Annotated in this window: 55 protein-coding genes and 1 pseudogene (1 of these 56 running past the window's edge); 12 read left to right on the top strand and 44 right to left on the bottom strand. The window is 38.4% G+C overall.

From position 1 onward, the window contains the following. The 4 genes from betB to WNY98_RS02215 all read left to right on the top strand — a co-directional run. On the top strand, positions 1-1,290 hold the 3' portion of the coding sequence (betB, locus tag WNY98_RS02230) for a betaine-aldehyde dehydrogenase (protein WP_342877008.1). It extends 174 nt beyond the left edge of the window; the window shows 1,290 of its 1,464 coding nt (coding positions 175-1,464); the start codon falls outside the window, past its left edge; its stop codon occupies positions 1,288-1,290. Between the two features lie 11 nt (positions 1,291-1,301). Next, positions 1,302-2,969 carry a choline dehydrogenase gene (gene betA, locus WNY98_RS02225; RefSeq protein ID WP_342877007.1) on the top strand — a complete coding sequence of 556 codons (1,668 nt, stop codon included), beginning with the start codon at positions 1,302-1,304 and terminating at the stop codon, positions 2,967-2,969. Between the two features lie 158 nt (positions 2,970-3,127). After that, on the top strand, positions 3,128-4,345 hold the full coding sequence (locus WNY98_RS02220; RefSeq protein ID WP_024599928.1) for a BCCT family transporter: 1,218 nt from the start codon (positions 3,128-3,130) through the stop codon (positions 4,343-4,345). A gap of 9 nt (positions 4,346-4,354) precedes the next feature. Next, a complete protein-coding gene (locus tag WNY98_RS02215) occupies positions 4,355-5,059 on the top strand; it encodes a TorF family putative porin (protein WP_024599927.1) in 705 nt (234 codons plus the stop codon). A 130-nt stretch (positions 5,060-5,189) separates the two neighbouring features. Here WNY98_RS02215 and WNY98_RS02210 read toward each other — a convergent pair whose 3' ends face one another. The 3 genes from WNY98_RS02210 to fdxA form a co-directional block, all read right to left on the bottom strand. Next, positions 5,190-7,100, bottom strand: coding sequence for a bifunctional diguanylate cyclase/phosphodiesterase (locus tag WNY98_RS02210; RefSeq protein WP_342877006.1), 1,911 nt, complete (start codon positions 7,098-7,100; stop codon positions 5,190-5,192). A 420-nt stretch (positions 7,101-7,520) separates the two neighbouring features. Continuing rightward, positions 7,521-9,764 carry a DUF5916 domain-containing protein gene (locus WNY98_RS02205; RefSeq protein ID WP_342877005.1) on the bottom strand — a complete coding sequence of 748 codons (2,244 nt, stop codon included), beginning with the start codon at positions 9,762-9,764 and terminating at the stop codon, positions 7,521-7,523. A gap of 135 nt (positions 9,765-9,899) precedes the next feature. After that, complete coding sequence (gene fdxA / locus WNY98_RS02200; protein ID WP_024599924.1) at positions 9,900-10,223, bottom strand: ferredoxin FdxA; 324 nt, start codon at positions 10,221-10,223, stop codon at positions 9,900-9,902. A 194-nt stretch (positions 10,224-10,417) separates the two neighbouring features. Here fdxA and WNY98_RS02195 point away from each other — a divergent pair, with 194 nt between their 5' ends. Together WNY98_RS02195 and WNY98_RS02190 are read left to right on the top strand one after the other, a co-directional pair. After that, positions 10,418-12,025 (top strand): NAD(P)/FAD-dependent oxidoreductase, encoded by a 1,608-nt coding sequence (locus tag WNY98_RS02195; RefSeq protein WP_342877004.1) that lies wholly within the window; start codon positions 10,418-10,420, stop codon positions 12,023-12,025. 95 nt (positions 12,026-12,120) lie between these two features. Then, positions 12,121-13,620, top strand: coding sequence for an amidase family protein (locus WNY98_RS02190; RefSeq protein WP_342877003.1), 1,500 nt, complete (start codon positions 12,121-12,123; stop codon positions 13,618-13,620). A 30-nt stretch (positions 13,621-13,650) separates the two neighbouring features. Here the strand turns inward: WNY98_RS02190 and WNY98_RS02185 are convergent, their stop codons facing one another. From WNY98_RS02185 to dapA, 21 genes are all read right to left on the bottom strand, one after another. Further along, a complete protein-coding gene (locus WNY98_RS02185; RefSeq protein ID WP_002958629.1) occupies positions 13,651-14,955 on the bottom strand; it encodes a DEAD/DEAH box helicase in 1,305 nt (434 codons plus the stop codon). Between the two features lie 90 nt (positions 14,956-15,045). Beyond that, positions 15,046-16,275, bottom strand: coding sequence for a beta-ketoacyl-ACP synthase (locus tag WNY98_RS02180; protein WP_170071625.1), 1,230 nt, complete (start codon positions 16,273-16,275; stop codon positions 15,046-15,048). Continuing rightward, the gene (fabG, locus tag WNY98_RS02175) at positions 16,275-17,000 is read right to left on the bottom strand and encodes a 3-oxoacyl-ACP reductase FabG (RefSeq protein WP_076924766.1); all 726 of its coding nucleotides are present in this window, start codon (positions 16,998-17,000) and stop codon (positions 16,275-16,277) included. Before fabG ends, WNY98_RS02180 begins: the two co-directional genes overlap by 1 nt. Then, positions 17,000-17,452: a hotdog family protein gene (locus WNY98_RS02170; protein ID WP_342877002.1), complete on the bottom strand. Its 453-nt coding sequence runs from the start codon at positions 17,450-17,452 to the stop codon at positions 17,000-17,002. Before WNY98_RS02170 ends, fabG begins: the two co-directional genes overlap by 1 nt. Next, a complete protein-coding gene (locus WNY98_RS02165) occupies positions 17,445-18,614 on the bottom strand; it encodes a beta-ketoacyl-ACP synthase (protein ID WP_342877001.1) in 1,170 nt (389 codons plus the stop codon). The genes WNY98_RS02170 and WNY98_RS02165 overlap by 8 nt, the downstream gene beginning before the upstream one ends. After that, positions 18,611-19,171: a DUF3261 domain-containing protein gene (locus WNY98_RS02160; RefSeq protein ID WP_076924768.1), complete on the bottom strand. Its 561-nt coding sequence runs from the start codon at positions 19,169-19,171 to the stop codon at positions 18,611-18,613. The genes WNY98_RS02165 and WNY98_RS02160 overlap by 4 nt, the downstream gene beginning before the upstream one ends. After that, positions 19,159-20,397, bottom strand: coding sequence for an NAD(P)/FAD-dependent oxidoreductase (locus WNY98_RS02155; RefSeq protein ID WP_342877000.1), 1,239 nt, complete (start codon positions 20,395-20,397; stop codon positions 19,159-19,161). The genes WNY98_RS02160 and WNY98_RS02155 overlap by 13 nt, the downstream gene beginning before the upstream one ends. Position 20,398: 1 nt before the next feature. Continuing rightward, positions 20,399-22,639, bottom strand: a complete 2,241-nt coding sequence (locus WNY98_RS02150) for a transporter (RefSeq protein WP_342876999.1) — start codon at positions 22,637-22,639, stop codon at positions 20,399-20,401. 46 nt (positions 22,640-22,685) lie between these two features. After that, positions 22,686-23,195, bottom strand: a complete 510-nt coding sequence (locus WNY98_RS02145) for an outer membrane lipoprotein carrier protein LolA (protein WP_342876998.1) — start codon at positions 23,193-23,195, stop codon at positions 22,686-22,688. A 24-nt stretch (positions 23,196-23,219) separates the two neighbouring features. Further along, the gene (locus WNY98_RS02140) at positions 23,220-23,648 is read right to left on the bottom strand and encodes an acyl-CoA thioesterase (RefSeq protein ID WP_342876997.1); all 429 of its coding nucleotides are present in this window, start codon (positions 23,646-23,648) and stop codon (positions 23,220-23,222) included. Then, positions 23,641-25,185 carry an aromatic amino acid ammonia-lyase gene (locus WNY98_RS02135; protein WP_342876996.1) on the bottom strand — a complete coding sequence of 515 codons (1,545 nt, stop codon included), beginning with the start codon at positions 25,183-25,185 and terminating at the stop codon, positions 23,641-23,643. The genes WNY98_RS02140 and WNY98_RS02135 overlap by 8 nt, the downstream gene beginning before the upstream one ends. Next, complete coding sequence (locus tag WNY98_RS02130) at positions 25,178-26,146, bottom strand: acyltransferase (protein ID WP_024599912.1); 969 nt, start codon at positions 26,144-26,146, stop codon at positions 25,178-25,180. The genes WNY98_RS02135 and WNY98_RS02130 overlap by 8 nt, the downstream gene beginning before the upstream one ends. Next, positions 26,136-26,885 carry a glycosyltransferase family 2 protein gene (locus WNY98_RS02125; protein WP_342876995.1) on the bottom strand — a complete coding sequence of 250 codons (750 nt, stop codon included), beginning with the start codon at positions 26,883-26,885 and terminating at the stop codon, positions 26,136-26,138. The genes WNY98_RS02130 and WNY98_RS02125 overlap by 11 nt, the downstream gene beginning before the upstream one ends. Beyond that, positions 26,878-27,243, bottom strand: a complete 366-nt coding sequence (locus tag WNY98_RS02120; protein WP_342876994.1) for a thioester dehydrase — start codon at positions 27,241-27,243, stop codon at positions 26,878-26,880. Before WNY98_RS02120 ends, WNY98_RS02125 begins: the two co-directional genes overlap by 8 nt. Continuing rightward, on the bottom strand, positions 27,227-28,591 hold the full coding sequence (locus WNY98_RS02115; protein WP_342876993.1) for an AMP-binding protein: 1,365 nt from the start codon (positions 28,589-28,591) through the stop codon (positions 27,227-27,229). The genes WNY98_RS02120 and WNY98_RS02115 overlap by 17 nt, the downstream gene beginning before the upstream one ends. Further along, a complete protein-coding gene (locus WNY98_RS02110) occupies positions 28,584-29,150 on the bottom strand; it encodes a hypothetical protein (protein WP_342876992.1) in 567 nt (188 codons plus the stop codon). The genes WNY98_RS02115 and WNY98_RS02110 overlap by 8 nt, the downstream gene beginning before the upstream one ends. A 4-nt stretch (positions 29,151-29,154) precedes the next feature. After that, on the bottom strand, positions 29,155-29,400 hold the full coding sequence (locus tag WNY98_RS02105; RefSeq protein WP_002958648.1) for an acyl carrier protein: 246 nt from the start codon (positions 29,398-29,400) through the stop codon (positions 29,155-29,157). Between the two features lie 21 nt (positions 29,401-29,421). Then, complete coding sequence (locus tag WNY98_RS02100; RefSeq protein ID WP_002958649.1) at positions 29,422-29,679, bottom strand: phosphopantetheine-binding protein; 258 nt, start codon at positions 29,677-29,679, stop codon at positions 29,422-29,424. Next, positions 29,676-30,458: a lysophospholipid acyltransferase family protein gene (locus WNY98_RS02095; protein ID WP_197184962.1), complete on the bottom strand. Its 783-nt coding sequence runs from the start codon at positions 30,456-30,458 to the stop codon at positions 29,676-29,678. Before WNY98_RS02095 ends, WNY98_RS02100 begins: the two co-directional genes overlap by 4 nt. Continuing rightward, positions 30,451-31,164, bottom strand: a complete 714-nt coding sequence (locus WNY98_RS02090; RefSeq protein ID WP_197184919.1) for a beta-ketoacyl synthase chain length factor — start codon at positions 31,162-31,164, stop codon at positions 30,451-30,453. The genes WNY98_RS02095 and WNY98_RS02090 overlap by 8 nt, the downstream gene beginning before the upstream one ends. A gap of 118 nt (positions 31,165-31,282) precedes the next feature. Then, positions 31,283-32,200, bottom strand: a complete 918-nt coding sequence (gene dapA, locus WNY98_RS02085) for a 4-hydroxy-tetrahydrodipicolinate synthase (protein WP_342876991.1) — start codon at positions 32,198-32,200, stop codon at positions 31,283-31,285. A gap of 171 nt (positions 32,201-32,371) precedes the next feature. Between dapA and WNY98_RS02080 the strand changes: the two genes are divergently transcribed. After that, positions 32,372-33,025, top strand: coding sequence for a DUF6058 family natural product biosynthesis protein (locus WNY98_RS02080; RefSeq protein WP_002958653.1), 654 nt, complete (start codon positions 32,372-32,374; stop codon positions 33,023-33,025). An 8-nt stretch (positions 33,026-33,033) separates the two neighbouring features. Here WNY98_RS02080 and WNY98_RS02075 read toward each other — a convergent pair whose 3' ends face one another. From WNY98_RS02075 to WNY98_RS02040, 8 genes are all read right to left on the bottom strand, one after another. Then, positions 33,034-33,798: a 2-keto-4-pentenoate hydratase gene (locus WNY98_RS02075; protein ID WP_342876990.1), complete on the bottom strand. Its 765-nt coding sequence runs from the start codon at positions 33,796-33,798 to the stop codon at positions 33,034-33,036. A gap of 138 nt (positions 33,799-33,936) precedes the next feature. After that, on the bottom strand, positions 33,937-34,341 hold the full coding sequence (locus WNY98_RS02070) for a hypothetical protein (protein ID WP_002958658.1): 405 nt from the start codon (positions 34,339-34,341) through the stop codon (positions 33,937-33,939). Positions 34,342-34,643: 302 nt separating this feature from the next. Beyond that, positions 34,644-34,988 (bottom strand): hypothetical protein, encoded by a 345-nt coding sequence (locus WNY98_RS02065; protein WP_342876989.1) that lies wholly within the window; start codon positions 34,986-34,988, stop codon positions 34,644-34,646. A gap of 416 nt (positions 34,989-35,404) precedes the next feature. Next, positions 35,405-35,695: a hypothetical protein gene (locus tag WNY98_RS02060; RefSeq protein WP_024599901.1), complete on the bottom strand. Its 291-nt coding sequence runs from the start codon at positions 35,693-35,695 to the stop codon at positions 35,405-35,407. 107 nt (positions 35,696-35,802) lie between these two features. Next, a complete protein-coding gene (locus tag WNY98_RS02055; RefSeq protein WP_197174236.1) occupies positions 35,803-36,213 on the bottom strand; it encodes a hypothetical protein in 411 nt (136 codons plus the stop codon). A gap of 337 nt (positions 36,214-36,550) precedes the next feature. After that, positions 36,551-36,838: a putative quinol monooxygenase gene (locus WNY98_RS02050; protein ID WP_002958660.1), complete on the bottom strand. Its 288-nt coding sequence runs from the start codon at positions 36,836-36,838 to the stop codon at positions 36,551-36,553. Between the two features lie 79 nt (positions 36,839-36,917). Continuing rightward, the gene (gene dkgB, locus WNY98_RS02045; RefSeq protein ID WP_342876988.1) at positions 36,918-37,733 is read right to left on the bottom strand and encodes a 2,5-didehydrogluconate reductase DkgB; all 816 of its coding nucleotides are present in this window, start codon (positions 37,731-37,733) and stop codon (positions 36,918-36,920) included. A gap of 157 nt (positions 37,734-37,890) precedes the next feature. Continuing rightward, entirely contained in the window at positions 37,891-39,063 is a 1,173-nt protein-coding gene (locus WNY98_RS02040) for an MFS transporter (protein ID WP_024593033.1), read from the bottom strand. A gap of 116 nt (positions 39,064-39,179) precedes the next feature. Between WNY98_RS02040 and WNY98_RS02035 the strand changes: the two genes are divergently transcribed. Beyond that, positions 39,180-40,067 (top strand): LysR family transcriptional regulator, encoded by an 888-nt coding sequence (locus WNY98_RS02035; RefSeq protein WP_165736384.1) that lies wholly within the window; start codon positions 39,180-39,182, stop codon positions 40,065-40,067. Positions 40,068-40,174: 107 nt separating this feature from the next. Beyond that, positions 40,175-41,215: a metal-dependent hydrolase gene (locus tag WNY98_RS02030; RefSeq protein WP_342876987.1), complete on the top strand. Its 1,041-nt coding sequence runs from the start codon at positions 40,175-40,177 to the stop codon at positions 41,213-41,215. A gap of 74 nt (positions 41,216-41,289) precedes the next feature. Here WNY98_RS02030 and WNY98_RS02025 read toward each other — a convergent pair whose 3' ends face one another. Continuing rightward, positions 41,290-42,252, bottom strand: a complete 963-nt coding sequence (locus WNY98_RS02025) for a sensor domain-containing diguanylate cyclase (RefSeq protein ID WP_342876986.1) — start codon at positions 42,250-42,252, stop codon at positions 41,290-41,292. A 324-nt stretch (positions 42,253-42,576) separates the two neighbouring features. After that, positions 42,577-42,846 carry a hypothetical protein gene (locus tag WNY98_RS02020; protein WP_007580861.1) on the bottom strand — a complete coding sequence of 90 codons (270 nt, stop codon included), beginning with the start codon at positions 42,844-42,846 and terminating at the stop codon, positions 42,577-42,579. A 241-nt stretch (positions 42,847-43,087) separates the two neighbouring features. Between WNY98_RS02020 and WNY98_RS02015 the strand changes: the two genes are divergently transcribed. Further along, the gene (locus WNY98_RS02015; RefSeq protein WP_024591730.1) at positions 43,088-43,354 is read left to right on the top strand and encodes a type B 50S ribosomal protein L31; all 267 of its coding nucleotides are present in this window, start codon (positions 43,088-43,090) and stop codon (positions 43,352-43,354) included. Then, positions 43,351-43,485, top strand: coding sequence for a type B 50S ribosomal protein L36 (ykgO, locus tag WNY98_RS02010; RefSeq protein WP_002958669.1), 135 nt, complete (start codon positions 43,351-43,353; stop codon positions 43,483-43,485). Before WNY98_RS02015 ends, ykgO begins: the two co-directional genes overlap by 4 nt. A 62-nt stretch (positions 43,486-43,547) precedes the next feature. On the opposite strand, the gene WNY98_RS02005 is transcribed toward ykgO, so the two are convergent. Together WNY98_RS02005 and WNY98_RS02000 are read right to left on the bottom strand one after the other, a co-directional pair. Continuing rightward, positions 43,548-43,934 (bottom strand): OsmC family protein, encoded by a 387-nt coding sequence (locus tag WNY98_RS02005; protein WP_008170108.1) that lies wholly within the window; start codon positions 43,932-43,934, stop codon positions 43,548-43,550. A gap of 83 nt (positions 43,935-44,017) precedes the next feature. Then, a complete protein-coding gene (locus WNY98_RS02000) occupies positions 44,018-44,407 on the bottom strand; it encodes a cytochrome b562 (protein ID WP_342876985.1) in 390 nt (129 codons plus the stop codon). 614 nt (positions 44,408-45,021) lie between these two features. On the opposite strand from WNY98_RS02000, the gene WNY98_RS01995 reads away from it, so the two are divergent. Beyond that, positions 45,022-47,868, top strand: a complete 2,847-nt coding sequence (locus WNY98_RS01995) for a TonB-dependent receptor (RefSeq protein ID WP_342876984.1) — start codon at positions 45,022-45,024, stop codon at positions 47,866-47,868. Positions 47,869-48,290: 422 nt separating this feature from the next. Here the strand turns inward: WNY98_RS01995 and WNY98_RS01990 are convergent, their stop codons facing one another. The 8 genes and pseudogenes from WNY98_RS01990 to WNY98_RS01955 all read right to left on the bottom strand — a co-directional run. Continuing rightward, positions 48,291-50,069, bottom strand: coding sequence for a sugar phosphorylase (locus WNY98_RS01990; RefSeq protein WP_342876983.1), 1,779 nt, complete (start codon positions 50,067-50,069; stop codon positions 48,291-48,293). 55 nt (positions 50,070-50,124) lie between these two features. After that, positions 50,125-51,345 (bottom strand): glycosyl transferase, encoded by a 1,221-nt coding sequence (locus WNY98_RS01985; RefSeq protein ID WP_002958673.1) that lies wholly within the window; start codon positions 51,343-51,345, stop codon positions 50,125-50,127. After that, entirely contained in the window at positions 51,338-53,083 is a 1,746-nt protein-coding gene (locus WNY98_RS01980; protein ID WP_342876982.1) for an HAD-IIB family hydrolase, read from the bottom strand. The genes WNY98_RS01985 and WNY98_RS01980 overlap by 8 nt, the downstream gene beginning before the upstream one ends. 145 nt (positions 53,084-53,228) lie before the next feature. Next, entirely contained in the window at positions 53,229-54,467 is a 1,239-nt protein-coding gene (locus WNY98_RS01975) for a uracil-xanthine permease family protein (protein ID WP_149593033.1), read from the bottom strand. A 9-nt stretch (positions 54,468-54,476) separates the two neighbouring features. Further along, complete coding sequence (gene upp / locus WNY98_RS01970) at positions 54,477-55,106, bottom strand: uracil phosphoribosyltransferase (RefSeq protein WP_342876981.1); 630 nt, start codon at positions 55,104-55,106, stop codon at positions 54,477-54,479. A gap of 146 nt (positions 55,107-55,252) precedes the next feature. Continuing rightward, positions 55,253-56,209 carry a phosphotransferase gene (locus tag WNY98_RS01965; RefSeq protein ID WP_342876980.1) on the bottom strand — a complete coding sequence of 319 codons (957 nt, stop codon included), beginning with the start codon at positions 56,207-56,209 and terminating at the stop codon, positions 55,253-55,255. Between the two features lie 222 nt (positions 56,210-56,431). Further along, the gene (locus WNY98_RS01960; protein ID WP_342876979.1) at positions 56,432-57,406 is read right to left on the bottom strand and encodes a transposase; all 975 of its coding nucleotides are present in this window, start codon (positions 57,404-57,406) and stop codon (positions 56,432-56,434) included. Between the two features lie 91 nt (positions 57,407-57,497). Further along, positions 57,498-57,593 (bottom strand): annotated as a pseudogene (locus tag WNY98_RS01955) (Mobile element protein); the annotation flags it as partial. Between the last annotated feature and the right edge of the window lie 78 nt (positions 57,594-57,671).

Here is a 57,671-nt window from a genome sequence, read left to right as displayed (position 1 = left end):
TGGTCAGCAATGGCGCCAATTGAACGTAGTCGTATTTTATTAAAAGCCGTTGCTTTGTTACGCGAACGCAACGATGAGTTAGCACTAATAGAAGTACTCGATACCGGTAAACCAATGCAAGAAGCAAATTGTGTTGATATAGAAACTGGCGCTGATGTAATTGAATACTTTGCTGGTTTAGCTCCTGCACAAGTAGGCCAGCAACAAATGGTTGGCAACGATTTTTATTACACACGCAAAGAACCATTAGGTATATGTGCTGGTATTGGTGCATGGAACTACCCTTTGCAAATTGCATGTTGGAAGTCAGGACCGGCTCTCGCTGCTGGTAATGCGTTTATATTCAAACCATCTGAGGAAACACCACTAGGTGCACTAAAACTTGCAGAAGTGTTTGTTGAAGCTGGCGTACCGGCTGGTGTGTTTAATGTTGTTCAAGGTGCGGGCGATGTAGGTCAGTGGCTAACACAGCACAGTGAGATTGATAAGGTATCGTTTACTGGTGAAGTAGGCACAGGTAAAAAAGTAGTGGCAAGCGCTGCGGGCACTTTAAAAGATGTAACGATGGAGCTTGGTGGTAAATCTCCGCTGTTAGTTTTTGATGATGCCAATATTGAGCAAGCTGTTAGCGCTGCGATGTTAGGTAACTTTTATACCCAAGGCGAAATTTGTACTAACTGTACGCGTATTTACGTTCATAAAAATGTATATCAGCAATTTATTAATGAGCTTAAAGCGCGCACTGAGAAAAACATTATTGCTGGCGACCCTCAAGATTTAAATACAAACTTTGGCGCACTTATCTCTAAAAAGCATCAAGATTTAGTAATGAGCTACGTCAATAAAGGCATCGAAGAAGGCGCAACGTTATTAACTGGTGGCACAACGCTTTCACCAGAATCTGCACCTAATGGCTATTTTGTAGCACCGACTGTGTTTATTGATTGTAATGACGACATGACTATCGTTAAAGAAGAAATATTTGGTCCGGTAATGAGCGTGCTTGTTTTTGAAGACGAAGACGATGTTATTGCACGTGCTAACGGCACTCACCTTGGTTTAGCCGCAGGCGTATTTACTAGCGATATTAAACGTGCTCACCGCGTAATTCATAAGTTACAAGCTGGTATTTGTTGGATTAATGCATACGGTAACTCACCGGCTGAAATGCCAGTTGGCGGTTATAAGCAATCGGGTATTGGCCGTGAAAATGGTATACAAACGCTTGATCAATACACGCAAACTAAGTCTATTTATGTTGGTATGGCCGACATAGAAAGCCCATTTTAAGGCGCCCTACTATGAGTAATCATTACGACTATATTATTGTTGGCGCGGGTTCGGCGGGTTGTGTTCTAGCCAACCGTTTATCTGAAGATTCAAATAATCGCGTATTACTGCTTGAAACTGGCGGTAGCGATAAAAGTATTTTTATAAAAATGCCAACCGCGTTATCTATTCCTATGAATAGTGACAAATACGCATGGCAGTTTCATACGCAGCCTGAGCCTCATTTAGATAACCGTGAAATGCATTGCCCACGAGGCAAAGTATTAGGCGGCTCGTCATCTATTAATGGCATGGTGTATGTACGCGGTCACGCAAAAGATTTTGACGAATGGCAGCAACACGGTGCAAACGGCTGGGATTACCAATCGTGTTTACCGTATTTTCAAAAGGCAGAAAGCTTTTACCTTGGTGAAAATACTTACCGTGGTGGCAAAGGCCCGCTTGGCGTTAATAACGGCAACGAAATGAAAAACCCGCTTTACCGCACCTTTATCAAAGCAGGTGTACAAGCCGGTTACGCTTCTACAGATGATTATAATGCGTCGCAGCAAGAGGGTTTTGGCCCAATGCACATGACCGTAAAAGACGGCGTGCGCAGCTCTGCTTCGCGTGAGTATTTAGACCCTGTTAAATCGCGTAGTAATTTAACGATTATTACAGGTGCACTCGCACAACGCGTGATTTTAGATGGCAAGAAAGCTACTGGCATCGAATACAAAGTAAATGGCGACGTTAAAACTGCACATGCTGCAAAAGACGTTGTATTAAGTGCAGGCCCAATCGGCTCTCCACATATTTTACAACTCTCTGGTATTGGTGACACACAAGCGCTTGAAAAAGCAGGCGTTGAAGTACAACATCATCTACCTGGTGTTGGTCAAAACTTACAAGATCATCTTGAGTTTTACTTTCAATACAAGTGTAAGCAACCTATCACGCTTAACGGCAAGCTAGGCATTGTTTCAAAAGGTTTGATTGGCGCGCGCTGGTTATTAACGCGTTCGGGTTTAGGTGCAACGAATCATTTTGAATCGTGTGCGTTTATTCGCTCAAAACCAGGTGTTGAATGGCCAGATATTCAGTATCACTTTTTACCAGCGGCTATGCGTTACGACGGTCGAAGCGCATTTGCAGGTCATGGTTTTCAAGTACATGTTGGTCATAACAAACCAAAAAGCCGTGGTAGTGTGACTATTGCTTCTGCAAATCCTGAGCAACCACCAACAATTTTATTTAATTACCTTGAGCATCAAGACGATATTGAAGGCTTTAGAGCATGCGTTCGCTTAACACGCGACATAATCGAGCAAAGTGCCTTTGATGAATACCGCGATGAAGAAATTCAACCAGGTAAACATATTCAAACAGATGAAGAAATAGATGCCTTTGTACGCCAAGCCGTAGAAAGTGCCTACCACCCTTCTTGCTCATGCAAAATGGGTGAAGATGATATGGCCGTTGTTAACTCAAATACGCAAGTACATGGTATTGAAGGATTACGTGTTGTTGACTCATCTATATTCCCAACGGTTCCTAACGGAAACTTGAATGCGCCTACTATTATGGTTGCCGAAAAAGCAGCTGACATAATTTTAGGTAAAGACCCATTACAGAAATCGGATGTGAATGTTGCCATAACAAAAAACTGGCAAGAAACACAACGTAGTACGGAGATCTAACTTTAGCCACATGCTCAGGTTTAGTCTCGTCGGGCTAAACCAATGCGTGCCTTGCAGTGGCACACGATGTAAATAGGTTACGTTGTGTTAATGCGAGAATAAAACAATAAAATACGGAGTGCTTATGAATTATTTTTATTCATTACTGGAGGGTAACAATGACTATTTGGCTTAATGCAGGGATCATTTTTACCTTACTTGCCATTATCACTATTTTAATTAAATGGGGTAATGTTCGCGTAGTAGGTGTAACACCAGTTCGAACCTTTACGTTTATAGCAATACTATTTACTTCTGGCCTTGATGTTGGCCTTATCATGTTTCCTTTAACTGAGTTTGCAGGTTATGCAGACATAAAAGCAAGCCCAGAATACGCGTTTGCAAATCCACTGGCTATTGAGTTTGGCTACTGGGGATTTTTGATCTGGGGGTTTTACTTTCTTACGTGCTTTTATTTCTGTGTAATAGAACCTAAAGTGAAATTTTTCGAAATTCCTTGGGTTAAATTTATCAATAACGTTGTAATTATTGGTACATGTGCATTTACCGCTTATTTATTGCTTACAAACCTACCATGGTATTTACCCGAATTAGGTGATGGAACAAGTATAGTTTCTGAGTTTTATTTAATTGTGTTTGCAGCTATCTGTTTTGCTGTGTACTCAAGTACTGATATTAAATATGTACGTATTTTAAGTATTTCTACTACGTGGTTATTTTTAGTATTAATCGCCTTTATGTGGGCTGGCGCATTTGTGATCGGTGATAGTCAAATGTCAGCATTTACAGATAACTTAGGCTCTATTGGTACTTACTTTGCTAATATTAATGAATTTGTTTTACCACTTAATGATTACCATGAATTTTACTTATTTTGGTGGTTCGCATGGAGCATAATGATTGGTCAATTTACATCACGCTTTGTTGGTGGACTTAAAACATACCAAGTATTGGCTGCAATGTTGATTTTCCCTTCTATTCCTATCGCAATTTGGTTTAGTGTACTTTATCACTACCACGAAGCGGGCATTCCAACTCAAGGTATTAAAAACTTTGCTATGGTATTTGTAGGTATTGTATTTGTAATTAACTCACTCGATTCGTTAGTGCGTTTATATACAGATAACCTAAACTTTACCGTAAAGCGTTTTGGAAAAATGAAATACATAGTCGGAAACATTGTTGCTTTATCACTACTTACACTATTGTTTAAATTGGAATTTTTACAAATTCAGTGGGTAGGTGCATTAGTAATTGGCTTGTTCTTTATCTGTGCTGCTTTTATTGGTTACAGTAAATTTAAAACAGTAACGAATATAGATAGCTCACCAAAAGCAAACGAAATTGATTACACAAAAATTGACACAGTACACTAGGGATAAATAATGAATAACAAACTAAAACAACTTGCAGTAGCACTACCATTTGCGCTTTTATCAACAACTGCAGCAGCTGATTGGTCAACAACAATCACTGCAGCGTCTGACTACACTTTTAATGGTGTAACACAAACAGATAGCGACCCAGCGATTCAAGGTAGCTTGGACTATGCCTTTGACAGCGGTGTTTACGCAGGTGTGTGGGCTTCAAATGTAGATTTTGGTGACGACACTGATTTTGAACTTGATGCCTATGTAGGTAAGTATGTGCAACTTGATGAGCAATTTAGCGTTGACTACGGTATTGCTTATTACACGTACCAAGGTAATAACAGCGATGGAAACTACGCTGAAGCTTACACAAAATTTGGTTACGCAAGTGAGTACGGACAAACTGAGCTTAACTTTTGGTACAGCTGGGATTACTTTGGAACAGGCGCCGGTCATGTAATTTCAATGGTTGCTCACACTTATGAACTAGCTCCAAACCACGCACTACGTGCAAGTTTTGATATTTCAAATTCACTTGATGGTGATAAGTTTCAGTGGGATGGCGCTAAGGGTGATAAATCATACCACCACTATCGCTTGGCATACCAAACAAGCTACGAAGGTTTTGGTATTGAAGTGGCTGCTGAAAACACAAGCTTAGATTACGATTATGCTGATGAGCGTATCGTACTTGCTGTTTCTCGCACATTTGATCTTTAATACAATTATTACTGATTAAACAAAAATGCCACTCTATTTAGAGTGGCATTTTTATTTATAAACTAACTAACTAACTAACTAACTAACTAACTAACTAACTAACTAACTAACTAACTAACTAACTAACTAACTAACTAACAATATCCCAAGCACTAGTACCCGATGCTGAAAGGTTACTGGTGTTATTGCGTAATACTTTATTACCTACATTAGCTGATGACTCAGGTCGGCTTACTAAATAACCCTGAACAGAACTCACACCCATTTTTTTAACAAGTTCAAACTGCCCTATTTCTTCAACGCCTTCAGCCACAATTTTAAGACCTAACTTTTTCCCTAGATCACTAATTGTATTTAATATGTCGTTATATTTTTGGCTCTTATTAGCTTGAGATATAAACGAGCGATCAATTTTAATAACATCTATTGGTAAATCAGCTAATGTACTTAACGAGCTAAAACCTGTACCAAAATCATCAATTGCAATGGTAATGCCCTCTTCTCTTAATCTACTTAAGTCTTTAATTATTTTAGGGCTGGCTTTAATAAATGTAGATTCAGTAATTTCAAGCATCAGAGACGTAGCTGGTAAGCCGGTTTTTTTAAGCTTCTTCATTACCCAATCATAAATATCACGGTGCTTTAATTGAATGCCCGAAACATTAACTGATATTTTCACTTTGCGCATACCTGCATTGTGCCATGCGGCCATCTGTCTACACGATTCAAGCATAATCCAATCGCCAAGCTCTAATATTAAATTAGATTCCTCTGCTATTGGAATAAATTCTGAAGGGGGGATCATACCCTCAACTGGATGATCCCATCGGGTAAGCGCCTCAAAATAATCAATCATACAATCTTCAACATGTACAATCGGTTGAAAAGATAAATAAAAATCTTTACACGCGACCGCTAAACGCAGCTCTTCAAGTAAATAATGGTAACGGCGCATTTTGTTACCCATTTCTGGTGAGTAAACTTTAAATATCCCCTTACCATCGCTTTTAGCCCTATACATAGCCACGTCAGCTAATTGCAAAAGAGCCTGCGGCGTTGATGCACTTTCTGGATAAGCCGCAATACCAATACTGGCACTAATTTTTACTATTTTATTACCTAGCACAAAGTCTTTTTCAAGCTCACTAAGCACGTGTTTAGCAATTTCAACAACTCTGTCGCTATCATCAAGTAACTCTATAAAAATGGAAAATTCATCTCCTCCCAACCTCGATAAGTTTTGTTCTAATTGGTTAGCACTATTTATATTACTTAATTTATGGTGGCGTAGAACATTGGCAAGGCGAGTAGCAACTTGAACTAATATTTCATCACCAAAACTATGACCAAACGAGTCGTTTACTTGTTTAAAGCCATCAAGGTCTATAAACAGGAGCGCACACTTGAGATCTTCTTGGTTAGCATGATTAATTTGTCTGTCGATATGTTCAATATAAGCATGGCGGTCAATTAACAGCGTCAGTTTGTCTTGGCATATACTGGTTTGTGTTTGTTTTACATAATTAGCAACATGCGTATTTAAACTATTTATAGATTGACCTAAGCTGCTTACACCCAAAGGGTTCTCAGCTGGTTTTACTTGCAAGTTAAATGCAGTTAATAAGCTATTGGCTTGAAGGTTAAGCTCTGCTATCTGATTTTTATAGTGGCGCTTTCTGCGCTCCCTACGTAAATACAAACCAGAACCGAATACTAAAATACATAAGAGTAAAAAGTTAATAGGTGATGCAAGCGTCATTACAATTAGCTTATTTGAATCAGCTGCTACAAACTGGGTCTCAGTGGTTTTAATAAGTAAAAAATCGGCAGTAGGCTGCTCAATAATATAATGGCCATTCAAAATGGGGTTATACCAAGGAGCCATTTCAAGAGTGGTATTAGTTATTTCGAAACTTCGTATATCAATACTGGTATTAAATAAATTTATACGGTTGATCTGATTCGTTAACTCTATGTTTATACAAAAACAAAATAGAATTATAATTAGAAAAATAAAACCGAGCGGTTTAAGTTTACTCATAAAAAAAATCCATCTATTTTGCTTCTCCCATTAAACCCACCACCAAAAAACGAATTATATCGCCTGCATTTAGTACTAAGCAAGCACTGATATAATCCTAAGCCATTAGAATAACAAAAAACTGTAACAATAACGGATTAACTCACTCAATTTAATATAGTATAGGTGGGATTAACAAAAATAAACAAAAAGGTTTCAATTGTTTAAAATTTAATACATACCATCAATAAGCTCTATAATTTTTCTTCAGCGTCAATCTAGGCCACACCATTACAGCCTTTAGTATCTGTCTTTGATAATCCTTTCTGACATTCCCGATGCTTTAATACAACATTTCCTAAAATTATTCTTCAACATCATGCCTTGTTAAAAAACCTAGGAATGTAACAATTATCGCAGATACAATTATTATTTTAATATTTAAAGCTGCCATGCATAGCTAACTTTTGTAAAAAATGTACGTTGATCTCGCTCAATATTTTTAAGAGAATCGTCTTGGTAGCCTCTATCTGAGTAACCCAAATAAAACAACGTTTGTGCATTAATTTTATATGAGTAAACAAGCTGACTACCATAGTCTTTGTTAATTTGGCTAACTTGATAAAAATAGGCGTTTTCGTCTCTATCAATGTCTTCAAATTGTAAAATTAATTTAAGAATTGAACGCATACTAAATTTATAATGAAGTCTAAAATCGACTAGGTTAGCAGTAAATACACGATCCCCTTGCGGATTATCTAATTGGCTGTAGTTATGTTTTACATCGAGTTGCCAATGGTCGTTAATGTCCCACACAACTTGGGTTTGAGTGTCAAACGCATCGCCTAGTTGCTCATTTGCATAATCAATGCGGCTAGCGTATTCAATATATAACGAAAGCTTTAAATCTTTAGTGGGTTTAAAACCGGTGTAAATAAAACCAATATTTTGATTATAAAAATTGCCATTATAGTTTTCATAGCGATGTACTAAACCAATTTCAAAAATAGATTGTTTTTGACCTTTGAAGCTTAAAAAGCCCTCGTGTTCTTCTTCAAGTAAGTCGCCATTTTGCGCCCACGTTTTATCCCAGTCAGCTTCGTATGACCATGAGGTAAGTAAATCAGATTCATCTCTGTACCATGTTTGTCCACCACCAAAGCCTACTTTTTCATAATCTACTTTAGCTTGATAACCTAAATCAGTGCGATAGTCCTGCCCAATATTTTCATACGATGCAAACAATTTGTAATCACGTTTATCGCGCGTAAGTTCCAGGGCATATGCTTCATCTGACTGAGTTTCAGATAGGTTATAATTTTGAATTAAAAATTCAGAGTTACGTGTATCAGCAGATGATACTTGATACAAAAGAGTGTCCGATTGATTAAACCAGTAGCTACCGTCCACTGATAATACAGTGTTGTGATAGTCATCACTTTCTCTGTGCGTGCTTGAAATGCCGATAGTGCCTTGCTGACCTAAGTCATATTGATAACGCCCAGCGGCCGCATTCGTTTTTTTGTTTAGGCTTGCAAAGCCTGAGCCCTGATTCGTAGGCAGTAAAATATTACTATTGTCGTCGTCAGCGAGCATCAAAGCATAACTATGATCACCCGTTTTACCCGTCAGCTTTGCACCTAAGGTAGGCTCTGCAATTGTACGCGTGTATAAAAGCTCAAATAAGCTGCTTTTAAAGTAAGAAGCACCATCTAAAAAGAAAGGTCGTTTTTCGGCGTAATAAATAGAAAATGTTGTATTTACATCAAGCTCTAAAGAGTCTGTTTCTACTTGCGAAAAATCTGGATTGATCGTCGCATTTAAAACAGCGTCCTTGGTTAAACCCCAACGCAAATCTAAGCCCACTTCGGTATCAATATCGCCATTATCCCAGTTGCCCGGTAATTCAGATTTATTATCGTTACGAAGTGCGGTCAATGTAGGTGTTAATTGAATATTTTTACTCGATTCAATATCGCTAAAACCCACTAACTTATCAAACTGACAAAGGCTACATTTTATATTTCTATCAAACCCCATATTTGATAGCTGATATAAAACATCACGTTGATAGTTTCTCATGACTGAAAAACCCCACGTTAGCTCTTTTTCATTTTCAGGAAAGCGCAGTGCCTTAAAAGGAATACGCATTTCAACAACGTAACCTTTCTCGTTAATTTGCCCTGCGCTATCCCAAATAGCATTCCATGAGATATCTGAACTCCACCCATCGGTGTCGGTCATTCTTATATCGCCTTGTGCACCAAGGGGATTCACATGAAATTCATAACCACTGCGTTCATCATTAAATGTATCAATAACAAGAATAACTACGTCGTCTTCCCACAGCGTATCGCGGTCACGAAGTGATGCACGAATTTGCTCAGGGTTTGGATCCTCTGCAATAAAGGCAACATATAAGTTTGTGCCATCTTCGTAAATAAAAGCATCAGTTTTTACAGGAGGTGTGCCTTTTTCGTTAGGCTCATCTTGGTAGAGTAGAGGTATACGTGTCGCGTTTTTCCAGTGCGCTTCATCCATAACACCATCAATAGTGATATTTGAATCAATACGAGATAAGGGTACTTGCTGTTTACTAGCCGCTACATCAAGGCTTGAGAGTAATAAAACGAAACTTAAAAATAGGAAGGTAAACTTTTTTATTATAGTTATAAAGTACTGCATAAACATCCATTTAGACTGTAATTACTCATAGGGAGTAACTTAAGCTGGGGATTGTAATTTATCCAGGTACATTTGTTAATGCTTTGAAATGAAAAATTAACTATTTAATGATAAAGGAGTAACTAATGTTACCCATCAAGTTTCGAGTAGTTTAAGCTTATTGTCTATGCCATTCCAAACATCAGCGTCCTCTGGTGCAGGTTTAACCTCTGTAATGCGCGGCCAGACCAATGCGAGTTCAGCATTTAATTCTGTGAACTCTTTTTGAGATTCTGGTAGCTCATCTTCTTGGTATATTGCATCAGCTGAACATTCAGGGACACATAAACCGCAATCGATACAATCAATCGGGCTAATAGCTAAAAAATTAGGGCCTTCAAAAAATGCATCTGCTGGGCACACTGACACGCAATCGGTGTACTTGCATTTTATACAATTTTCGGTGACTACAAACGCCATACTATTTTAATACCTAAGATTTTAAACAACAGTTGTGGATCATACCCATCCCCCCCAAAAACACAATAAATAAGTGCCATATCACCCTATTTTAACGTAAAATACGCGCCTTATGTTTGCACACCCATTGTGCCCTGCATTCCCTTATTGTGAGCGGTAATAATACCCCGCTATGACACCTAAAAGAGATATAAATGATACGTTTAACCGAAATAAAGCTGCCACTTGATCATGACGAAGATGCAATTGGTCAAGCAATTGTAAATAAACTAAAAATCCAACCAGAACAATTGCACAGTTTTAATGTGTTCAAACGTGGTTATGACGCACGTAAAAAATCAGCTATTTTACTTATTTATACACTCGATATAGAAGTTGATAACGAAGCCAAGCTACTCTCAGCATTTGAAAAAGACCAACATGTAAAAGTAGCGCCAGACACAAACTATAAATTTGTAGCCCAAGCCAGCGAAAATATAACAGAGCGCCCTGTCGTGATTGGTTTTGGCCCTTGTGGTTTATTTGCAGGCTTATTACTTGCTCAAATGGGCTTTAAACCCATTATATTAGAGCGCGGTAAAGAAGTACGCGAGCGCACAAAAGACACATTCGGCTTTTGGCGTAAACGCACACTTAACACAGAATCAAACGTACAATTTGGTGAAGGTGGCGCAGGTACATTTTCAGACGGTAAGTTATACAGCCAAGTAAAAGATCCAAAACATTACGGCCGTAAAGTCATTACTGAATTTGTAGAAGCAGGCGCCCCCGATGAAATTTTATACGTAAGTAAGCCACACATTGGTACGTTTAAACTTGTTACCATGATTGAAAAAATGCGTGCTCGTATAATAGAACTCGGTGGTGAAATTCGCTTTAGCACACGTGTTGACGATATTCATTTAGATGATGGGCAAGTAACTGGCTTAACGCTTTCAAATGGCGAGCAGTTAAATACTCGCCATGTTGTATTAGCTGTAGGTCATAGTGCTCGTGACACGTTTGATATGATCCACAAAAAAGGCATTTATGTTGAAGCAAAACCTTTCTCAGTCGGTTTTAGGATCGAGCATAAACAATCAATGATCGATGAATGCCGTTTTGGTACAAATGCTGGTAACCCTATTTTAGGCTCTGCCGATTATAAACTTGTTCACCATTGTGATAATGGTCGCACAGTTTACAGCTTTTGTATGTGCCCAGGCGGTACTGTTGTAGCGGCAACGTCTGAAGAAGGACGTGTAGTAACCAATGGCATGAGCCAATATTCGCGAAGTGAGCGCAATGCTAACAGCGCTATTGTGGTAGGTATTTCTCCAGAGCAGGATTTTCCTGGTAATCCGCTTGCAGGTATAGACTTACAGCGCAAACTTGAAGAACAAGCGTATGAGCTTGGTGGTAGCAACTACGATGCACCAGCACAGTTAATTGGAGACTTTTTAAAAGGTAAATCATCAGAAAACTTAGGTGAAGTACAACCTTCTTACACACCCGGTATTAAGTTAACTGACTTGAGTAAAGTACTACCACAATTTGCTATTGATGCTCTTCGCGAAGCGATACCTGCGTTTAATAAACAAATTCGTGGTTTTTCTACTAACGACGGTTTATTAACCGGCGTTGAAACACGTACTTCGTCGCCTATCAGTATTAAGCGTGATAAAACATTCCAAAGTATTAACACTAAAGGGCTTTACCCAGCAGGCGAAGGCGCAGGCTACGCTGGCGGTATTTTATCAGCGGGTATTGATGGTATTAAAGCGGCTGAAGCGGTCGCACTGTCTATGTTAGAAAACGCTTAAACCTCTTTTTTAAGCCGTTTATCGAAAAGCCTCACTTTGTGAGGCTTTTTTGTGCTAAATGTATAGAAAATAATAACACCTCAAGCACCTCAACAATGATCAAAACATTTACCTTTTCGTTGCTTAGTGTATTAGCAATTTTTAACGCTAAAGCACAAGAGCTAAAAACCATCGATGAAATTCACAGTGCATATAAAAATAATTCTATTAATGCACAGCAACTCACCCAAAATTATATAGACCGAATTAATAAACTTAACCCACAATATAATGCAGTTATTAGTTTAGAGCCTACAGCACTTGCTCAAGCTAAAACGCTAGATGAACTTGCCACTAAAGGAACTTGGGCTGGACCATTACATGGAATACCTGTACTTCTTAAAGATAATATTGAGACTAAAGGCACACTTCCCACAACGGCTGGCTCTTTAGCACTTAAAAATAACGTTACTGATAATGATGCTTTTGTTGTTAAACAACTACGTAATGCAGGCGCTATAATTTTAGGCAAAGCTAATTTAAGTGAATGGGCAAATTTTCGTTCATCCTATTCATCTTCAGGCTGGAGTGCCGTAGGCGGACAAACACATAATGCGCACGATGTAACACGTAACCCATGTGGTTCTAGCGCAGGTTCTGCTGTTGCAGTAGCACTTAACTTTGCGCCCATAGCATTAGGGACTGAAACAGACGGTTCAATTACGTGCCCTGCCTCAGTAAATGGAGTTTATGCAATAAAGCCGAGTATGGGCCAAGTATCACGCTCAGGTGTTGTGCCTCTTTCAAGTAGCCAAGATTCAGTAGGACCGATGGCGCATTCACTTAAAGATTCGCTGCTTGTTTTATCTGTTTTGCAAGGAGAGGACTCTCTTGATACGACAACTACAGGGTTTGAATTAAAAACAGGTAATCTAAAATCAAAATCGTCGCTTATTATTGGTGCGCTACCTAGCGATAAATTTACAATTGAAACGCAGCGCCTTTATGCCAAGCAGCTACAAGCATTAAAACAGGCTGGGCACACTGTTATTAATGTAGATATTACTGATAACTTAGATACGCTATTTGTTGATGAATACTATATTTTACTTTACGACTTCAAAGCCGAAATTAATCATTACCTCGCAAGCACTCCAACACAAGTGGCTGTTAAAAGCCTAAAAGCACTTATTAATTTTAATATTCAAAATAAAAATACAGAAATGCCCCACTTTGAGCAAGATATCCTAGTTCAATCGCAGGCTATTGATTTAACTAACAAACAAAAATACCAGGAGACTAAAGACCGCTATCGCACTTTAGCAACGACAGCCATTGTTAATGTGTATAAAAACAACAAGCTTGATATTGTTATAGCGCCTACAGTATCACCCGCCTGGAAAACAGACTTAGTTAATGGTGATAATTTTAATGGCAGTAGTAGTTCGTTATCTGCTATTGCAGGCACAACACACATAACCCTACCGGTCGGAAAAGTAAGTGGTTTGCCGGTTGGTTTATCCATAATAGCAAATAAAGGGGACGAGCAAGCGGCTTATGAATATGCAAATACTATTGATGAGGTGTTATCACCAGGCACAAAAAAACCTGAGTAAACTCAGGTTTTTTTAACTAAACGGCGTTAACTATGACTTTTTAAGTGACAGTTTTTCGCCTTTTAAGCTTTTGCGAACGCTTGAAATACGTGAGCGATTTACTGCTCTCGCTTCACCAGTTGCTTGTCCTGATAACTTGTTAGAGCGTGTACGGCGTAAATGCGCTGGTTTTTTACCAATTTTATCAATGAGTACTTCACGGTTACTTACTTCGTAACCTTCTAGATATACACGTTTGATTTTTTGACCGATTAACGTTTCAATTTCAAACAAGGTGTTTTCTTCTTCGCGGCTAACAAATGAGATTGCTTGACCTTGGCGACCAGCACGACCTGTACGGCCAATACGGTGAACGTAATCTTCTGCAAGCCATGGTAAATCAATATTAATTACACGAGGTAAACCATCAATATCAATACCACGAGCTGCCACTTCTGTAGCCACTAATACGCGCACTTTGCCTTCTTTAAATTCACGTAAAGCACGACGACGGTTACCTTGAGATTTATCACCGTGGCAAACGCCTGCCGGAATACCATCAAGATTAAGCTCTTTAACAAGCTCGTCAGCGGTTTCTTTCATGTTTACGAATACAAGCACTTGTTGCCAGTTTTTCTTACCAATCAATTCAGAAAGTAGCTCTTGCTTACGACGTTCTTCAACTGGGTAAACAACATGTTCAACGGTACTTGCTGTACTGTTAGTTTGATCAACACGTACTATTTCAGCTTGTTTCAATACTTTAGATGCAAATTGTTTAATTGCTGCAGGGAATGTAGCAGAGAAAAGTAAAATCTGGCGCTCTTCTGCACAGCTTTTAATGACGTTTTGCATATCTTCGATAAAGCCCATATCAAGCATACGGTCAGCTTCATCAAGAACAAGGTGCTTAACACTTGCAAGGCTTAAGTTACCTAAACGAATATGATCAAATAAACGACCCGGTGTTGCAACAACAATATCTACACCTTCTTTTAAAGCGTTTGCTTGGCCAGCAGTGCTCACACCACCAAATAAACTAACGACTTTAAGTGATGTATGCTTTGCAAAATCTCTAAAGTTATTAGCTATTTGTTCTGCAAGTTCACGCGTTGGTGCAAGTACTAATGCATGAGGTGCATTAGTTGTGCTGAGTTCAGACTCAACCAATTTTTGGATGATAGGTAAAGCAAACGCTGCAGTTTTGCCTGTACCAGTTTGTGCACTGGCTAAAACGTCTTTACCTTTACGAACAGCAGGAATTGCTGCGCGCTGAATGGGCGTAAGGGTGTGATAGTTAAGTTCGTCCAACGCCTGGATGATTTCAGGAGCGAAACTAAAAGATTTAAAATTCATGCTGTATAACCTACGGCCACATTATCAAGGGTCGCAAATTATACAGCAAAAATGAGCTAACAGTTAGTCATAACTTATCTTTTAACGTGTTTAATCTACTTTATAGCGTTTAAATATTAAAGAGGTGTTAATACCACCAAACGCAAAGTTATTACTCATCACGTAATCGGTATTAATCTCACGCCCTTGATGCCTTATGTAATCAAGCTGAGCACATTCGTCATCAACGTTATCTAAATTAATTGTTGGTGCAAACCAGTTATCAGCCATCATATTAATACTTGCCCATGCTTCTATTGCACCACAAGCACCTAATGTATGCCCCAAATAACTTTTTAACGAGCTAATAGGTTTGCTGCCCAATGCTTTAAACGTTGCGTGAGACTCGGCAATATCACCTTTATCTGTTGATGTACCATGCGCATTAACGTAACCAATTTTTTCTGATTCTAGATTGGCATCTTGCAGTGCCATTTCTATCGCTAGTTGCATTGTTTTTGATGTTGGTTGAGTAACGTGCTGCCCATCAGAATTACAACCAAAACCAACCACCTCAGCTAATATTGTTGCTCCGCGCGCTTTTGCATGTTCGTATTCTTCTAAAATAAGTGTACCCGCGCCTTCGCCTATCACTAAGCCATCGCGATTTTTATCAAAAGGTCTTGGTGTTTTTTTTGGTGTTTGATTTTGTGTCGATGTTGCATAAAGCGTATCAAATACGGCGGCTTCAGTAATACATAACTCTTCAGCTCCACCAGCCACCATTATTTTTTGTCGGCCAAACTTAATCGCTTCATAGGCGTAGCCTATTCCTTGAGATCCCGATGTACAAGCAGAGCTTGTTGTTATAACACGCCCTTTTAAACCAAAAAACACACCCACATTTACAGGGGCAGTATGCGCCATCATTTTAATGTAACTCGTTGCTGTTACACCTGACATCGACCCCGTTTCCATCATATTTGCAAAGGCGAGTAATGGCGCAGTAGAGCCAGTAGATGAGCCATATGCTATGCCCGTAGAGCCATCTGTTAGACTGTCGTGCTCGAGTAGTTTGGCTTGTTCAAGTGCGCACTCAGTAGCACGAGTTGACATAAGTGACACTCGCCCCATTGAACGGATTTGTTTACGTTTATAATGACTTGGTCGCTCAAAGTGTTTAACTGGCGCGGCTAAACGAGTATTGAGATCGTCGGCTATATCCCACTCTGGCATAGTAACAACAGCATTTTCGCCTTTAATTAAGGCTTGTTTGAATTCAGACCAATCATCGCCCAATGCAGTGACCACAGACATGCCTGTTACAACAACGCGTTTAATCAAACCATGCCACCATTAACCGAAATCACTTGGCGTGTTATGTAAGCTGCATCATCAGACATTAAAAAAGCGACTGTGCCTGCGACTTCTTTAACGCTCCCCATTCGCTTAAGGGGTATCATTTTCATCATTTCATCAATAGGTAATTCATCAGTCATCGCGGTTTCTATTAAACCAGGTGCCACACAATTAACCGTAATTTTGCGTTTTGCCAATTCTAATGCAAGTGCTTTAGTGGCCCCAATAATACCGGCTTTTGCTGCACTATAATTTACTTGCCCTCGGTTACCTGCAATACCCGATACAGACGACATTGTAATTATGCGCCCACCTTTACGGCTTTGTACCATAGGCATTACAGTTGGGTGTACTACATTATAAAACCCATCAAGGCCTGTACGTATTACACAATCCCAGTCTTCCCCTTGCATAGCAGGAAATGCCATATCGTTAGTAATACCTGCATTACACACCACGCCGTAATAAGCGCCATGCTGAGCTATATCTTCTATTATTTGTGTTTTGGCCTGCTCTCTGTCACATACATCAAATTGTAATAAACTGGTGGCTCTACCTAATGCATTAATTTCATCGCATGTTGCTTGAGCTTGCTCAACACCTGCTCTGCAATGTACTGTAATATCAAACCCTTGCTCAGCAAGTTTTAACGCAATAGCTTTACCAATGCCACGGCTTGAACCCGTAACTAAAATTCTTTTTGTCATTAATTTTCTCTTATAAATTCCAACGGGTTTTCAGGCTGAAATACATTAATTTTTGCTTGGCAAAGTAGAGTTTCACACGCGAGTATTTGGCATTCAAATACACTTAAACCTGACTCTTCTTGATATAGTTTTTTCACTTCAATAGTCAACTTACTGCCGCTTTTAAAACCCGGTTGATAAGTTTGATATTTTCGCGTGCCAATCAAAAAACCAATTTTTACAGGTTTATTTTCATCATTCGCCAACGCACCAGCATAAGCGGCAATAGACTGCGCCATGTACTCAACACCAATATAGCTAGGTACGCCATTAATCGCAGGACTAAAAAAAGGGCTTTGCTCAGTTATAGTAACGCCGCACTGAGCTTCATCTTCGCTGTATGTCAAAAGGCTATCTATTAAAATCATTGGCGCATCATGCGGGACTACTTGCTCTATAAGGTAATTAGTCAACGTTAACTCCCAATATTAAGCTGGCATTATTACCGCCAAACGCAAATGAATTAGATAAACAGTATTTAAGAGCGGGCTTAAACGCTTGTTTTATTATTTTTATATCAGCCAAATCACTGCCTTCTTTAATCATGTTATATGGCAGCATATGTTGGCCGCTGTCTTTTAATAATAACCAACATATACCGGCTTCAATAGCGCCTGCAGCACCAAGGGTATGCCCTGTTAAATGCTTACTAGAGCTAAGCGGGGTATTGTTGCCAAACACGCGATTAATTGCAAGTGCTTCCATTTCGTCATTTTTTACAGTAGCCGTACCGTGAGCGTTAATATAATCAATATCACCACAGGATAACTTTGCACTTTTTAGTGCTTTTTCCATTGAGGCTTGGGCGCCCACCCCATTAGGATCGGGGGCTGACATATGATGCGCATCTGAGCTTTCGCCACTGCCTAGTAACATAACGCCGTTATTTGTTATTGGCATATTTTTAGTCATTACAAATAAAGCGGCCCCTTCACCAATATTAATGCCGTCTCTGGTGCTAGAAAAAGGCTGGCATAAACCCAAGCTTAATGAAGCGAGCGAATCAAAGCCATTAATTGTTAATTGGCACAAACTATCCGCACCACCACAAATTACCACATCGGCTAAATCAGCATTTAGCAAAGCTCGGGCGCTAATTAACGCTTTGCTACTCGACGTGCACGCAGTAGAAATACTGTAACAAGGCCCTAGAGCCCCTATTTTATGTGCAATGTAATGAGCGGGTGTAGCTAACTCTTGATCACTGTAACTAAAGTCATCAGGCCAGAGTTTTGTACTTTCATAGCTTTTACGCGCTCTTTCACCATCATGAATACCTGATGTACTAGTACCCATTACAATTGCGATACGCGACTTATCAATATGAGAAAGTTTATCTAAGGTTGGCTTAATCTGCTCTAAAGCTAGATCGATAAATGTATTGATACGTTTATTATTTGATAAAGCAATAGACTGAACTTGCCCAACATAAAGCGGAGTTTGCTCAGCACTTAAACTTTTATTTAAAGTTAATAAAGGAGTTGCAGGGTTATATTTATTTAAGCTTGTTGTGGTTGCATCTTGGCCTATGCCCATCGCGCTCACAATGCCTAAATCATTCAGCCAATATGTCACTGTTCTACCTTTTTAAATGTTATTTGATACTGATGTAAAATATTGTTCAACGTTGTCGACTCACCACTATAGTCAATGGTGATAAATGTACCCTCATCGTTAAATACTTCCCGATTAGAGCCAACCTGCTCTATTAAAGCACCCTCTAACTGCTTTTGTAAAAATGCTACTGGCCAATGTACTAATGCAATATCCGCCAAGATATAATGAGGGTCTATCCCTTCTACCGCCAGCATATTTCGTGTTTTTACCGGGCCATTTAAAGGTTTTTCAAGCTCCATAATTGGAAAGCCTTGTACCGTCATTAACAATAACTTAATTGCACCTTTGTCATTTATAGCTAATTGGGCAAATACAGTATGTGTTTTTTGCTGATTTGTAATATACAAAACATGCTGCCAAGACTTATCAAACATTTGTGCTGGCACGCTATTAATATTTAATTGAATATTAGGTGATAGATACACTCTATTTTTAGATGCTGTAAAACTCGTACAGGCGCTCAATACAGCAAATATGAATACACTACACACCGCATACTTAATTAATTTTGACATAACTGAGCCAAGACATTTAAACGGCGTTCACTTTGTGCAACAAATGGGTTATTTGTATCCCATGCGTAGCCCGCTAAAATAGCACTAATCATTTCTCGTACCTGAGTATTTTGCTCAGAGTAAAATATTACATCCTGAAAACGCGTATCGTACCATCCTGTTACAAATGTTCTAAAACAATCAACTCCAGCTTGTAATGGCTGTGCGTAGTGAGTGTCAAAATCGACGACTTCGTTTTTTAAATAGCAATCAACAAGTGGAGCAACTAAATTTGCAGATTTAAGTGCAATTGTTACACCTGATGAAAATACCGGATCTAAAAATTCCCCCGCATTACCTAATAAAGCAAAGTGCTTACCATATAACTTACTCACATTTGCCGAGTAGCCTTTAATATTTTTTGCTGGAGTTAATAACTCTCGTTGTGCTAACAGTGTTTTTAAATAAGGATCTTGCTCTATAAATTGATTTAGTAAATCGCTAGATTCGTCGTTATTAAAACGCTCTGACTGCGCCACCACCCCAATACTCGCAGTACCATCACTAAAGGGAATAAGCCAATACCACACATCAGAATATTGAGGGTGCACGGTAATCAAAATTTTATTACGATCGAAGCTTGAATCACTAATATTGTCTTTAAAATGACTAAAATAAGCGCTGCGAACAGGAAAGCTAGAGGGAAGTTCTAAATCTAACAATTTTGGTAATACACGCCCAAAGCCACTTGCGTCCAATACAAATCGGGCATTAACGCGGTAAGCTTGTTGCTGCTCATTGTGTACCACTAATGATGCACCATTTGGCTCATCACAGTAGTCAACCACGGTGTGCTTATATCTGATCTCTACGCCTTGTCCTTGTACTTTGTCTGCTAATAATTTGTCAAAGTCAGCTCTTTTCACTTGATACGTAGTGCCTGGGCCTTTAGTAAATTTTTCGGTAAAGTTTATAGTCGTATTTTGCCCTGCCCGATGAAAAGCAGCGCCATCTTTAAACTGAAAACCTAAAGTCGCTGCATTGTCATGCAGTATATCGATTAAGCCCGCCTCTTCTAAGAACGCCATACATTGCGGCAGTAAGCTTTCACCAATTGAAAAACGTGGAAACGCCTGCTGTTCAAGTACCAGCACCCGCCATCCCTTTTGTACTAAAAGGCTACTAGCCAATGCACCCGAAGGCCCAGCGCCAATAACAACAACATCGTACTGCTCAAGGTTATTCAAATTATTGTTCCTTTTGAGGTTTTACAACACTCAGTGGTGATAAAAAGTAAATAGCTAAAATCCCTACCATTACACTCAGCCCAAAGCTAAAAATAGCGGGTGTATCAGATGCACTCAGCATGCCAAATACCCACATTGATGACGCTGCAGATAAACTAATCGCCAGTACATTTTTGGGCTCTAACTTATTTATTTGATAAAAAACGAGGTAATCAATTGCTAAAGCAATAACAAGTAACGCACCGAGTAAATTAAATAACGACAAACTACCTTGAATCGCGTTACATATCCAAAGCATGCCCAACACCACAACAGATAAAATGGTTACTTGCAGAAGCGCTATCCTAATCGTAAATCGCCAACTAAAAAGCAGCCAACTAATAAAACCCGCAAGCACTAGGCTTAATAGTAGATACTCTCGGTAGTCACTTAATAAAGCACTAATTTGTTTAGGTTTATTATAAAGGTAAATTCCATTGTTTTTTTCAACCTCATTAATTAGTTGATCAGCTGAAATACCCGAAATAGACACCCACGTTATCGATTGTTCTTGCTCAACAACCATTTGAGAAAGCAGTAATGGTTTAAATGTACTCGTGGCGAGTGTTTTATAAGTTAATAACGGTGCTTTTGTGCTTGCTAACGCTTGCCCCGTAACGCGCTCTGCAATATCCAAAGTCCCTTCGTTTTTAGCCTGTTCAAACAAGACTTGGTTGTGCCTCTGTTTTTGTAAACTAGGCAACCAATGGCTAATGCTATTATGTTTAAAATTAGGGTTTAGTTGCGTTAAGCGTTTTAAAAATTGTTCTTGCTTTTGTAATAGCGCTTCGTCGCTATCTGCAAACATAAAAACAATTTGGCTATCCCATTGCCCAAGTAATAACAAATGCTTTTTTTCGTTTAGCATTAGATGCTCGGGGCTCGCGTTTAATAGCTTTACATCATCATTAAAGCTAATAGGTTTTATTAAAAATAACGCACTTATAAGGGCTAATAACGTAATTAGTATTGGCTTTTTTAAACTATTGCAGTGTAAAAAAACCTGAATGAGCTTTTGACTCATCAATAAACTCGGAGGCGATAACGTGAGTGTAGATTGCCACAATGGCAAAACTAAAACTGTAAATAGCCAAGCACTCACCAAACCCGCAACAACAAACACACCGACTTGAGATAATAACGTTAGTGGCGCACCTAGTAAGCAGAAATAACCCAGCGTAGTAGTAATAAGAGATAGTAAAAGCGCAGATTGTGTCCCTCTGCTGTAGCCTTTTTCATGCTCTTTTTTGGCTAAGTCTGTCATACCATGAAATGCATAATCAATGGCAATACCAATCAAGGTAACTGCAAAAACAAGCGTTAATAAATGAATAGTATTAAACAGCAACACCATAGCGATAGCGCCGCCAATAAGTGCACTTAGTACGGTAAAGCTTGCCAATAAAATACTGTTTAAACGCCTAAACACCCAAAATACCATAACAATAAGGGCTAATAAGCTAATGCCACCAAACAGGCTCATCTCGTATTTAGCTTGTTTAGCATTTTCAGCCGTATGAAATAGCACACCAGAGTAAGTAATGCTTAAATCAGGGTAGGTTTTATTAAGGATATTGATCTGTTTAATTATTGTATCTGCTAAATCAATTGATTTATTAACCCCTAAATATTCAGGCGCTAAATTTGCCAAAATAACACGGTATTCAATGCCTTTTAAACGTCGAGTTAAACGACCTTGTTCAAGCGTAAACAATTGGCTTTGTCTTAAGTTATCTTCTATAAATGCCGCTAAGCTCAAACTTGTATCTTTGCTTAAGGTAGCACTTACAAATGGGTTGCCTAACTGATTTAATTGCTCAAGGTAATAATGTTCAAACGTTGTTTTTTCGCTTAATATTTGCTTGTAAGTATCACTTAATAACGCATGTTTGAAAGGTGAGAATGTTTGCGCTAAATCGTTAACGGACGGAAAGTTAAATGTGCTTTTAATTGCATTAACGTCAAGCCATTTTTGGAAATCATCAAATGCTTTATTTTTATTATTTCCTGCAAATGAGAACATAATACGGTTAGCATTTTGCTGAAAAAAGACACCTTCCGCATGTGCAATTTGGGAGTGCGACTTTGGCAATAAGCTAAACATATCGGCGCTAAACGTTGGTTTAGACAACCAAAAAGCAGCAGCAAAAAGTAAAATTAAACTGCTAAACCACCCAACAATAACGGTAATTCGTTTTGTCACTGCACTATTCCCTTAATTAACCACTGCATTATTTAAAAACATAATTTTATTTGGGATAAGTAAACTCAATTTTTGTTTTATTTCCTGAGTGCTCATTTAGTACAATACTGCTCACTTGCTTAGCAGCTTCACATAAAATAAAATCACTAAATAATTGCTGTAACATCGTTTCTTTTGGTGTTAACTGTGTGCAGCTACCTTGCATTTTAGCAATATCAAAACGAGTTTCCAGCGCACTCATATTTACGCTGAGTAAGTCACTCAGTAATCCTACAAATTGCTCGCTACCGGGTTGTGGTATTAACTCACCATTAGCATTTTGTGCAAGCACTTTGCCGTTTTCTATTATGAGCATGCTCTCAACAGGCATTTTCACTTGCCAAATGAGCTTTTCATCAATCAACGAAAAAACACCCGACGAAATAAAAGGTTTAGCAAATCCATTAAATTGCTTATATTGCTTAAACTCACCTTTAATTGGTGCTGCATTTACTACAGAGCAAAACAGTAAAAAGCTAATGGCTACACTCAATGTAAAACATTTTAATAAATTCATCTAAATCGCCTATAAAATCAAAATTTAATTCAAAACCGCTTTTAATTTATTAAATAAAATAGCGGGCGATTCAAATTGCATTTCTTTAGAGCTAACCTCAATTGCAACTTGTGTGGTTGAGGCTTTAGTAAGGCGCTTGTTAGTTAGCGAGTCAGTGATTACGTAATCAATCCGTAGTCTATTCTCGTATTCTTTTAAGTAAGCCACTACTTTGATTTTTTGAGTAAATACCGCTGAGGCGACATACTTAATTTGCATATCAACAATAGGCCACGCGTAGCCCGATTCATGCATTTGTGGGTAATCATAATCAAATAAACGCAGTAACTCGCAGCGCGCTACTTCTAAGTAACGTGGGTAGTTACCATGCCATACAACATTCATTGGGTCGCAGTCATGAAATGGAATTTCGATTTCTACCACATGCGTTAATAATGCACCTTTACTATTCATACAACGCCCAACGTTTAGTTTGAATATACCCTATTGTTTGCCTTAGCACGGCTTCCATTGGTCTATCTTCAGTGAGGTTTTCAAAGTAATCAGTTATATCGGTATACATGTTTTGCATATCTTGCGTTAAAGTTGAAAACTCAAGATCGCCTTGCTTAATACGTAATCTAACACCTTGAATACTGGCTAATAACGTACTTGCTAACACTTGTTCTGTTAGTTGTAAAATTCGTAAACAATCGCGAGACGCAATAGTCCCCATACTCACTTTATCTTGATTATGGCACTCTGTAGAGCGAGAAAAAACACTGGCCGGCATGGTTAGCTTTAATGCTTCAGCAGTGTAAGCACTACAGCCAATTTGAACAGCCTTAAAGCCATGATTAATATAACGGCGCTCTGGTGCACTATCAGACAAGTTTGAAGGTAGCCCATTGTTGTACTTAGTATCAACCAAAGACGCGATTTGTCTGTCGGCTAAATCAGCAAGATTTGCAACGGCTGTTTTCATGCTATCCATTGCCATTGCAATGTGGCCTCCGTAAAAATGCCCGCCGTGCAAAACATGCTCACCTTGGCCGTCAATTATTGGGTTATCGTTTGCTGAGTTAAGCTCGTTTTCTATCATGTGCCTAAAAAACGGCAGACTGTCTTGCAGCACACCAATAACATGGGGTGCACAACGGATTGAATACCTATCTTGAAGTCTGTCTGCATTACGAGGGTGATCGTGATGGTTTAAATCTTCTCTTATCCAACGTGCAATTTGTTGCTGCCCAGGATGTGGCTTAACTGAAAATAATATCTCATCAAAATGATGGCTATTTCCTTTAAGCGCTAAGCTTGATAATGCAGTAATACGGCTTGCCAGTTTAGCTAAGTAATTAGCCCTATCAAACGCTAAACACGCTAATGCAGTCATTACCGCTGTGCCATTCATAACGGCAAGACCTTCTTTTGGCCTTAGTGTTAGTGGTTCTAAGCCAACTTCTTTCATAACTTCTGCACTGTTACGTACTTGGTCTTTGTAAAACACATCACGCTCGCCTACCATCGCACCTGCAACGTAAGATAACGGTGTTAAATCGCCACTGGCACCTACTGACCCTTCTTGTGGGATCACAGGCACTATATCGTTATTTAAGTAATCTTTAAGTAGGTGCAGCATTTCCCAGCTAATACCAGAGTAGCCCTGTGAAAGTGATGTTAAACGGGTCGCTAAAATTGCACGCCCTTGCACTTTATTAAATACATCCCCGAGTCCACAGCCATGAAAACGAGTTAAATGCAGAGGTAGTTCATCAACTAAATCAAGGGGTACAGCCACCGTTACAGAATCACCGTAACCAGTTGTAACGCCGTAAATTACGCCATCTTCTTTTAAAAGTGTGTCTAAAAAACGCAAAGCGCTATTAATTTTACCGCTAAAAGTTTCACAGCTATTTAATTGCACTTGTGTTTCATTAAAGGCAACTCGAACAATATCTTCAATTGATAATCGCTGATTGCCAAAAAGCTGTATATTTTGTTCAGTCACACTTGCTCTCCATTGATTGATCGCGCACTACCTGCTGATCACTTTTCCAAAAATCGTAAAAATTAAACCACTGATAAGGATATAAAGCTGCGTAATAACTCAAACGCTGTGCATAGTCAGTAATAATAAGTGTTAGCGCCTGCTGTCGCTCTCGTCGAGGCATTTTTAATGATTGGCTGTAATGTTCAAATATCACTTGATACTTTTTGCTTTTTTTATCTTTTAAACAAAACAAAAAGTAAACAGGGCAATCAAGCAGCGCGGCTAATATAAAAGGCCCCTGTGAAAATGGGGCTTTTTTGCCTAAAAATGGTACCTGTACCGACCGAGAAGCCGTTGTTGTGCTTGTTCTGTCGCCAACAATAACGATTATTTCTCCTTGTTCTACTTTTTCTTTCAGTAAAATAGCTAAGTCAGGTCCCATATCAGTCACTTGTATTAAATTAACCGACACATTTGGGTTAATCTTTTTAAGCATTTTATTAAATTCAACAGCATGATGGGTAAACACCAGTACATTTATTTTTTTGCTACTGCGGTGTTGGCTAAGTGCTCTGCACACCTCTAAATTACCCAAGTGAGAACCTATAAAAATAGCCCCTTGGTTTTGCTCATCTAGCTCAGCAAATAAATGCTCATTAGTGTATTTAATATCACGTTGGGTTATTCGCCCAAGCCAAGCATCAATTTTATCTAATGCGCTATCTGCAAAACTACAAAAGTGCGTTAATTGCATTTTAAACGTAACAGGTTGCTTCCTGCCTTGGTAAACATTAACTTGCTTTAAAAACGCTTTAGAAGCTACACGCGCTACTTTTCCTGTTAAAAAAAGATAAAAAACGACAGGAAACAAAACAATCCACAGCCCTTTTCTACCCAGTAATTTATGAGCAAATAACAATATTTGAATACCTAAAAAATTACCGCGCTCTTGCATTTTAGACCAGTGCTTAGCTGCCATAACGCCTCTTTAATTTATGCCAAATTAACACCGGAGAGCGAATCAACATTCCAAAAAATAAGCGAGTGTGCAACCACGAAATACGCACGTTATCGTGTAATGGCTGAAAATGAGAAAGCCCATTTTCGGGGTAAATTACTTGGCTAGGTAAAAATACAAAAGACACGTTGCGCCAATATAAACGCACTAAAATTTCGGGGTCAAAATCCATACGTTTGCCAAGCGATACCTCATCAATTAGCTTTGTACTTTGCTCAAGCGGATACACTCTAAAGCCACACATCGAATCTACAATTGTAAAACTTAACGTCTCAATCCATACCCATACATGAGTTAAGTAACGTGCTAAATAACGGTGCTTAGGCACTGAATCGTCATATATTGGGCAGCAGCTAATCAGCGCTTTAGGCTGAGTGTTTGAAAGTGCTATTAGTTTTTTAATGTCAGATAAGTCATGTTGCCCATCTGCATCAACCTGTATCGCATGTGAAAATCCTAGCTTATGTGCATGCCTTAAACCTGTTTGTACCGCGCCGCCTTTGCCTTGGTTATCGTCGTGGGTAACTACAATCAACTGCGCGTATTTTGCATTGAGGTTACTAAACACATTTTTAGCTTCGGCGTTGCTTGCGTCATCAACCATAATAATAGGAAGATTAAATGGCGATAATTGGCTCAGTACATCATCAATAACCGTAATATGATTATAATTAGGGATAACAATACAAAAGTTATTCATTTATCGGGCTATCAAAAACAACACGGCCAGATGCATGCTGCCCTTTATTTGAATTATATGAAAAGGTATATTTATTCTCTGCTTTTTGCTCAAGCAATAATTCGATTGTTATACCTGGGGTAATCACTACCTGGAACTTTAACACTTCAACATTTTTAACAGGTTGCTCAACACTATAATATTTACAAATTGCAGCCACAGCCCAGTCTAATTGCACAACACCTGCGAGTATTGGGCCATCTGTAAAGTGTCCTTTGAAATAATCTAAATCATGAGGAACTAGTAAGCTTAATTTATACTTTTGCTTTGCTTTTTCACAAGACAGTAAATCAGGCTGTGTTTTAATCAACTTTTGCAAAAAGACTCTCCAATGCTTTTAAATTTAACTTTGCCTGTGAGTTGTATGGTAATTGATCGACAAAACGCCACTTTTTAGGGATACAAATTCGCTCAAAGCGCGCTAATGCATGCGCCTTTAATAAGTTATTTGTGGCTAACTTACCGTCACCATTAAAAAACACCTGCCCTTTAGGTGTAAGTACAACTATGGCGCCTACAATTAATCGCTCACCAGGCAAGGCGATTACTTTAGCTTCACTTACCCACTCACTAGTACACAAATGTTGTTCTAGCTCATCTAAACTTAATCGTTTTTCTTCTAACTTTATAATTCGATCGAATCGGCCTAGTAATCTAAATTGACCATTTTTAAGCACTTCGCCTCTATCATCTAAAGGATAATTTTTATCGCGAACAAGCGGCGAGTTTAAAATTAAACGCTGATCGTCCAAAGCCCGTACCTTAATACCCGAGAATGGCTGCCAAAGGCTAACCTTTTCAAGTGAAGTAACTTGTCGATATGCAATACCACCAGTTTCGGTACTACCAAAAACTTGTGTGACTGGTTTATTTAATTGCGTAAACAACGATACAGCATCTTCGTTTAATAGCGGTCCACCTGATGAAAAAATCCATTGTAAATGAGACTTATCATCCACTAAAACATTATCAATACATAACCGCTTTAACTGCGCAGGGCTTGAAACAAAGACTACTTTTTTAAATAACTTGAGCTTTTTAGCTACATGTTCTGGGTAGTGCAGTAGTTCTGTATTAACAACCTTTCCTGCGCGCAATGGCCACAATAATCTAAACAATAAGCCGTATATGTGCTGATGCGAAACACTCGCTATAAAAATAGGATTATCAATCAGTGCATAGCTATTAATTAATGTACTTAATTCTTTATTTATTACCTGCCACGTTTTTACAATTGGCTTGGCTTTACCCGACGAGCCCGACGTGTAAAAAACAATTGTGCCTTCTTGAGGCCATTTAATTGTTTCAATAGATACAAAGTGAGGTTGATTGACTAGGGTGCCTATATCTAAAAAATCAGCCTCTAAATCGGCTACTAATTCAGACTCACCAATAAAAAAAGGTGTTTGTTTAAGCAAGGAGTTTAACGTTGCAGGTTGCCCATTAGGCGGCAGAATCACTGTGTTTCCGTGTAGTGCCAAAGCAAATAAGTACACGGCAAATTTGTAAGTGTCTGTGGTGTATAAAACAACTGATGATTTAGCGTTTAACGTTGATAGTTTAGCTAAAACTTCGTTTATATCACTAACAAACTGACGCTCCGAAATATCATTATCAGTATGATTAAAGCAAGTTCTTATCGCATTACTTTGAAAAGCATTAAACACCGGCGTTCCTTTTTACTTTTTGTCTGACTAGCCACTCTATGGCAAACAATGTGCCCATAGCTAAGTAAGCAATAAAACCATTATAAAAAGCCCAGGCTTCTAGGCTACTAAAAATACTGGTGTATAGAGCAATACCACCATTTAATACAAAAAACACACACCACACTAGCGTTACTTTTTTTGTATAAATTACACCGTTTTCATCAAGTGACGGCTCAGTGATACGCGCAAAAGTTTCAATAATAGAAGGCCCTTTATACAAAGAATACGCAAACACAATTAACATAACTAAATTAATGATTACGGGGTACAAGCGCAGCCCTAAGTCGCTATCCATTACCTTGGAAATCACAATAGTAATGGCTGCTAAAAATGTAGCGGGCTTTAACCACGGCATTTTATCAAATAAGGCTCTACTTAACCAAAGTCTAAGCCCGAGTATAAATAGCAGTAATACTGTAATTAACTGACTATTAAAACGCGTAAGGCCTACATACACAATAAGAGGGTAGCAAGCCAAACAAATCATAATTAACGTTGTTAAAACTGCTTTTAACATAGTATTAGTTAACTAACTTTTCTATTTCGGTAACTATGTCTTGCACTGTGCGCACGAGCTTAAAGGCATCTGGCTCAATTTTTTTACCTGTGATTTCTCTTAATTTCACAACTAAGTCAACTGCATCAATGCTGTCTAAATCAAGATCTTGGTACAGGTTAGCCTCTAAGCTAATATCTTCTGGGTCTATTTCAAATTCGTTCTCTAAAATGCCGTGTAATACATCATAAATTTCAGCAGCGGTTTTCATCTTTCTTCCTACTTTTATATATTAAGAACGTGCTTGTTCAATAAATTTTGCTAAAGAATTAACTGAGGCAAAGTGCGCTTTAGTTTGCTCTGAGTTTGCATCTATTTTCACATCAAATTGTTTTTTTATCGCAAGGCCAAGCTCTAATGCATCTATGCTGTCTAGCCCTAGGCCATCTACAAATAAAGCGTCATCATCTTGAATGTCAGCAGTGGTCATGTCTTCAAGATCAAGGCTTGAGATAATCAGTTGTTTTATTTGTTCTTTTAATTCGCTCATATATTTTTTAGCTCTTGTGTAAAGTAATGTTGTAAATCTTTAGTCAATTGGCGTGATTGCATCGCAGGCATATCGTTGTCGTACGCTGCACAATTAAACTGCTGGCTTGCGAGCCTCATTGTAAAATGCGCTTGATATGGCGCGACCTTATACCAAGGTGTACCTTTGGTTAAAGTGTTTGGTTTCATTTTAATTAAAAAAGTAGTAATGGGCGCATGACATCTAATTGCAATATTTGCAGCGCCCCGCTTAAACTTTAATGTTTTGTGAGGCTCTGTCCGTGTACCTTCAGGAAATACAATTAAGTTATTACCCTTTTGCAAACTGCGCTCACACTCTCGTAATAGCTCCTGTGGATCGTCATTACTTATGTAGCCGGTGCTTTTAATAACGCCGCGCATAAAAGGATTTTTAAATAAATGCGCCTTTACTACGCAATCAGCATTTTTTACTACCGAAATTAAAACAACAACATCAATCAAAGAAGGATGGTTTGCCAATAGTAGCTGCCCTTTTAAGCCTTCAATTTTTGCTTTATCTTCAACATGAAATCGAATAACGCCCGTTAAATGCATTAAACCAACAAATAACTTAAAGCTGTAATGTACTGTTTTTCGAGCCTTGATTTTTTGCTTAACTGAGTCACTTTGAAATACGCGCTGAGCAGGAAAAATAATAAAAGCTAATACTAAACCACCAATCCCAAAAACTGAGAAGCAAAATGCAGTAGCAATAATCCGCCAAACCAATCCACATAACCTTTGTGCATTTTTAAGCATGGTATGTAAGCTGCCAATCGTGCTCAAGCGTATTATGAACAAGTAATGTATTGCTGCGCTCATGCAAAGCTTTAGCGCATTGAATACTCATTGGTAAGTCGCTTTCCCCCACGCCCGAGTTAAATACTTTGTTTAAACTAAAATGCGGTTCGCCTTTTTGCGGCGCTCTAATTATTAAGCCAATTGAGTGTGCTATTTGCTGTTCATCGGCATACTGAGCGTAAATATCGGGGAGAGTCTCATCCGTATGAACTATTAACATGTGTTGCTGATCGTTATCAGCAAGTCTTACAAAGCCATCTATTAATGCATAAATAAAGCTTTCGGCTCCTGCAGCAATAGCATTTGTAGCACTTGTATTACCCTGTATTATCCCAAAAAGTCCCGATGCGGCATTATGCACACTTAACCCAAAACCAGTGGGCGACAGTGGCTGATCATTAACTACATCAACAAGTAAGTTGGACGTTTTGTGAAAATCCCCGTGGCGAGAAGAGAAAACACTCGGTAAATTAACGTAGTTACCTTGAGTACTTACTTGATGAGCACTAAAGAGGGCCATTTTGATAAAGGAAGTCATTCGGCGTCGCTGCATAGCAGGCACCCAACTAAGATTTAATACAGAGGAATCAAACCAATTACTCTCTTTTATTTGTCGCTGTTCGGGCTTTATCCATATAGCGAGTTCTTCAACAACAAATTTCACAGCTCTGCATATTTTATAAGATATAAGGGAGGGAATTTTACCGATTTTAGCAATAGAAGTAAATAATCATTAACAAAAAGCACTGAACTAACGAGTTGTTCAGTGCCTGCTCATATTACTATGAAAGTAGAGCTATATCATTCTGCTTTAAACACTTAGCTGTACCGCCAACAACATCGTTATTATTTAACTCATTAATTAACACTTCGCCTTGAGCTTGCTGCTCATCACTAAGCGGTAAGTACGGTAATCTAAATACGGGGTTTACTGCACCTGTCATCATCATGGCGGTATTAATAGCAATCGGATTTGGCTCGCAGAACAACCAGTTCATTAATGGTTGTAATGAGGTATTTAACTCATCATTTTTAGTATCCATTAACTGACGGAACAAACCAGGAATAAGGTTAGATGTAACCGAAATAACACCGTGCGCTTTATGTGTGTGGCGCGCATCATGGCTTTCGTCATCGTTACCCGACCAACATGCAATACCTTGCTGCTCATAATGGGCTATGCGTTCATTGCCGCCACACTCTTTAACACCAATAAAATGCTCGTGCTGTGCCAGTGGCTCAATAATATCAGGTGTTAGGTCTTGACCTGTGCGCCCTGCTACGTTGTAAATAAAGGCAGGTCCAATATCTAACACACGCTTAAAGTGCTCTTTAACACCCGCAATTGACGTACGCCCGTAGTACGGGTTAATTTGCAGTGCTGCATCCATACCGCTGGCAAAGCCATATTTAGTTGCTTTAATCGCTTCACGGGTGTTGTTACTACCGGTATTACCAACAATAACCAGTTTGTCACCATACTTGTTTGCACTGTGCGCTATAAGCATTAAATGCTCTTCCCAGTTCATTAACTGGCCTTCGCCTGTTGTGCCACCAACTACAATGCCGTCAACGCCTGCTGCAATTTGTATTTCTACGAGTTCATCGTACTTTGCTAGGTCTATTTCACCGTTTGCTAAGTATGGCGTTTTAATAGCTGTAATAAGGCTTGCTTGTTTAATTTGGTCTAGGGTGCGCATAAAAAATCATTATTTATAAAACTTGCGCTATTTGTAACATAATTGCCGGTACTTTTGGAGGTGTAAGCCTACATTTAATTATAAAATCTCTTGTATTATTAAGTTTGGTAATACAAAATGAATAACTGTATATATAAACAGTATTTTATTTTTAACGATACCAGAGGCTTTATGCGTTTATCTGACTACTTAGCAACTCATTTTTATAACACCGATGAACTGTGCCAAGCATTAAATATAGATGCAGATACACTTTTAGCTTGGCAAGAGCGAAGTGTTTTCCCAAAACCAAGTTACTGTATTAAAAGCCAACTTAGCTGCAGCTCATATTCAGGCTTATATGAATGCGAAGAGTATGACGACTATTACCCGCGCGGCTGTGTTAATTGGGGGCAGGGTCTTTTAAAACAAAAAATAGAATCATCAAGCCACGCTTTTAATTATTTTGCACAGCAATATACTGCAAGCCTAACTAAGCTCGCTCAGCAAGGATTTACGTTTAGCGAAGAGCTATTTGGCTGTGAAATAGACGAGCACTTACAGCAAGTTTGGCAACAGTTTTTATGCAGTAAGTACGGTGTACTTACTCAGAATGGTTTAATAGACGAAATAGTCTCGGTAGATATTGGCAGGCTATTAGTTGACGACATTACAGAACTGCGCAGTAAAGCGAGCTTAAACCAAGAAGAAAGAGCGCTACTGCACCCCGCCATGAAGCTTTTAAATAAAGCATTAGGGCATGGCGCCGATCATGAAAAACAACACACTTTGCGCACCCGTTACATAGATGCGCTTATTTTAAAATATGATTTATCTATTAAGTAACGCTAAATTTACTTTGATATAAACGTGGTGCTAAAAGCACCTAAACCTTCGTAGCTAATCGTGGTTAAGTGATCACTATTAAGCTCAACAACACCACAATAAGAGCCTGTTATAAAAACTTGCCCTGCTTTTAAGTTAATTCCCTTTGCTGATAAGTAATTAACCGCCCAATAAAGTGGAAGCTGCGCAAGTTCTGCAGGGTGCACACCCGCCAAGTTTAACTCCAGCTCAGTTTGCTTAACGTTAATATTTACAGTACTTGCGTTATACGCTTTGGCTTTATCTATTTGTGGGCCTAAATACACACCTTGATTAGATAGGCCATCAGCCAGCTTTTCAATGTGTGTGCTTGGAGTGTCTTCATCAAACCTTTTTTGAATAAGCTCAAGTGCTAAATGGGCGCTGGCAAATGCAGTATCTACGTCTTCATTTGTATAGGTTTTATTACTTGGTAAATCGCTTTGTAAAATAAATGCAATTTCTGGTTCTATCAGCGCTTTGTTATTTGTTGTATACAGTGGGCAATTTTCAGCTTGTTTTATAGGTGCATGTAAAAGAGGCGCTAATATAATTGAGCCATCATCTAAAGGCAGCATACACTTCCAGCCATATACAGTTTGATCATTTAAATAAATCATCAACTTTTGTACTTCTATCGCATCGTCAGTCGTGTCTAGTACTAACTCTTTAGGAAAGTTTGAACGCGCTGGGTTTTCTTCTCTTTGTGCTAATAAGTGAGTAGCAATTAGTTTTAGCTGTATTGAGTTGTTCACATAAATCTCTTTAAAATACGTTACTGGTTAAGCAGTAAATAGGAAGGATTACATTATTAATGTATTAGATTAAGCATTAGAACATCATGTTAAATGCCTATAATTAAAATTGTATTTAAAACAAAGCATGGTAATTATTTAAGTATCAATAGATTTGAGCGATCGTAAAAACAGCCCTAAGCCGCCAAACGCTAAAATTATAATAACAATCAAATCAAACGATGTCATAGTTCGCATACTAAATCGAACACTCGATATAACGCCAAATATGAGTGCGGTTAACGAGCCAAGAGATAGCACCCAGCCTAAAATATTTTTAGAATTATAAAAAATCAGACCCACACCAAAAATAAACGGGATCATAACCATGCCGCCTGTAACGCCAAAGCCACCTAAAGCATTAACACTATAAATGCGAGAACTTAGTCCAAAATTAGAGGTCACCGAAATTGCGTTTAGCAGCATATAAAAGCCACCGCACATCATAATTAAACCAATAAAAAAATGCCCTATACCACCAGAGCTTCCACCAGCACCTTTCATTATTAATTATTCCTTTTATATTTTTAGCTTAATTGTTTTAAATGATAATTGCTCGACTATTAACATTGACCGCAGCCTACATAATCAATCTGCGCACCCGCGAAAACACTTATCGCGTAATTACATGCCAAATAACATAAAACCAAGATAAAAAACCGTGCAAAATAGCCCATAACACAGACTCATTAGCACTCCATGAAATAGCAATTGCTAAGGCCGTACCGAAGGATACTCCGTATTTTACTATCTCATTTCTTGAGTTTCTCATTAATTACATTCCTAATTTTTAACTTATTAACTTATTAACTGCTTGATTTGCTCACTAAAACTGACATCTCTTTACCATCAATGTTGATACTTGCTTCTTTGCCTAGTTCAACAACTAAAGAGGGAGCCATGTGCTTTCCACCTAGCTTCAGATCAGTTGCTAAACTAACAGTAGAATCATCAATTGGCGTTACTATAAGAGCAAAACTATACGAATTATCAACTGAAACTGATGCCTCTTCATTTGAGTTCACAACTAAAGTAGGTGAGCCAATTAGGTTTTTATTATCATAAAATTTGGCGTTCACTACAAAACTATCATTTGCTTGTGCAAATGAAACAAAGCCTAACAACACTATAATTGCGATTAATTTTTTCATTATTATTTCCATATAAATTGATACAGCTTAAAGCTATTAAGGCTTTATTGGCTGTGATTTTTCAGCTAGCAATTCACCAGCTAATGATTAAAAAACTTAAGTTTTAGCTCTGATGACATAACCAACGCCCAGTGAACTAATATAGAACAACACTCCAAATACACTAATATCAATGAGTAGCTTTATAACGTCAAAAGTATCTGTAAACACAAAATACTCAAAAGAAAATAAGTGAAATATAACTTTTGATCCGAAATACGCAGTTAATAAAGGAATTACAAAAATAAGAATAGATCGATTAGATTTATTAATTTCCATACCCATGTCTCTATTATTGGTTTAATTAACTCAGCTCTAAAATAGGTGAGTACTGAAGGACGAAAATTGCCAGCGGCTAACCTCCCTTCTCGCCTTAATTACTTATACGGTGCTACCTTGAATTCTCTGCTTTGTAATTCATGGTAGTTATTTATCTTTGCAACTGCATTTTTGACTTGATCAAAAGTTGCACTTTTACAGAAGTATAGAACATATCCTCCCGTAATATCTTTATTAGAACTGAATTCATATTCAAGACCGAACTTTTCACACAATACGTCTTCAATATAATCCTTGTGATCGTAATCAATTAATTCAATTGATGCTCCCCATTCAACGTGTTCTTTAACTTCAATTTTTGACAAGATATATCTGAATTCATCAAACATGTCACGTATACCTTACGTCTCATAATAGAAAGTGGTTAGTTAAAATATGCAGAAGTAAGGAGCCTATTAACAACTACCAGGCTTATAGTTAAATTACTACCTAAGATTTACCCTACTCTAATTCCCATCGTCATAGGTGGATAAACATGTCTGATAACAAAATTTTTTCCATCATTAAAAGTTAGTGTAAATTGATTTACTGCGTCTTCGCCTAAATGATCACTTTCAACAATGTCGCATATTCGGCTCGGCAGTTTTGAAATATTAAAAGGGTACAATAATTCAATTCTTTCTACAGGTTCTATACTCAATCCTAAACTTGGGTAATAACCAATAGCGTCAACTTCACACGGTTTAATTAAATAAGTTTTGCCATCTTCAAATTCTAAGGTTATTTCATAGCAAATCAAAAAACCTTCATTACTCTTATCTTGCCATGCCTGGTGAACTTTTTCGTGAATATGACTTGATGAAACAGCTATAAGAACTTTTCCTTTCAAACTATTCAAGTCGAACATATATGCTTAATGCCTTAAATTACATCTTTCTATATTTACACCAGAGAACTTCAATGTAAACAACAAATTAAATGTGTTCTTTATTTGGGTGGGTTGTTATACCAAAACGACTTTTAATAAAGATTTAAACCTCTTTTGATTTCGTCGCCTACACATTAACAAAAAAGAGTCCTAATAGATTTCATTGATATATTGGGGAAGTTGAGTATTTACGTAGGTTGGGGTGTAAGAATAAAAGGTGATGTAGGTTAACAGCACCTATTTGGGTATTTACTTTATAATATGTAATTTAGCTAAGTATTTTAATACGTACAATAATAGGCACTATAAAAAGAATTTAACCAATTGATTTATATACATCAATACTACTATTGGTCAAAAGCCCAGTAACTTGCGTACCAAACGCTTTAAAGTGTGGCTCGTTTTTATGCGCTTCAAAGTGCTCATCAGACGCCCATTGTTCGCTAACTACATAGTCTGTATGTTCATCATCACTTTTTACCGATAATTCATAACGTAAGCACCCTACTTCTTGGCGCGATGACTTTTGTAAGTTTTCAAGTGCTGTAAGCATGACATCTGCATCAATATTCTTGCAAGACAGTGCAGCTATAACCGTTAACATGTGTATTCCTTTTTAAAAGTTAAGGTGTAGATAATCTACACCTTAGAATATTTAGTTTAACTTTGCGTTTGAGGTAAGTTTACTGATCCCACTGCGGCGCAAATTCTGGTGTTGCTTGGCGGTCGCCGCAATCAAGACCATCAATACGGGCTATGTCTTCATCATCTAATTTAACGTGATCGTTAAAGTTATCTTCTAAGTTTTTACGCTTAGTTGATGATGGAATTGTCGTCATGCCATTAGCGTTTACCCATGCTAGAACAACTTGTGCTGGACTTGCATCGTGCTTTTTAGCAATGTCGATAATGGTTTGATCTTTAAGTACTTTACCTACTACAAATGGCATATACGCCGTTACATGTATATCGTGCTGAGCACAGAATGCACGCAATTTAGTATTAGTTAAGTACGGGTGAACCTCAACCTGATTGGTAAATATTTCACGCGAGTCGAGCGTTTGCTGAGCCAAGTTTAAATTTGCAATGGTGAAGTTTGATACACCAATGTGTTTAGTTAAACCAAGCTGCTTAGCTTTTAGTAATTCAGTAAGGTTTTCACTCATTGGCTCGTCGTTAGCAGGCGATGGCCAATGAATTAACAGTAAGTCGACCGAATCAACTTGTAGCTTTTCAAGTGACTTTTTAACGCTTGGGATAAAGTCACTTTTATTTAATTTGTTATTCCACACTTTGGTAGTTAAGAATATTTCACTGCGCGGAATATTACTATCTTTTATGGCTTGGCCTACTTGCTCTTCGTTGCCATAAATTTGTGCGGTATCAATATGGCGAAACCCAACTTCGAGCGCCATTTTTACTGAGTTATAGGCAGTGTCGCCCTCTAAACGGAATGTTCCCATACCTAAATCTGGCATTTCAATTACACGTTGTGTCATGGCTCTATCCTTATAAAATAATCGGTTAAAAACAAGCTCTTCTAAAGCTTTACGAAATACACCTTTTACTTCTTATTACAACTGTCACTTAAAAATTAATGACCTCATAACAGGTATGAGGTCATTAATTTTAGTTTCAACCTTAACAGAAGATAGTTTACGCTTGCTGAATTTCACGTTTATCAAGCATACCGCTGTAACGTGTAACACCAAGTGCTAAAACAGAGATAACGGCGCCTATCCATGCTGTATCTTGTAGGGTCATATTTTCTACTACGCTACCACCAATAATTGATCCAAGTGCAATACCAATATTAAATGCGGCTATGTTTAAGCCTGATGCAACATCTACTGCATTGGGCGTGTGCTTTTGTGCTTGCTTTACTACATAAAGTTGCAAGCCTGGCACGTTGCCAAAAGCAAATGCGCCCCAGACTAAAATAGTAAGTACAGCGGCAATTTTTGATTCCATCGTAAAGGTAAATATCAGTAAAATTATACTCAAAGCGCTGAATATAATACTCAGTGCGCTAATTGGGCCGCGTTTGTCGGCCAACTTTCCACCCCAAATATTACCTATTGCTACCGATACACCGTAAACAAGCATTATTAAGGCAATAGCCGAAGGCGCAAAACCTGTTTGTTGCTCTAAAATAGGTGCTAAATAAGTAAACGCTGTAAACGTGCCGCCATAGCCCAATATCGTCATTAGATATACGAGTAATAAACGCGGTTTTACGATTACTTGTAGTTGCTCTTTAAACGTTGCAGGTATTGATTGTTTTAAGTTTTTTGGCACTAAAATAGAGCTGCCGATTAATGCAATTAAACCTAATACCGACACAACTAAAAACGTTGCACGCCAACCAAAGTGTTGGCCAATCCATGTACCTAATGGCACACCAGTTACTAGTGCTACAGTAAGCCCGGTAAACATAATGGCTATTGCACTGGCTTCTTTATCTTTGCTTACTAAGCTTGTAGCAATCATCGATCCGATTGAGAAAAACACACCATGGGCAAGCCCCGTTAAAATGCGCGCAAGTATTAATGTTTCGTAGCTTGGCGCTTGCCAAGCAAGTAAGTTACCCAAAACAAACAAGCCCATTAAGCTTATTAATACCACTTTACGATTCCAACGACCCGTTAAAGCTGTTAGCACCGGTGCACCAATAGCAACGCCAACCGCATATAAACTTACAAGCAAACCCGCTGAAGGTAGGCTTACGCCTAAATCGTTTGCAATGGTGGGTACTAATCCCACTATTACAAACTCAGTTGTTCCTATTGCAAATGCGCTTAAGGTAAGCGCCCACAAAGCCAATGGCATAGTTATATCCTCATTAATATTTGAAGAATGTAGTTTGGCTAAAATATCGTTTGCAAAAAATAGCATTAGTGACAAAATACTTTTGTTAATAATGCAAAGATGGTGTTGGTATACTTATGGCTGTTCATTCAAAAACTGAAGATTTAGAAACGTTTATAACGGTAGTAGATTGCGGAAGCTTTTCGGGAGCGGCTAATTTGCTCGATCAACAGGTGGCTAAAGTGTCGCGAGCGGTATCACGCCTAGAAAATACACTGCAATGTACTTTGCTAAACAGAACAACACGCCGATTAGAGCTTACCGAAGAAGGCCATACCTTTATAAAATATGCGCGCGAAGGGTTAAATACGCTTTATACCGGTGAAGAAGCCATAAAGCTTTTAAAACAAGCGCCAAGTGGCAAGCTGAGAATAGATGCGGCAAGCCCTTTTGTATTGCACCAACTTACGCCTTTAATTGGCGAATTTGCTAAGCAATACCCACACATAACGCTTGATATAACCTCGCACGACAGCATTATTGATTTACTTGAACATAAAACCGATTTAGCCATACGCATTGGTGATTTAAAAGACTCAAACTTACATGCTCGTAGACTTGGCAGCAGCCAGTTGCGTATTGTAGCCAGCCCAGAATATATAAATAATAACAAAGCAATTGCGCAAATTGATGACTTACAAAATCATAAGTTAATTGGTTTTAGTGACTCCCCTAAATTAAACACCTGGCCACTAGTAAAACCCGCTTTATTTACGTTTTCGCTTAGCGCAAGCAGCGGTGAAACAGTGCGCCAGCTGTGCATTGCAAACCAAGGCATTGCGCTACTTTCTCACTTTATGATTGGCAATGACCTAAAAACAGGTAAATTAGTTGAAGTGTTACCCACTGCAATTAGCTCACCTAATAACCGAGAAATTATACAAGCCGTGTATTATAAAAACAGTGCGATATCGTCTCGCATTACAGCGTTTTTAGATTTTATAAAGCCTAGGCTTAGTTTATAAATTCTGGGTATTAATATGCTTATTAAATATTTCAAATGATTTTTTGACGCTTTTTAATAATAAAAAAGTATAAATAACAAAAGCAGTAATTAAAGGTATTAATTAAAATGGATTCTTTAACGCAGGTAGTATTAGGCAGTGCTGTAGGTTATGCGGTATTAGGCAATAAAGTAGGTCGAAAAGCTGTTTTATGGGGTGCCATTTTAGGCACTCTCCCTGATTTAGATGTATTTTTGCCTTATGGGGGCTCTGTAGAAGCATTTACTTACCACCGTGGCTTTAGCCATTCGTTGTTAATACATTTATTAATTAGCCCGCTCATTGTATGGCTAATATTAAAAGTACACGCGGGAATGCAAACTTATAAAGTGCGCTGGTTTTGGCTAGTATTTTTAAGCCTATCTACACATGCACTATTAGACAGCCTAACTGTATACGGTACACAACTACTCTGGCCTTTTACTGAGTACCCCTTTGCGGTTTCTAGTGTGTTTATTATTGACCCCGCTTACACGCTTCCTTTATTAATTGGCGTAATATGTACACTAATACCCAAAATAAAAGCAACAACGGCTTATCGTATAAATGCAGCCGCCTTAGTTTTAAGTAGCCTGTATTTATTCTGCGCTTTAATTTTAAAAGTAAATATTGATGACAAAGTAAATACTGCACTCAACAACAGGCAAATACCAGTAAATGCCTATGTTAGTACGCCTGCACCGCTAACCACTTTGCTATGGCGTATTGTTGTAATGTCTGACGGACAATACTACGAAGGTTATGCATCAGTATTTGACGCGCCCAGCGATGTTACATTAACGGCTTATCAAACAACGCCTTCACTGTTAAATAATATTAGCGATGAATGGGCTATAAAACGCTTGCAGTGGTTTACTAAAGGGTTTTATTCGGTGCGCCAACAGCAAAGCAATATTATACTTTCTGATTTACGTATGGGCATGGAATGCAACTATGTGTTTAATTTTGTAGTGGGTCAAAAAAATGATTCAGAGGTGAGCATTGGTAACTTTGAAAAAATAAGTCAAAGACCAAACTTAAGCAATCTTCATAAAATATGGGACAGGATTTGGCAACCAAATGTGTCTTTAGCATCACCCTCTGCAAAAAATGACTGCAATAGCCAATAACTACCTATTATAAGATTCGTACTAGCATGAGGAAGTTAAGTGAAGTTCAAGCAGCAATTAAACTAAATAGCTTACTAAAGTGATTGCTGCTTTTTTTGCTGATACATTGCAACATCAGCATCTTGAATCATATCCTCAACCGATTTACCTGTATCGTATTTAAAGTGTGTTACTCCTACACTGTAATCAATTTTGTATGGCTTATTTAAGGTATTATTAGCATGCGCAATTGCTTGCGCAAACCTTTGTAAAACAAACTCTGCTTTTGTTTCGTCTGAGTCGCTTAACATCGCTACAAATTCATCTCCGCCAAGTCGACCTATTACTTCACAATCACGAAATGAACTAAGCATGATTTGTGCAAATTTATTTAATACAAAATCACCTTCGTGGTGTCCATAAATATCATTAATTTGTTTAAACTTATTGAGATCAAACAATATAAACGACATTGATACTTTGTTTCGCCTACATACATTTAGCGTATGTTCGGCAAGGTTTAAAAAGCCACGTCGATTAGAGATTCTTGTTAACTCATCAATTGTCGCTAGTTGAATTGATTGAATTTCTCGCTCGACTAACGTGCCTAAATCTCTTAGCAATTGTTTTTCTTCATCATTTAGTTGTCTAGGTTTACTATCAGCAAGGCACAAAGTGCCTATAATGACTCCTTCCCTTAATTTTAAAGGAAAACCTGCATAAAAGCGTACTTTAGGATCGCCTGTAACAAAGGGGTTATCAAAAAACCTTTCGTCTTGAGCTGTATCTGGGATTATTAATAACTCGTCTTGATTTATGGTGTGGCCACAAAATGAGGTTTCGCGAGGAAGTTCAGGCGCATCAAGCCCCTGCCTTGATTTAAACCACTGGCGGTCTTCGTCAATCAAAGTAACCAATGAAATAGAAACATTAAACATACGCTTGGCAATACGAGTAACACGATCAAATCGCTCTTCATGCGACGTATCTAGAATTTTTAATGCTCTAAGCGCGTGTAACCGCTCAGCTTCGTTATTTGGAATCTCAGGTTTAATCATTAAAGCTCTATTAATTTTAAATGTTTTATAAATTACGAAACTGGAGCGAATATTTTCGACTATATAATCCAATAAACTTATCTAAACTATAAACAGTCTGTCTATTCAAATTAGAACATTACCTAAAAATAGCAATAAATATTTATAAATATCAGTAAGTCGTGCCTAAATAAAGATAAGATTCAATCCGCAAAAAATTATGATTTAAACAGGTGGGATTAGTAGTTGATACAACATAGCTACTCTTTAATAAAAAAGTAGTAGTGGCTATTTAGTTTTATTTAAATAACCACTGGATTTGGCATACATACAAAAATTAACACTTTAATTTTGGTGCTCATATTGTCCGCGGTAAACTTCAAATACTTTTAAAACAGTATGTTGCTCTTTAGTTAGGTTATCAAACCAATCATCAAACAGCTCATCATCTTCTTGCTCGCTTAATGCCATATATCTTGCTAGTAATTCTACAATATCATTGTGGTTGCAGGTTAAAGGATTTACTTGTTGCGCCAAGGTACTGTGGTCGCGCTCTCTTAGGGTTTCCATCACCCCTTGATCAATTTGTTCTTGTTGTTGTGTTGCGTCACTCATACATAACCTCTGTAATAACTTTATAACCGTATTTGTTAACGTTTTAACTCTTAAATATAGTTATAACAGCCTAAACGCCAATAGCCAGCATTTTTGATTCAAGTGCTTATTTTTTGATTTGTTTGCGCAAATAGCCAGCAATTACGGCCTTTTTGAGGAACATTTAAATAATTTGCATTGGGAAAGTAAATACGTTAAATTCAAATGATATATTATCACATATCATTTATTGAGGCGTATTATGAAACCAAATATTCATCCTGATTACCACGTGGTTGCTTTTCACGATACCGCTGCCGATTCTTACTTTATTATTGGCTCAACCATAAAAACGAGCCGCACAATAGAAATAGACGGTAATACATATCCATACGTACCTATTGATGTATCAAGTGACTCGCACCCATTTTATACAGGCAAGCAAAAAACAACCGCTACAGATGGCCGCGTTGCGCAGTTTAATCGTCGTTTTAAAAGTTTATCGACTGTTAAAAAGGAAAAGGTATGAAAGTATTAAGCTCTCTTAAAAGTGCTAAGCAACGTCCGGGGTGTCAAATTGTAAAACGCAAAGGTCGCGTATTCGTAATTTGTAAAAACAACCCACGCTTTAAAGCAGTACAAGGAATGAAAAAGAAATAAGTTAAACGGGGATGCTCAACTTATAATTAGGTAGCTTGCTTAAGCTACCTAATTTAGGGGGGCTATTTTACCACTACTGAAAACTCTGGCACTGCCTGAATTACTTTTTTTACCGTACAGGTATTAACGGCTGCAATAAGCGCCTTTTTATATTTATCAGGGAAGCCTTCTGGTAAGTTAATCTCAATTGAAAATAGCTTTTTACCGTTGTCATCTACATTTTCGTTATTTTGAGTAAGCGTCATACCTTGCGTTGAAATATCACGCTGCTCGCAAAACTTACGCGCATAAAAACCTGCACATAAAACCATACTTACTAAAAAATAATCAAACGGTTCTGGATGCTCTGCATTGCCACCTGCGTTTACACTTTGATCACTTATTACTTCTAGGTCGCCAAATTTAGCGCTTTGCTTTTGGCCTTCTAACATTGAAACTGAAATTTCCATTGTGTTTCCTTATATTTATTGCTGCAGATACCTTTAACGAAATTAGCTTAAAAGTAGCTGCTAAAGATACAGATAGTTTAGGTTTATGAACCGAACAGTAATTCAAAGAACCCAGGAGGCTCGTGTAACTCATGATATTTTTTACGTAAATTATCTATATTTTTCAGTGGTTCTTTTGCCGCACTTAGCCCCTGCTCGTTTGCTGCTTTTTTTGCAAGTTCAGCTTGAGCAATCACTTTATCAAGGCCCAGCAATGACTGTTCTGGTTTCTTGTAAAACTTACCTGTTTTACTCACTTTAACCAGCTTTATAAATTCATCAATCGCAGTATTAAATTCACTAAGTTGAGTTGCCTGCACCGCTTGTTTATATGCAAGGCCTGTATTTTTCATATTTACTTCAAGATCGACAGATTGCTGCGCAAAAGACATTGAACTAAACAACAAGGTAAAAATAATAACTAAATACTTCATGGTCAAACCTATTAATTAAAAACAGCTAAATTGTACCAAGTTTACGCGCTAAAGTAACTTAAGGAGCAATTGAGACCCCCAAAACTGTAAAGGGGGTTTACACGTTTAGAGCTTTTTAAAGATTAATAATGAAAAATATTCAAACTTCACTTTATTTGAAAATAAAGCCTTACATTAAAGTCATTTTAAAACGGGATTTACATACATAATACTTACAACTAAGTACATATAACACTCACCGCCTGCTCTTTATATAAATTAGAATATTCCTAACTACTTTTAACTAAAAAATAATTGCTATAAAAACCATCTCTAAAATTATAAAAACTATAAACATGTAAACAGCATAAATACAAAACAAACCCACCATGTAAATTAACCATAAATAGCCACCTAATCTCCCCGAACAAACTAGTGTAAAAAAGGCAACAATAGCCATTCAAATTATTTCAAGTTGCTTATTTAACAGTAAGTTACTTACTTTTAATAAGATTATCAGCATGCAATAATCGCCGCCCTCATAACAAAAGTTATAGGTTTTTATCTAATACAGACTGTATTAAGTAAAAATAAATATCGTATTAAATTACTATAAAATGTCCTTTGGGAAACACATGAAACGTCATAATTTACTTTCTAATAGCATTAAATGTGCATTAATTACTGCTGCTGCAACAGCAAGTAATTCTGTGCTTGCACAAGATGAGCAAGCAACAAAAATTGAACGCGTTGAAGTAACGGGTTCACGTATCTTACGTGAAGGTGCTATTGCACCTGCACCAGTAACAGTTATAAGCGGCGAGCAGCTAATTAATACTGGCGCTGTAAACATTGGTGAAGCGCTAAACAACTTACCAGCACTTGGCAATACATATTCTATGGCTAACTCAGGCCGTTTTATTGGTACTGCTGGTTTAAATATTCTTGATTTACGTAACATGGGTACAGACCGTACTTTGGTACTTGTAAATGGTAAGCGTCATGTATCAAGCTCTGCAGGTTCTCAAGCTGTAGATACCAATACTATTCCAAGTGTATGGGTTGAGCGTGTAGAAATTATCACTGGTGGTGCATCCGCTGTATATGGAGCTGACGCGGTAACAGGTGTTGTAAATTTTATACTAAAAGACAACATTGAAGGTATGGATTTTAGTGTTACCCGAGGTTTTGCCGATTTAAACAGCTACAACAACGAAAAAGCGACGTTCTCGTACGGCTCTAATTTTGATAACGACCGTGGTAATGCCGCTTTTGCTATTGAGTACTCGGCCCAAGATTCATTAAATGCTCTTGACCACCCTTGGACTAGCACATCTTTTAGCAGCTTACCTAACCAAGCCCAAACGGATGAAAACAAAAATAGTGCTGACTTTCCTGATGATATTTTAACACCTAATGCGGGTTATTACGCCATCAATGATTCAGGTGTTTATGCACTTGAAGATCCAACTAAGTATATTAATAGCTTTAACCCTGATAGCAGCGCACGTGATTTATACATAGGCAATAACGCAGATCCATATTCATGTGCAGAATGTGACTTTTTTAACTTAGGCCAATTTGAAGAAATACAACCTGAGTTTGAACGTTACAACGTAAACTTTAAAGTTAACTACGATGTGACCGACGATTTAAACGTCTACTTTGATGCAAAATACGTAAACAGCCAAGGCGAAAGCATAGGTCAACCTGCGTTTTTCTTTTTTGACAGCGACAACAGCATTAAAATTGATAACCCTTACCTAGACCCAGCCATCAAAGCACGTATGCAAGAGGAAGGTGTTGATTCGATCATGGTTAACCGCATGATGAGTGACCTTGGCCGCCGCATTGAAAACAATACGCGTGAAACAACGCGTTTTGTCACAGGCTTAAAAGGGACTGTTTTAGAAGATTGGGAATTAGATACGTCAGTTGTATACGGCCAAACAGATCTAGAGCGTGAAAACGGCGCTAACATGATTTTAGCCAACTACTTTAATGCACTTGATGCCGTTGAAGATACAAATGGTAACGTAGTATGTCGTAGCGCTGCTGCACAAGCTGACGGCTGCGTTCCTGTAAACATTATGGGTTTTGGCGCACCATCTCAACAAGCGATTGACTACATAAATACGGTATCAGTTGGTACTTCAACAATTAAGCAAACAGTTGTTTCTGGCTCACTTGCTAATGGCGCTATTTTTGAATTACCAGCAGGTTATGTAGGTATTGCATTTGGTGCCGAGTACCGTAAAGAAGAAAGCGAAACTAAAGAGCCAGATAACGCAGAAGGTACTTTTTTTAACGCACTGGGCGAAGATAAAGGCTCCTTCAACGTACGCGAAGTATTTTTTGAAGCGACGATGCCAATTTTAACTGACTTACCGCTTATTCAAGACTTAGTGTTTGATACTGCAGTACGTCATGCTGACTACAGTACGATTGGCGAAGCAACTAGCTGGAAACTTGGCCTTGATTGGACTGTAAATGATGAGCTACGTGTACGTGTAACACAATCTGCAGCACTTCGTGCGCCTAACATTAGTGAAGTATTTGGGGCAGCAAGCCAAACTTTCTACAATGTAGACGACCCGTGTCGCGCCGACAACCTAGGTGACTTATCAAACGGTGCAACACGTACTGCAAACTGTGCCGCATTAGGTGTAGCGAGTGACTTTAACTCCGGTTACGATGCAGCCTCATTAGATGGTTTAACTAGCGGTAACCGTGATGTAAAAGGTGAAGAGTCAACAAGTACAACTGTAGGCATTGTTTACCAACCAGAGTTTCTAGAAAACGCGCTGCTTACTATTGATTACTGGGAAATTGAACTTGAAGATGCGATTGACACAATCGACGCGCAAGACATTCTTGATCGCTGTGTTGATAGCGCAACAGGTATAAACAATCAGTACTGTAACTTAATTACACGTAATGCTAATGGTGAAATTACTTTAATACAAAACTCTGTATTAAATGTTGCCGGCCAAAAAGCATCAGGGATAGATTTTGAACTAGGTTACGACTTTGACGCGCTTGAAGGTAGCTTCAAAACCCGCTTAATTGGTACCTACTTAATTGAACGTAAAGATTACCCGTTCCAAGACGACCCTAGTAACTACATTGAATACGCAGGTACTACAGGTGAAGCTAAGTGGCAAACTAACTTATCTGTAAGTTATGTTATGGATAACTTTTTCTCAACAGTTGAAACACGCTTTTTAAGTGAAGTAGATTTATATACAAATGTTGAGCTTGAAAGTAACTCGAACCCAAGTAACCAAATGTCTTACGGTAAATACTTTATTACCGATATGACTGTTGGTTACAACTTCGATAGTGGCTTAGGCGTTAAAGTAGGTGTTGATAATCTATTTAATCGTAAACTTCCGTACGGTTCACGTGGTACAAGCGCGGGTAGCGCAAGTTACGATAACATTGGCCGCTTTGGCTACATTAACTTAAGCTACAGCTTATAATTAATAAAATAACTTATTAGGGCGTGTTGATCATTGGTGGGTGAATTTGCAGCAGTATGTTTGGTTTTTAGGCAAGGCAGAGCCTATGTAGTGTGGTTATTCCCCATAAATAGGCGATAACGCAGCATAAATACCAAACATGCGCTGCCCGAAGGGTTCTTTCTAGGGGCGATTAACTCTTTGTTGCCTACATGGATGTAGGTAAGGGGCGTGAGCAGGACGCGGAAGCTTTGCTCGGTTTTTACTTATTCTTACATGGATGTAAGCCAGTAGAATAACGCAGGAGCAGTTATCGAGCCCACTAGGTTACAAACCTCGCGTCGCGATTTAATCGCCCCTAGATTGAACAAATTTCAATCCACAAAGATCAACACGCCCTAGTTAAAACAAAGGCTCGCAGTGCGAGCCTTTTTTAATACATTTTATTTAATATTACTCAGCCACACGCTTTGGTATGGTTCCAGCTCTATTGTTAATTGGCTTTCTTCAATCGTTTTATCTGCCACCAAATCAAACCACTTTTGGGTGTTAATTAAGTTTAAGTCGGCCAATGTGAGTGTTTGTGGTTTATCGCTAATGTTATAAACACAAAATATGCTTTGGCGTCTGTCTATACTTTGTCGCCAAAAACCAAATAATCCCCCTGCTAAATGCAGCGTAAACTGTGTAGCATTTGGGTGGAAGGCACTTTGCTTTTTGCGTACTGCCAATAAGCTTTTTATGCCGTTAAACACTTTATGATGATGACTGTACTTTTCACCAATTGCCGACAGTAGCTTTGACTCTTGCCAACGATGGCGGTTAATAGCACGGTTATGCTGTGAATTTTCAAAGCGTTCGTAATCGTTAGTTGTACCCAACAAACTATGAATATAAAGCCCTGGGATACCTTCAAGCGCAAACATAATTGCGTGAGCACACATAAACCGCTCCAGGCCAAACTTATCTGGGCCATTGTGCGTCCCTTGGAGAGCATCAAATAAAGCAATATTTAGCTCGTACGGTGTATGCGTTCCATCGTTACTGGTTCGCATAGATACACGACCACCAAATTGCATAGTGGTACTTACAAGTGACGCCACTTCACTGGGTTGCAATAAACCTTCAATTGGTCTAAGCCCTATTCCATCGTGCGAGGCTATAAAATTAAAGTATGCCGTACCATTTTGCGCAGGTGGCATGCTCATCATCCAATGCTTAATTGCAGTGCTATCGCCACTAAGTAATGTATGAAGCAATAAAGGCGGCAGTGCAAAGTTATAAATACTGTGCGCTTCGTTGGCATTACCAAAATAAGATAAGTTTTCTTGGTTTGGAATATTGGTTTCGGTAATTATAACTACGCTCGGCTCTGCGTGCTCAATAAGTGTTCGTATTAGCCTTACGGCTTCATGTGTTTGCGGCAAGTTAATACAACTTGTATTAAGCTGTTTCCACAAAAATGCGACCGCATCGAGTCTAAATAAACGCACGCCATTGTCTAAATAATGCCTAATTATTCCCACAAACTCTTTAAGTACATCAGGATTGCCAAAGTCAAAATCAACCTGATCGTGACTAAACGTACACCATACGTGCTTTTCACCGCTTGGCGTTGTTACAGTATTTAATAACGATGAGGTTCGCGGGCGTACAACTTGGCTTAAATCATCCGTTAAGCTCGCCGTTTTGAAATAGTCTTTACCCGGGTGTAAATCATTTAAAAAGTTCTCAAACCATACACTTCTGCTTGAGCAATGGTTAATAACCAAATCCGCCATTAGCTTTACATCTTTAGCGATATTTCGAATATCTCCCCAATCACCCAAGGACTCATTCACTTGCACGTAGTTCATTACGGCAAAGCCTTCGTCTGAGCTGTACGGGTAAAATGGCAATATGTGCAGCGCATTTAACTGCATATCACATTGCTCTTTTATAAACCTGTGTAGTGTTTTAAGCGGTGCCTCCATTGGGCTCGATACGGCAAATTCACTATCATCGTGTTTAATAATAGAGTCGCCATAAGCAATCAATACTATATCTTGTTCATCCCACCGGTTTGTATGGGGTGTCGGGTCGCGCAGTGCATTGCTACCTAGTATAATTTTAATGAGTTGCTGAGCAAGCTCAGTAACCGATAAAGGCAGCTCAACACCCTCATAAATAATATGAAGATGTTGCTCTACTCGTTGTAAAAATAATTCGCTAACTGTGCTCACATGCGCCCCTAATATTTATTGTTTAGACTTATAGGCTAATTAACCTGCACGCAGGTTAACTATATTCTTCGTTATCTAGCTCTACGGCTTCTTTTAAGCGCTCAAGTACGTCTGGCATTGCTGATACAACACGGTTCCAACTTGGCACAAATGGCGCTTCCATTGGGTTTTCTAAAAAGTGTTGCCCTGCTTCCATAATATTTTGTGCAAACATTTCTACTGCTTTTTCTTCTTGGTGTACATCAAGCGTTAACCCGTTCATTAGCGCGTCGTTATGATACGTTTCTATAAAATCTAAACCGATACGGTAATAAGTCGCTTTTAATGAACGAATTGTTTCGCTGGTAAAAGTAACACCTTGAGTCGCCAGCTTTCTAAACAATGCCTTAGTAATATCAATCGACATTTTAGACAAACCTGCACTTTGATCATCAAGTGAAAGTTCTTGGTGTTTATGGTCATAATTATCGGCAATATCTACTTGGCACAAGCGGTTATGCGAATAGTTACGATACATTTCACTCAGTACACCTATTTCAAGGCCCCAATCACTTGGGATACGAATATCGTTTAATACATCGCGTCTAAACGAAAACTCACCTGCAAGTGGGTATCTAAAAGAGTCCATATATTCAAGGTAGTCGGTATTGCCTAAAATTGTTTTAAATGAGCGAAGCAATGGCGTTACTAATAAGCGCGATACACGGCCATTAATTTTGCCATTAGCAGTACGCGGGTAAAACCCTTTACAAAATTCATAGTTAAAACGCGGATGCGCAACGGGGTAAATTAAGCGAGCAAGTAGGCTTCTGTCGTAGGTTAAAATATCGCAATCATGCAGCGCGATAGACTCTACTTCTGCTGTTGCTAATTTATAACCCATGCAATACCACACATTACGCCCTTTACCCAGCTCACGTGGTGCAACACCTAGCTCTTGTAATTCTTTATCTAGTGCTTGTAAGCGTGGGCCGTCGTTCCATAATACTTTATGGTTTTGGTTTAGCTCTTTAAAAAAGCCTAGTGCATGACGGTACTGTGCTTCGTCGGCTCTATCTAAGCCTATCGTAATTTGTGATAAATATGGTACTTCGCGTAATTCACTAACTATATTTTGCAGCGCAGGGCCTTCAAGTTCACTAAATAGCGAAGGAAGTATTAACCCCATAGGGCGCTGCTTACTAAAAGTAAGTAGCTCTTTTTCTAGGTCTTCTATTGGTCTGTCGGCAATATTATGTAGTGTTGTAATAATGCCATTTTGGTAAAAATCAGCCATGAGATGTTTGCTCCTCAGAAATACTTAAAATACTGCTAATACACGGCAACGACGTTATTTCTTCAATCCAGCCCAGCGGTGCTGGTGATTGAGAATATCGTGCTTTGTTGTGCGACAATTTAACCGGCTTTTTACTCGCCGGATTGGCAATAATAATGGCGATATTTGCGTGCTCTAACATTTGCTTATCGTTATCGCTATCACCCAGTGCTATAACCGTGAGAGGCTTTCTGAAATAATGGGTAAACTGTTTAACTAACCACTGCTGTGCAGCGCTTTTATCGGTATTTTTGGCAATATGAATGAAGCGTCCGCCAATTTTTATATCGTAGCCGAGTGCTTCAACATCGTTTACAAAGGCTGTGAGTAATTCGTCATTGCCATACCAATAAAGAGGGTCTGAATAATCGCGAGTTTGTGCGCGTCTTGCTTGTGCATCGTTTAGCCCGGTAAGCTCTGAAATTTGCTCACTCGATAAGTCACTAAACAATTTGTAATGCGCTTTATAATCCGCCTTTAAAGTATTTAAATCATTTAATAAACTCGATAACGGCTTTGCCATTGCGTAGCACCAATAAGCGCCTACTTTTTTACAACCAATTGGCTTTAATTCAAAATAGTCTTCTGGAATAAATACTGCTGCACCGTTTTCGACAATAAAAGGCTGTTGAATATTTAAATCGTTTTTAAGCTCTATAACTTCGCAAAAAGTTTTGCTGGTATTAAACACCACAGGAATATGCGCATTTTGCAGCTGCTGTAATAACTCACTGATATTATTTGTATTGTAATCGGCGTGATCGAGTAATGTACCGTCCAAATCTGTAAAAATAATAGGTTGAAGGGTGTCATCACTTGTTAGGTGCATACCGCTAATATCTCGGTTGCTATCAAGTTCAATTAAAGCATTTGCTTTAGCGCTCAGTGTGTTTAAGTTCTCACGCGTAATGCGCTCAAAATGAGAAATAAAATACACCAATTGCTCGTTAGTCATGGTGCCTGAGCCTTCACCTTTTTTGGCTATTAGCTTTTGTTCTTGCTCTTGTCGCCATGTAAAAACATCACTAAAACTCGGTGCTTTTAGCATAACTGTATAATCAATTAGGTTAAAAACGGCTTTATATTCATTTGCCAAACAGCTATTTACACAGCGGCGCCAAACGCCTTCTTTATCAAACTGTTGCTCTAACTCGTTAAGCGGCTCACTCAATGAAAACAGCGGTTGTGGCTCACTGCCCACGCACCACCCTTCTAAAATAACAATATCAACTGGCTTTTCATTTGTTAGCCAATCACTTGTTGGCACGCAGTCGTCTTCGTGTTTATTAAAACGTGGAAGCGGTACGTTTACCTCTCCTGCCAGTAAGTTAGTTATTGTGCTATTCATTAACGCTACGTCGTGAGTACCCGGTACTCCGCGAGTAGTAAAAAGAGGATGTACGTCTTTGGCAAGCTCAGTACGTGCTTGTTTTGCTAAATAAAAGTCATCAATAGACAATGCAACACTGTTAAGTGGTGTGTTTTTAGAAAACCACGTAACTAAAAAATCTGCGAGTGTTGTTTTTCCTGAGCCCTGGCATCCATTTATGGCAACAAAAATAGGAGTATTTGTTTTTTTAGATTCGAGGATGTCATGCGCGAGTGGAACAAAATATTGCTCACTCAAATATTGATACTTTAAAGGCAGTTGGTGTTTTGCTAAAAACGGGGTTATATCCACAATATTGGCCTCTGACATAGTAACTCCTTTGCATACGATGCGTTCTGGAAATTAAATGCAGATACTAGACCATTATTATTTTTGTATATTTATTAATAGGTTAAAAAAATAGCGCATTGAAAATGCGCTATTTTGGTGCAATATTTTTAACTTACGTGCACTATTAACTCTCTTGAGGCTGCGCCTTAGGTAATACAAGGTTGAGCACAATGCCTAAAATAGCGCATAAACTTACGCCCTCTAAACTAAATTGGCTACCACCTATATGCATACCGCCAATACCGCACACCAAAATAAGTGCAACAATACTTAAGTTGCGTGGTGCTGTTAAATCATCGCCCGACTTAACTAATGTATTTAAACCCACTACAGCAATAGAGCCAAAAAGTAGAATCATAATGCCGCCCATTACAGGTACAGGTATAGTCTGTAAGCCAGATCCCATTTTAGCAACAAAGGCTAAAATAATGGCGATAATGGCTGTCCACATCATTACTTTAGGATTGAAGTTTTTGGTAAGCATTACAGCGCCCGTAACTTCTGAGTATGTAGTGTTAGGCGGGCCACCAAATAACGATGCTGCAGACGTCGCAAGGCCATCACCAAACAAAGTGCGGTGAAGCCCAGGCTTTTTCAAAAAGTCTTTATTGGTTACTTGGCTAATAGCCATCATGTCGCCAATATGCTCAATTGCAGGTGCTATTGCTACAGGTACCATAAACAAAATAGCCTGCCATTTAAACTCAGGCCAAGTAAAGTTTGGTACAGCAAACCACTGTGCGTTAGTCACTGCGTCAAATTGCACAACGCCCATACCAAGCGATAAACAATAACCCGCTACAACCCCTGCCAGAATAGGTATAAGCTTAAATACGCCTTTTCCCCACACTGCAAAAATAAGCGTAACCACTAATGAGAACAACGAAATATAAATAGCGCTGTTGTAATCAATAATTTGAATACTACCGTCGCCACTTTTACCCATCGCCATATTTACAGCCACAGGAGCAAGCGCAAGACCAATAACCATAATTACTGGGCCTACAACAACAGGCGGTAAAATTTTATGAAGCGTTGCAACGCCTTTAAATTTCACTAATAAACTTAAAAGCATATAAGCAAAACCCGCAACCATTAAGCCGCCCATAGTGGCCGGCACGCCCCACATTTGCACAGCGGCAATAATGGGGGCAATAAAAGCAAACGATGAAGCTAAAAATATAGGCACTTGGCCTTTAGTCACTACCTGAAACAGCAAAGTACCAATGCCAGCGGTAAAAAGCGCAACATTAGGATCCAAGCCCGTTAAAAGTGGCACTAATACCAGCGCACCAAATGCTACAAACAGCATTTGCGCGCCCGTTAAAATAGTTTTTATTGAAAAGGTGTCATTATTTTGCACTTAAGACTCCTAAACAGTACCGAATATTTTGTCGCCCGCATCGCCTAAACCAGGGATAATATAGCCCTTGTCGTTTAAGTGGCTATCTACTGAGGCTGTAAATATTTCTACGTCGGGATGTGCTGTAAGTGTTTTTTCCACACCTTCTGGTGCTGCAACAAGTACAATTACTTTGATTTCTTTACAGCCTGCTTTTTTAAGCATATCGATTGTGGCAATCATTGAGCCGCCTGTTGCAAGCATAGGGTCAATAACTAAGCTTAAGCGCTCATCAATATTACCTACTAGCTTTTCAAAATATGGTACTGGTTCTAGTGTTTCTTCGTTACGTTCAAGACCAACAACACTTACTTTAGCGGCTGGTAATAACTGCATAACACCGTCCATCATGCCAAGACCAGCACGCAAAATAGGCACTACGGTAATTTTTTTACCTTTAATGTGCTCTACTTTTAATTTATTGCCATCCCAGCCTGTAATTTCGTTATCTTCTAACTGTAGGTTTTTAGTTGCTTCGTAAGTTAATAAGGTTCCAACTTCAGAACATAATTCACGAAAGCTTTTAGTACTAATACCATGCGCTCGCATTAGGCCTAGTTTATGTTGAACAAGAGGGTGAGAAATAACGTGAATTGCCATGATATAAACCTACTGATACAAGAATTTGCAGTATTTTATATTAAAAAAGGTCATTTGACCTGTAGTTTTAAAGAGATTTTCATACATCGTGCCAAAATGCATTGTTTTGCTTGATATTTATGCAAGCCATCAACCAATTGTGTTTATTAAATGTTACCCGCTAACCAGCTGTTTACTTGCTGTTGCATATAACTATTTATTTTTTGATGCTCGGGGCTCCAGCCAGCTAAAAATCGATAAAAGTCAGCCCATGCAGCAGGCCATAAAGCGAGCCAATCGTCAGCTATTTTACCTGATGGTGCTTTAGGGTGATAAGTTGTAATAGCAGCTTTTAAATTATCAAAATAATACACAAGATACTCATCAGCGCACTCGTGTAATTGTGCATCACTTAAGCAACTGGTCATAAAATACATTACATCAATTATCCCGCAACCTGCACCTATATACTGAAAATCATAACCGAGTATTTGATCGCGCTCATTTGCTGCAAAGTTAGCAAGTTTTGCATCGCCATGAATTAGCGTTTTGTACGCACAACTTTGTAGCTGCTCATCTATTTTATGTGCAGCATTTTTAATATCGGACTTTTTATCAAGGTTATCTTTGAGTTTATTAAACTCATCTGGCCGCGTGCTTAAATGCCAGTAATTGCCTTGCTGCCACAACCCGTCAGCGGGTTTACTTAAGTTAAACGCATGAAAGTGTGCAAGCCACTTTAATATAGCTTTAACATGTTGTGGCCCTGCTTGAGTAAACCCATGTTTGGTAAAGTTTTTAAACACCAGCGCGTATTCATCATCTTTATTAATTGCACCTATACATTCAATACTTTGCGCATGTTTTGGTAAATGCTGGCTATACAGCTTATAAAAAGTGTATTCAACGCTATAAGAATGCTGCTTTCTTTTTACTGCAAATTCACTTTGTTTAATTTTAGGATGGTTTATATAGCTGGGTATTTTAATAGCTTTAATAACACAGGCTTTATCATCAAGCTGGCACTGCACAATACTGCCACATCCACTCCAAAGTGATGTAAGCGTATCGCCAATTTCAATGTGCTTAAAATGAGGTTGTAATAACGGAATGTAAAATGCCATAGCTATATTAAGTAATTAAGTTTTTTGTAGTTTAACATTAGTGGACGTTTTTGATAAAACTAAGGCATAAAAAACCCCCACTTGGTTTTATATAAGTTTGTATGTAAATAGTGGCCAAAATCACTATGCCACTACGCTTTTAATCTAAATTACACGTATGAAAATGCCTGCATGATGCAGTTATGATTTATTAATGAATAGTTTTACTGATTAGTTGAAACTTTATGCCAGTAGCTTTTTGCAGTTACTGATATTCGCTCGCCGCTTTCGGTTTAAGTTTTCACAATAACCTTCTTGTGAGGCTGGCCTACCCACTGCGCCATGAAATACGTGCGTAAATTGGGTTGTAAGCTTTAACCAGTTTTCTGGAGATATATTCACTCTTTCTAGAAGAGGCAAGTATGTACTTTCAATATATCCTCGCTTGTCTTCTCGTATACAACGTCCTGTTAATTCAACAAGTTCGAGGTACGATTTAAGCTCAAACGGGAGTCCTTTTGGCATTATTTGACGTGGCATACCTGCAAAACGTAATAACTGTTGAGGCTGTTTACCTTCTGCGGCGCATGTTAAGCGCTTTTGTACACTGGTACGGTCTGATTCTTCTGGTGTGTTAGCCATTTTAGCTCTAATGGGATTTAAATCGACATAGGCCATACAAGCTGCAAGTGCTGCTTCATCTAGTAATGCTTGCGATTTGAATCTGCCCTCCCAGAACCTCCCTGTGCAGTTATCTTCTTTGTTCGCTCTGCGGGCAATGTCTTCATTTAGTAATCGCATAAACCAGCTGATACTTGCTAGGCGTTCGCGGTATTGTTTAACCGTTTGATTGAAAAAGATGAGTTCAACTTTACTTAGCTTTTCACCTTGTACATATTTTTGCGTTAGCAATGTGCCTTTACAGAGTTTATGCCAGCGAATAATAAGCGCTTTATCATTTAGCCTATTCGCTTTCTTATCATCAACATACAATACTAAATGCGTATGATTACTCATGACGGCATAAGCACATACATCAATACAAAATATTTTTGCTAATACGAGCAACCTATCTTCAACCCAGCCTCGTCGATGCTCATAAGATTGACCAGTAAAACGGTCTTCACCACACAAAAAAGCACGACGCACGCAACGTGAAATACAGTGGTAGTATTTTGTATCAACCAAACTTACTTGACGCTTTCTTGCGATTGCCATAAGACACCCTGCTTATTTTTTACACTAAATAAAAGCTAGTCTTTAACTTCTAAAAGTGCAAAATTTAGGATGGGTGTCTTGTTTATTCTTGTTTCCCACATAAAAATGCACGGCGTACGCAACGTGAAATACAATGGTAGTATTTTGTATCAACCAAACTTACTTGACGTTTTCTCGCGATAGCCATAAGACATTCTGCTTTTTTTTTTGCACTAAACAAAGGCTAGCCTTTAACTTCAAAAAGTGCAAAATTTAGGATGGGTGT

This window comes from Pseudoalteromonas sp. AS71 (assembly GCF_038900275.1).
Classification (GTDB): domain Bacteria; phylum Pseudomonadota; class Gammaproteobacteria; order Enterobacterales; family Alteromonadaceae; genus Pseudoalteromonas.
The sequence above is the reverse complement of the archived record's forward strand: the minus strand, read 5'-3'. Positions and strand labels throughout refer to the sequence as shown.

Excerpts from the sequence above, each read along its gene's own strand:
- betA (WP_342877007.1), top strand. The coding sequence starts at position 1,302 with ATGAGTAATCATTACGACTATATTATTGTTGGCGCGGGTTCGGCGGGT.
- WNY98_RS02220 (WP_024599928.1), top strand. The coding sequence starts at position 3,128 with ATGACTATTTGGCTTAATGCAGGGATCATTTTTACCTTACTTGCCATT.
- WNY98_RS02215 (WP_024599927.1), top strand. The coding sequence starts at position 4,355 with ATGAATAACAAACTAAAACAACTTGCAGTAGCACTACCATTTGCGCTT.
- WNY98_RS02210 (WP_342877006.1), bottom strand. The coding sequence starts at position 7,100 with ATGAGTAAACTTAAACCGCTCGGTTTTATTTTTCTAATTATAATTCTA.
- WNY98_RS02205 (WP_342877005.1), bottom strand. The coding sequence starts at position 9,764 with ATGCAGTACTTTATAACTATAATAAAAAAGTTTACCTTCCTATTTTTA.
- fdxA (WP_024599924.1), bottom strand. The coding sequence starts at position 10,223 with ATGGCGTTTGTAGTCACCGAAAATTGTATAAAATGCAAGTACACCGAT.
- WNY98_RS02195 (WP_342877004.1), top strand. The coding sequence starts at position 10,418 with ATGATACGTTTAACCGAAATAAAGCTGCCACTTGATCATGACGAAGAT.
- WNY98_RS02190 (WP_342877003.1), top strand. The coding sequence starts at position 12,121 with ATGATCAAAACATTTACCTTTTCGTTGCTTAGTGTATTAGCAATTTTT.
- WNY98_RS02185 (WP_002958629.1), bottom strand. The coding sequence starts at position 14,955 with ATGAATTTTAAATCTTTTAGTTTCGCTCCTGAAATCATCCAGGCGTTG.
- fabG (WP_076924766.1), bottom strand. The coding sequence starts at position 17,000 with ATGACAAAAAGAATTTTAGTTACGGGTTCAAGCCGTGGCATTGGTAAA.
- WNY98_RS02160 (WP_076924768.1), bottom strand. The coding sequence starts at position 19,171 with ATGTCAAAATTAATTAAGTATGCGGTGTGTAGTGTATTCATATTTGCT.
- WNY98_RS02145 (WP_342876998.1), bottom strand. The coding sequence starts at position 23,195 with ATGAATTTATTAAAATGTTTTACATTGAGTGTAGCCATTAGCTTTTTA.
- WNY98_RS02140 (WP_342876997.1), bottom strand. The coding sequence starts at position 23,648 with ATGAATAGTAAAGGTGCATTATTAACGCATGTGGTAGAAATCGAAATT.
- WNY98_RS02130 (WP_024599912.1), bottom strand. The coding sequence starts at position 26,146 with ATGGCAGCTAAGCACTGGTCTAAAATGCAAGAGCGCGGTAATTTTTTA.
- WNY98_RS02125 (WP_342876995.1), bottom strand. The coding sequence starts at position 26,885 with ATGAATAACTTTTGTATTGTTATCCCTAATTATAATCATATTACGGTT.
- WNY98_RS02110 (WP_342876992.1), bottom strand. The coding sequence starts at position 29,150 with ATGTTAAAAGCAGTTTTAACAACGTTAATTATGATTTGTTTGGCTTGC.
- WNY98_RS02105 (WP_002958648.1), bottom strand. The coding sequence starts at position 29,400 with ATGAAAACCGCTGCTGAAATTTATGATGTATTACACGGCATTTTAGAG.
- WNY98_RS02100 (WP_002958649.1), bottom strand. The coding sequence starts at position 29,679 with ATGAGCGAATTAAAAGAACAAATAAAACAACTGATTATCTCAAGCCTT.
- WNY98_RS02095 (WP_197184962.1), bottom strand. The coding sequence starts at position 30,458 with ATGCTTAAAAATGCACAAAGGTTATGTGGATTGGTTTGGCGGATTATT.
- dapA (WP_342876991.1), bottom strand. The coding sequence starts at position 32,200 with ATGCGCACCCTAGACCAAATTAAACAAGCAAGCCTTATTACAGCTATT.
- WNY98_RS02080 (WP_002958653.1), top strand. The coding sequence starts at position 32,372 with ATGCGTTTATCTGACTACTTAGCAACTCATTTTTATAACACCGATGAA.
- WNY98_RS02070 (WP_002958658.1), bottom strand. The coding sequence starts at position 34,341 with ATGAAAGGTGCTGGTGGAAGCTCTGGTGGTATAGGGCATTTTTTTATT.
- WNY98_RS02065 (WP_342876989.1), bottom strand. The coding sequence starts at position 34,988 with ATGAAAAAATTAATCGCAATTATAGTGTTGTTAGGCTTTGTTTCATTT.
- WNY98_RS02060 (WP_024599901.1), bottom strand. The coding sequence starts at position 35,695 with ATGTTTGATGAATTCAGATATATCTTGTCAAAAATTGAAGTTAAAGAA.
- WNY98_RS02055 (WP_197174236.1), bottom strand. The coding sequence starts at position 36,213 with ATGTTCGACTTGAATAGTTTGAAAGGAAAAGTTCTTATAGCTGTTTCA.
- WNY98_RS02050 (WP_002958660.1), bottom strand. The coding sequence starts at position 36,838 with ATGTTAACGGTTATAGCTGCACTGTCTTGCAAGAATATTGATGCAGAT.
- dkgB (WP_342876988.1), bottom strand. The coding sequence starts at position 37,733 with ATGACACAACGTGTAATTGAAATGCCAGATTTAGGTATGGGAACATTC.
- WNY98_RS02040 (WP_024593033.1), bottom strand. The coding sequence starts at position 39,063 with ATGCCATTGGCTTTGTGGGCGCTTACCTTAAGCGCATTTGCAATAGGA.
- WNY98_RS02035 (WP_165736384.1), top strand. The coding sequence starts at position 39,180 with ATGGCTGTTCATTCAAAAACTGAAGATTTAGAAACGTTTATAACGGTA.
- WNY98_RS02030 (WP_342876987.1), top strand. The coding sequence starts at position 40,175 with ATGGATTCTTTAACGCAGGTAGTATTAGGCAGTGCTGTAGGTTATGCG.
- WNY98_RS02025 (WP_342876986.1), bottom strand. The coding sequence starts at position 42,252 with ATGATTAAACCTGAGATTCCAAATAACGAAGCTGAGCGGTTACACGCG.
- WNY98_RS02020 (WP_007580861.1), bottom strand. The coding sequence starts at position 42,846 with ATGAGTGACGCAACACAACAACAAGAACAAATTGATCAAGGGGTGATG.
- WNY98_RS02015 (WP_024591730.1), top strand. The coding sequence starts at position 43,088 with ATGAAACCAAATATTCATCCTGATTACCACGTGGTTGCTTTTCACGAT.
- ykgO (WP_002958669.1), top strand. The coding sequence starts at position 43,351 with ATGAAAGTATTAAGCTCTCTTAAAAGTGCTAAGCAACGTCCGGGGTGT.
- WNY98_RS02005 (WP_008170108.1), bottom strand. The coding sequence starts at position 43,934 with ATGGAAATTTCAGTTTCAATGTTAGAAGGCCAAAAGCAAAGCGCTAAA.
- WNY98_RS02000 (WP_342876985.1), bottom strand. The coding sequence starts at position 44,407 with ATGAAGTATTTAGTTATTATTTTTACCTTGTTGTTTAGTTCAATGTCT.
- WNY98_RS01995 (WP_342876984.1), top strand. The coding sequence starts at position 45,022 with ATGAAACGTCATAATTTACTTTCTAATAGCATTAAATGTGCATTAATT.
- WNY98_RS01985 (WP_002958673.1), bottom strand. The coding sequence starts at position 51,345 with ATGGCTGATTTTTACCAAAATGGCATTATTACAACACTACATAATATT.
- WNY98_RS01980 (WP_342876982.1), bottom strand. The coding sequence starts at position 53,083 with ATGTCAGAGGCCAATATTGTGGATATAACCCCGTTTTTAGCAAAACAC.
- upp (WP_342876981.1), bottom strand. The coding sequence starts at position 55,106 with ATGGCAATTCACGTTATTTCTCACCCTCTTGTTCAACATAAACTAGGC.
- WNY98_RS01965 (WP_342876980.1), bottom strand. The coding sequence starts at position 56,209 with ATGGCATTTTACATTCCGTTATTACAACCTCATTTTAAGCACATTGAA.
- WNY98_RS01960 (WP_342876979.1), bottom strand. The coding sequence starts at position 57,406 with ATGGCAATCGCAAGAAAGCGTCAAGTAAGTTTGGTTGATACAAAATAC.